At 40.5% G+C, this 56,862-nt stretch carries 57 protein-coding genes, 1 tRNA gene, 1 other RNA gene and 1 riboswitch (2 of these 60 only partly in view); of the genes, 26 read left to right on the top strand and 33 right to left on the bottom strand.

The genetic code is table 11. The features are described 5' to 3' along the window. Together HWE15_RS00770 and HWE15_RS00765 are read right to left on the bottom strand one after the other, a co-directional pair. Positions 1–1,148: the 5' portion of an NAD-dependent succinate-semialdehyde dehydrogenase gene (locus tag HWE15_RS00770; protein WP_290505586.1), read on the bottom strand. Its footprint begins 217 nt before the window's first position; only the first 1,148 of its 1,365 coding nucleotides appear in the window; it begins with the start codon at positions 1,146–1,148; its stop codon lies beyond the left edge, outside the window. Beyond that, a complete protein-coding gene (locus tag HWE15_RS00765) occupies positions 1,148–1,549 on the bottom strand; it encodes a rhodanese-like domain-containing protein (RefSeq protein ID WP_290505585.1) in 402 nt (133 codons plus the stop codon). Before HWE15_RS00765 ends, HWE15_RS00770 begins: the two co-directional genes overlap by 1 nt. Before the next feature lie 68 nt (positions 1,550–1,617). On the opposite strand from HWE15_RS00765, the gene HWE15_RS00760 reads away from it, so the two are divergent. Next, positions 1,618–2,124 carry a metallophosphoesterase family protein gene (locus HWE15_RS00760; protein ID WP_290505584.1) on the top strand — a complete coding sequence of 169 codons (507 nt, stop codon included), beginning with the start codon at positions 1,618–1,620 and terminating at the stop codon, positions 2,122–2,124. 47 nt (positions 2,125–2,171) lie between these two features. On the opposite strand, the gene HWE15_RS00755 is transcribed toward HWE15_RS00760, so the two are convergent. After that, on the bottom strand, positions 2,172–2,318 hold the full coding sequence (locus HWE15_RS00755; RefSeq protein ID WP_290505583.1) for a hypothetical protein: 147 nt from the start codon (positions 2,316–2,318) through the stop codon (positions 2,172–2,174). Between the two features lie 163 nt (positions 2,319–2,481). On the opposite strand from HWE15_RS00755, the gene hisS reads away from it, so the two are divergent. After that, the gene (gene hisS / locus HWE15_RS00750; RefSeq protein WP_290505582.1) at positions 2,482–3,846 is read left to right on the top strand and encodes a histidine--tRNA ligase; all 1,365 of its coding nucleotides are present in this window, start codon (positions 2,482–2,484) and stop codon (positions 3,844–3,846) included. A 4-nt stretch (positions 3,847–3,850) separates the two neighbouring features. On the opposite strand, the gene HWE15_RS00745 is transcribed toward hisS, so the two are convergent. Beyond that, positions 3,851–4,135, bottom strand: a complete 285-nt coding sequence (locus tag HWE15_RS00745) for a hypothetical protein (RefSeq protein WP_290505581.1) — start codon at positions 4,133–4,135, stop codon at positions 3,851–3,853. 144 nt (positions 4,136–4,279) lie between these two features. Between HWE15_RS00745 and HWE15_RS00740 the strand changes: the two genes are divergently transcribed. Both HWE15_RS00740 and HWE15_RS00735 read left to right on the top strand, forming a co-directional pair. Then, complete coding sequence (locus HWE15_RS00740; RefSeq protein WP_290505580.1) at positions 4,280–4,615, top strand: YbaB/EbfC family nucleoid-associated protein; 336 nt, start codon at positions 4,280–4,282, stop codon at positions 4,613–4,615. Beyond that, a complete protein-coding gene (locus HWE15_RS00735; RefSeq protein ID WP_290505579.1) occupies positions 4,612–5,607 on the top strand; it encodes a glycosyltransferase family 2 protein in 996 nt (331 codons plus the stop codon). The genes HWE15_RS00740 and HWE15_RS00735 overlap by 4 nt, the downstream gene beginning before the upstream one ends. Here the strand turns inward: HWE15_RS00735 and HWE15_RS00730 are convergent. Then, entirely contained in the window at positions 5,604–5,822 is a 219-nt protein-coding gene (locus HWE15_RS00730; RefSeq protein WP_290505578.1) for a PspC domain-containing protein, read from the bottom strand. The genes HWE15_RS00735 and HWE15_RS00730 overlap by 4 nt on opposite strands. A gap of 58 nt (positions 5,823–5,880) precedes the next feature. Here HWE15_RS00730 and HWE15_RS00725 point away from each other — a divergent pair, with 58 nt between their 5' ends. The 4 genes from HWE15_RS00725 to HWE15_RS00710 all read left to right on the top strand — a co-directional run bounded on the left by HWE15_RS00725 (position 5,881) and on the right by HWE15_RS00710 (position 16,830). Then, complete coding sequence (locus HWE15_RS00725) at positions 5,881–7,662, top strand: hypothetical protein (RefSeq protein ID WP_290505577.1); 1,782 nt, start codon at positions 5,881–5,883, stop codon at positions 7,660–7,662. A gap of 471 nt (positions 7,663–8,133) precedes the next feature. Continuing rightward, complete coding sequence (locus tag HWE15_RS00720; RefSeq protein WP_290505576.1) at positions 8,134–11,388, top strand: TonB-dependent receptor; 3,255 nt, start codon at positions 8,134–8,136, stop codon at positions 11,386–11,388. Between the two features lie 50 nt (positions 11,389–11,438). After that, positions 11,439–13,172 (top strand): RagB/SusD family nutrient uptake outer membrane protein, encoded by a 1,734-nt coding sequence (locus tag HWE15_RS00715; RefSeq protein ID WP_290505575.1) that lies wholly within the window; start codon positions 11,439–11,441, stop codon positions 13,170–13,172. 136 nt (positions 13,173–13,308) lie between these two features. Continuing rightward, positions 13,309–16,830, top strand: coding sequence for a VCBS repeat-containing protein (locus HWE15_RS00710; RefSeq protein WP_290505574.1), 3,522 nt, complete (start codon positions 13,309–13,311; stop codon positions 16,828–16,830). Here the strand turns inward: HWE15_RS00710 and HWE15_RS00705 are convergent. Then, entirely contained in the window at positions 16,827–17,588 is a 762-nt protein-coding gene (locus HWE15_RS00705; RefSeq protein WP_290505573.1) for a creatininase family protein, read from the bottom strand. The two genes, HWE15_RS00710 and HWE15_RS00705, sit on opposite strands and share 4 nt — an antisense overlap. 76 nt (positions 17,589–17,664) lie before the next feature. Between HWE15_RS00705 and HWE15_RS00700 the strand changes: the two genes are divergently transcribed. The 4 genes from HWE15_RS00700 to HWE15_RS00685 all read left to right on the top strand — a co-directional run bounded on the left by HWE15_RS00700 (position 17,665) and on the right by HWE15_RS00685 (position 21,493). Continuing rightward, the gene (locus HWE15_RS00700; protein ID WP_290505572.1) at positions 17,665–18,648 is read left to right on the top strand and encodes an isoaspartyl peptidase/L-asparaginase family protein; all 984 of its coding nucleotides are present in this window, start codon (positions 17,665–17,667) and stop codon (positions 18,646–18,648) included. A gap of 3 nt (positions 18,649–18,651) precedes the next feature. Further along, positions 18,652–19,392, top strand: a complete 741-nt coding sequence (locus HWE15_RS00695; protein WP_290505571.1) for a copper homeostasis protein CutC — start codon at positions 18,652–18,654, stop codon at positions 19,390–19,392. Then, positions 19,389–20,921, top strand: a complete 1,533-nt coding sequence (locus tag HWE15_RS00690) for a VCBS repeat-containing protein (RefSeq protein ID WP_290505570.1) — start codon at positions 19,389–19,391, stop codon at positions 20,919–20,921. The genes HWE15_RS00695 and HWE15_RS00690 overlap by 4 nt, the downstream gene beginning before the upstream one ends. A gap of 110 nt (positions 20,922–21,031) precedes the next feature. Then, entirely contained in the window at positions 21,032–21,493 is a 462-nt protein-coding gene (locus HWE15_RS00685; protein ID WP_290505569.1) for a CBS domain-containing protein, read from the top strand. Positions 21,494–21,515: 22 nt separating this feature from the next. Here the strand turns inward: HWE15_RS00685 and HWE15_RS00680 are convergent, their stop codons facing one another. The 4 genes from HWE15_RS00680 to HWE15_RS00665 all read right to left on the bottom strand — a co-directional run bounded on the left by HWE15_RS00680 (position 21,516) and on the right by HWE15_RS00665 (position 25,111). Next, positions 21,516–22,691 carry a PLP-dependent aspartate aminotransferase family protein gene (locus HWE15_RS00680; RefSeq protein WP_290505568.1) on the bottom strand — a complete coding sequence of 392 codons (1,176 nt, stop codon included), beginning with the start codon at positions 22,689–22,691 and terminating at the stop codon, positions 21,516–21,518. Between the two features lie 93 nt (positions 22,692–22,784). Next, a riboswitch (SAM riboswitch) is annotated at positions 22,785–22,892 on the bottom strand. Between the two features lie 54 nt (positions 22,893–22,946). After that, entirely contained in the window at positions 22,947–23,507 is a 561-nt protein-coding gene (pth, locus tag HWE15_RS00675; RefSeq protein ID WP_290505567.1) for an aminoacyl-tRNA hydrolase, read from the bottom strand. A gap of 70 nt (positions 23,508–23,577) precedes the next feature. Further along, a complete protein-coding gene (locus tag HWE15_RS00670; protein ID WP_290505566.1) occupies positions 23,578–24,159 on the bottom strand; it encodes a 50S ribosomal protein L25/general stress protein Ctc in 582 nt (193 codons plus the stop codon). 25 nt (positions 24,160–24,184) lie between these two features. Next, entirely contained in the window at positions 24,185–25,111 is a 927-nt protein-coding gene (locus HWE15_RS00665) for a ribose-phosphate pyrophosphokinase (protein ID WP_290505565.1), read from the bottom strand. Between the two features lie 232 nt (positions 25,112–25,343). On the opposite strand from HWE15_RS00665, the gene HWE15_RS00660 reads away from it, so the two are divergent. Both HWE15_RS00660 and HWE15_RS00655 read left to right on the top strand, forming a co-directional pair. Then, positions 25,344–28,055 carry a M14 metallopeptidase family protein gene (locus tag HWE15_RS00660; protein ID WP_290505564.1) on the top strand — a complete coding sequence of 904 codons (2,712 nt, stop codon included), beginning with the start codon at positions 25,344–25,346 and terminating at the stop codon, positions 28,053–28,055. A gap of 133 nt (positions 28,056–28,188) precedes the next feature. Next, the gene (locus HWE15_RS00655; protein WP_290505563.1) at positions 28,189–28,905 is read left to right on the top strand and encodes an EcsC family protein; all 717 of its coding nucleotides are present in this window, start codon (positions 28,189–28,191) and stop codon (positions 28,903–28,905) included. Between the two features lie 29 nt (positions 28,906–28,934). Here the strand turns inward: HWE15_RS00655 and HWE15_RS00650 are convergent. Then, a tRNA-Gln gene (locus tag HWE15_RS00650) sits at positions 28,935–29,007 on the bottom strand. Between the two features lie 275 nt (positions 29,008–29,282). Here HWE15_RS00650 and HWE15_RS00645 point away from each other — a divergent pair. Further along, complete coding sequence (locus HWE15_RS00645; RefSeq protein WP_290505562.1) at positions 29,283–29,534, top strand: hypothetical protein; 252 nt, start codon at positions 29,283–29,285, stop codon at positions 29,532–29,534. A 49-nt stretch (positions 29,535–29,583) separates the two neighbouring features. Here HWE15_RS00645 and rplI read toward each other — a convergent pair whose 3' ends face one another. The 4 genes from rplI to HWE15_RS00625 all read right to left on the bottom strand — a co-directional run bounded on the left by rplI (position 29,584) and on the right by HWE15_RS00625 (position 31,762). Continuing rightward, positions 29,584–30,027 carry a 50S ribosomal protein L9 gene (gene rplI, locus HWE15_RS00640; RefSeq protein ID WP_290505561.1) on the bottom strand — a complete coding sequence of 148 codons (444 nt, stop codon included), beginning with the start codon at positions 30,025–30,027 and terminating at the stop codon, positions 29,584–29,586. Positions 30,028–30,063: 36 nt separating this feature from the next. Beyond that, on the bottom strand, positions 30,064–30,315 hold the full coding sequence (gene rpsR / locus HWE15_RS00635; RefSeq protein ID WP_024281712.1) for a 30S ribosomal protein S18: 252 nt from the start codon (positions 30,313–30,315) through the stop codon (positions 30,064–30,066). Beyond that, positions 30,312–30,683, bottom strand: a complete 372-nt coding sequence (rpsF, locus tag HWE15_RS00630) for a 30S ribosomal protein S6 (protein ID WP_290505560.1) — start codon at positions 30,681–30,683, stop codon at positions 30,312–30,314. The genes rpsR and rpsF overlap by 4 nt, the downstream gene beginning before the upstream one ends. A gap of 149 nt (positions 30,684–30,832) precedes the next feature. After that, on the bottom strand, positions 30,833–31,762 hold the full coding sequence (locus HWE15_RS00625; RefSeq protein WP_290505559.1) for a hypothetical protein: 930 nt from the start codon (positions 31,760–31,762) through the stop codon (positions 30,833–30,835). A gap of 17 nt (positions 31,763–31,779) precedes the next feature. Between HWE15_RS00625 and HWE15_RS00620 the strand changes: the two genes are divergently transcribed. After that, positions 31,780–32,364, top strand: coding sequence for a methyltransferase (locus tag HWE15_RS00620; RefSeq protein ID WP_290505558.1), 585 nt, complete (start codon positions 31,780–31,782; stop codon positions 32,362–32,364). On the opposite strand, the gene HWE15_RS00615 is transcribed toward HWE15_RS00620, so the two are convergent. Further along, positions 32,358–33,134 (bottom strand): O-methyltransferase, encoded by a 777-nt coding sequence (locus tag HWE15_RS00615; protein ID WP_290505557.1) that lies wholly within the window; start codon positions 33,132–33,134, stop codon positions 32,358–32,360. The two genes, HWE15_RS00620 and HWE15_RS00615, sit on opposite strands and share 7 nt — an antisense overlap. Positions 33,135–33,140: 6 nt before the next feature. Next, positions 33,141–33,527, bottom strand: a complete 387-nt coding sequence (apaG, locus tag HWE15_RS00610) for a Co2+/Mg2+ efflux protein ApaG (RefSeq protein ID WP_290505556.1) — start codon at positions 33,525–33,527, stop codon at positions 33,141–33,143. A gap of 300 nt (positions 33,528–33,827) precedes the next feature. Between apaG and ung the strand changes: the two genes are divergently transcribed. Then, positions 33,828–34,490 carry a uracil-DNA glycosylase gene (gene ung, locus HWE15_RS00605; RefSeq protein WP_290505555.1) on the top strand — a complete coding sequence of 221 codons (663 nt, stop codon included), beginning with the start codon at positions 33,828–33,830 and terminating at the stop codon, positions 34,488–34,490. Between the two features lie 75 nt (positions 34,491–34,565). Here ung and lepB read toward each other — a convergent pair whose 3' ends face one another. The 7 genes from lepB to HWE15_RS00570 form a co-directional block, all read right to left on the bottom strand. Continuing rightward, on the bottom strand, positions 34,566–35,642 hold the full coding sequence (gene lepB / locus HWE15_RS00600) for a signal peptidase I (protein ID WP_290505554.1): 1,077 nt from the start codon (positions 35,640–35,642) through the stop codon (positions 34,566–34,568). 11 nt (positions 35,643–35,653) lie between these two features. Next, a complete protein-coding gene (gene dapB / locus HWE15_RS00595) occupies positions 35,654–36,376 on the bottom strand; it encodes a 4-hydroxy-tetrahydrodipicolinate reductase (RefSeq protein WP_290505553.1) in 723 nt (240 codons plus the stop codon). Beyond that, a complete protein-coding gene (locus HWE15_RS00590) occupies positions 36,377–36,952 on the bottom strand; it encodes a DUF5683 domain-containing protein (protein ID WP_290505552.1) in 576 nt (191 codons plus the stop codon). It abuts the gene before it with no gap. Positions 36,953–36,987: 35 nt separating this feature from the next. Continuing rightward, entirely contained in the window at positions 36,988–37,899 is a 912-nt protein-coding gene (locus HWE15_RS00585) for a ParB/RepB/Spo0J family partition protein (RefSeq protein ID WP_290505551.1), read from the bottom strand. Next, positions 37,892–38,683 (bottom strand): ParA family protein, encoded by a 792-nt coding sequence (locus HWE15_RS00580; RefSeq protein WP_290505550.1) that lies wholly within the window; start codon positions 38,681–38,683, stop codon positions 37,892–37,894. Before HWE15_RS00580 ends, HWE15_RS00585 begins: the two co-directional genes overlap by 8 nt. Positions 38,684–38,972: 289 nt before the next feature. Then, positions 38,973–40,772: a membrane protein insertase YidC gene (yidC, locus tag HWE15_RS00575; RefSeq protein WP_290505549.1), complete on the bottom strand. Its 1,800-nt coding sequence runs from the start codon at positions 40,770–40,772 to the stop codon at positions 38,973–38,975. Positions 40,773–40,803: 31 nt separating this feature from the next. After that, entirely contained in the window at positions 40,804–42,423 is a 1,620-nt protein-coding gene (locus tag HWE15_RS00570) for a CTP synthase (protein WP_290505548.1), read from the bottom strand. Positions 42,424–42,894: 471 nt separating this feature from the next. On the opposite strand from HWE15_RS00570, the gene HWE15_RS00565 reads away from it, so the two are divergent. From HWE15_RS00565 to HWE15_RS00550, 4 genes are all read left to right on the top strand, one after another. Beyond that, entirely contained in the window at positions 42,895–43,296 is a 402-nt protein-coding gene (locus HWE15_RS00565; protein ID WP_290505547.1) for a hypothetical protein, read from the top strand. A gap of 269 nt (positions 43,297–43,565) precedes the next feature. Continuing rightward, a complete protein-coding gene (locus HWE15_RS00560; RefSeq protein ID WP_290505546.1) occupies positions 43,566–44,036 on the top strand; it encodes a hypothetical protein in 471 nt (156 codons plus the stop codon). Beyond that, a complete protein-coding gene (locus HWE15_RS00555) occupies positions 44,033–45,457 on the top strand; it encodes an HD domain-containing protein (protein WP_290505545.1) in 1,425 nt (474 codons plus the stop codon). Before HWE15_RS00560 ends, HWE15_RS00555 begins: the two co-directional genes overlap by 4 nt. A gap of 13 nt (positions 45,458–45,470) precedes the next feature. Continuing rightward, positions 45,471–46,175, top strand: a complete 705-nt coding sequence (locus tag HWE15_RS00550; protein WP_290505544.1) for a tetratricopeptide repeat protein — start codon at positions 45,471–45,473, stop codon at positions 46,173–46,175. A 383-nt stretch (positions 46,176–46,558) separates the two neighbouring features. Here the strand turns inward: HWE15_RS00550 and HWE15_RS00545 are convergent, their stop codons facing one another. The 8 genes from HWE15_RS00545 to HWE15_RS00510 all read right to left on the bottom strand — a co-directional run bounded on the left by HWE15_RS00545 (position 46,559) and on the right by HWE15_RS00510 (position 52,390). After that, positions 46,559–47,794: a S8 family peptidase gene (locus tag HWE15_RS00545; protein ID WP_290505543.1), complete on the bottom strand. Its 1,236-nt coding sequence runs from the start codon at positions 47,792–47,794 to the stop codon at positions 46,559–46,561. 174 nt (positions 47,795–47,968) lie between these two features. After that, positions 47,969–49,348, bottom strand: a complete 1,380-nt coding sequence (locus HWE15_RS00540; RefSeq protein WP_290505542.1) for a S41 family peptidase — start codon at positions 49,346–49,348, stop codon at positions 47,969–47,971. Positions 49,349–49,411: 63 nt separating this feature from the next. Continuing rightward, positions 49,412–50,122, bottom strand: a complete 711-nt coding sequence (locus HWE15_RS00535) for a cell division ATP-binding protein FtsE (protein ID WP_290505541.1) — start codon at positions 50,120–50,122, stop codon at positions 49,412–49,414. Further along, on the bottom strand, positions 50,123–50,326 hold the full coding sequence (locus HWE15_RS00530) for a fructose-6-phosphate aldolase (RefSeq protein WP_135074115.1): 204 nt from the start codon (positions 50,324–50,326) through the stop codon (positions 50,123–50,125). A 52-nt stretch (positions 50,327–50,378) separates the two neighbouring features. Further along, positions 50,379–51,038, bottom strand: coding sequence for a fructose-6-phosphate aldolase (gene fsa / locus HWE15_RS00525; protein ID WP_290505540.1), 660 nt, complete (start codon positions 51,036–51,038; stop codon positions 50,379–50,381). Positions 51,039–51,143: 105 nt separating this feature from the next. Then, an RNA gene (gene ffs, locus HWE15_RS00520) (signal recognition particle sRNA small type) lies at positions 51,144–51,232 on the bottom strand. 103 nt (positions 51,233–51,335) lie between these two features. Next, a complete protein-coding gene (locus HWE15_RS00515; RefSeq protein WP_290505539.1) occupies positions 51,336–51,767 on the bottom strand; it encodes a VOC family protein in 432 nt (143 codons plus the stop codon). A 35-nt stretch (positions 51,768–51,802) separates the two neighbouring features. Next, entirely contained in the window at positions 51,803–52,390 is a 588-nt protein-coding gene (locus tag HWE15_RS00510) for a hypothetical protein (RefSeq protein WP_290505538.1), read from the bottom strand. Positions 52,391–52,505: 115 nt separating this feature from the next. Here HWE15_RS00510 and HWE15_RS00505 point away from each other — a divergent pair, with 115 nt between their 5' ends. Then, the gene (locus HWE15_RS00505) at positions 52,506–53,048 is read left to right on the top strand and encodes a hypothetical protein (RefSeq protein WP_290505537.1); all 543 of its coding nucleotides are present in this window, start codon (positions 52,506–52,508) and stop codon (positions 53,046–53,048) included. 10 nt (positions 53,049–53,058) lie between these two features. Here the strand turns inward: HWE15_RS00505 and HWE15_RS00500 are convergent, their stop codons facing one another. Continuing rightward, positions 53,059–53,190: a hypothetical protein gene (locus HWE15_RS00500; RefSeq protein ID WP_290505536.1), complete on the bottom strand. Its 132-nt coding sequence runs from the start codon at positions 53,188–53,190 to the stop codon at positions 53,059–53,061. A gap of 72 nt (positions 53,191–53,262) precedes the next feature. Here HWE15_RS00500 and HWE15_RS00495 point away from each other — a divergent pair, with 72 nt between their 5' ends. The 4 genes from HWE15_RS00495 to HWE15_RS00480 form a co-directional block, all read left to right on the top strand. Then, positions 53,263–54,426, top strand: a complete 1,164-nt coding sequence (locus tag HWE15_RS00495) for an MFS transporter (protein ID WP_290505535.1) — start codon at positions 53,263–53,265, stop codon at positions 54,424–54,426. After that, positions 54,423–55,145 (top strand): acyl-ACP thioesterase domain-containing protein, encoded by a 723-nt coding sequence (locus tag HWE15_RS00490; protein ID WP_290505534.1) that lies wholly within the window; start codon positions 54,423–54,425, stop codon positions 55,143–55,145. Before HWE15_RS00495 ends, HWE15_RS00490 begins: the two co-directional genes overlap by 4 nt. Positions 55,146–55,228: 83 nt before the next feature. Beyond that, positions 55,229–56,296: a c-type cytochrome gene (locus HWE15_RS00485; RefSeq protein WP_290505533.1), complete on the top strand. Its 1,068-nt coding sequence runs from the start codon at positions 55,229–55,231 to the stop codon at positions 56,294–56,296. Further along, positions 56,293–56,862: the start of a hypothetical protein gene (locus HWE15_RS00480; protein ID WP_290505532.1), read on the top strand. The gene runs 774 nt beyond the window's last position; the window shows 570 of its 1,344 coding nt (coding positions 1–570); it begins with the start codon at positions 56,293–56,295; its stop codon lies off the right edge, out of view. The genes HWE15_RS00485 and HWE15_RS00480 overlap by 4 nt, the downstream gene beginning before the upstream one ends.

Genomic DNA, 56,862 nt, shown 5'->3' with positions numbered 1-56,862 from the left:
CAATCATTTGCCAATGCAATTGCCTCAGCCTCATTTTTTACTTTAAAAATGGATGCGACAGGACCGAACAACTCCTCGGAATAAGCTGGAGCTTCCTTGGGGATATTTGTCAAAATTGTTGGCTCAAATAAAGCTTTACCCTTTTCGGGCTTTGAACCACCAAGTAGGATTTTTGCTCCTGCTTTCACACTTTTTTCTACTTGCTCATAAAGTTCTAAGGCCAAATCTTCTCGAGCCATGCAAGTATAATCTGAATCCGGATTTTCGGGGTTACCGAATTTCATGGCTTTAATTTCGTTCGAGAAAATGTCAATAAACTTATCGAAAATGGATTCCTCTATAATAAATCGTTTTGCGGCAATACAACTTTGGCCAAAATTGATCATTCGGGCTTTGGCTGCAGTTTTTGCTGCTTTTGGCACATCTGCATCTGCCAGGACGATAAAAGGATCACTTCCTCCCAATTCAAGCAGTGATTTTTTGATGTGTTTTCCGGCGGTAGCGGCTACAGCTGCTCCGGCTTTTTCGCTTCCTGTCAGAGTGACTGCTTTTACTCTTGGATCTGCAATGATGTGGTTTGTCGCTTTAGAATCAATTAATAAAGTTTGAAAAACTCCTTCGGGAAATCCTGCCCGCTCAAACACTTGTTGAATGGCTAGTGCAGATTGAGGGACGTTTGAGGCATGTTTGAGTAGGCCAGTATTACCAGCCATGAGGGTAGGAGCTGCAAATCGGAATACCTGCCAAAACGGGAAGTTCCATGGCATTACAGCTAAAATGGCCCCTAAAGGTTGATGAAATACTTTTGCCTTCGTTCCCTCTGGGAGGTTTATGTTCTTAGGCTCCAAAAATTCTTCAGCAAAATCTGCATAATAATCACAAACCCAAGCGCACTTTTCAATTTCTGCTTGGGATTCCTTGATTACTTTCCCCACTTCTTGAGTGATTATAAATGCATATTCATCCCTGTTTTCCCGCAGTTCTTGGGCTGCAGCTTTCATTAATTTTTTTCGCTCCGAAAAATCTTTGTTTTTCCACTTACGAAAAGCAGCCTCGCTTTTGGCTAAGGCTGCTTCAATTTGGAGTTCATCAAATGGGTTGAATTCTTTTAAAATCTCACCGGTATAGGGATTGATAGATTGAATCATTAGTCTTTAATTGGCTTTCCTTCGTTTTTCCAGGCAGTAATGCCTCCGTCCAGCATAATTACATGTTTGAATCCAGCGGCTTTCATGGCTGCCCCTGCTTTAGCTGTTCTTTTTCCAGAACGGCAATAAAGCAGGTAAGTTTTGGATTTGTCCAAGGTTTCGATTTTCTCAGAGAAATCCTCAGCCAAAAAATCCAGATTTCCCGCTCCTGAAATGTATCCTTCTTTCATTTCTTCTGGAGTTCGGATATCCAAGAGGGTGTTTTTCTTTTTGCTAATCAGCTTTTCAAATTTATCAACACTGACCACTTTTGCCGAATCCTGTGCTGTTTGAGCTTGGGAATAAAAAGCCAAAGCCAACAAGAAAAAGCTAAGAATGGCTGATTTAAGATAATTTTTCATAGTCTTTCATTTTTGAGTGTAGTACTTTCCATACATATTCGGGTAGAAATTAATTCCTTTCCTGATAAATGTCCACTAAAATCGCGCTCATTTCAGATTCTCACAGTTACATTGATCACAAAACTCTCCAGTATCTAAAAGGAGTGGATGAAATTTGGCATGCTGGAGATATTGGAAGCATGGAAGTTATGCATCAGCTTCCTCAGGGAAAAATAGTACGGGCGGTGTTTGGAAATATTGATGACTCGGAAATTCAAAATATCTATCCTGAATGGAATGAATTCGAGGTGGAAGATGTAAAGGTTTTAATGACCCATATTGGAGGGAAACCCCTGCGGTATGCTAAAGGGGTTAAAGCAAAGATAAAGGCTGTCCAACCCAAACTTTTTATTTGTGGGCATTCCCATATCTGCAAAGTCGAATTTGATCCAAGTGTAAATTGCCTTTATATGAACCCAGGAGCAATTGGTCAGCAAGGTTTTCATCAAATGAGAACCTTTTTACTGTTTGAATTGGATAAAGGGCAGGTTAAAAACCTTCAGGTAGTGGAACTGGGAAGAAGGGGGAGAGAATAATAGGCAAAAAAAAGCGGCAAAAGCCGCTAGAAAGATTTGATCGAAATTTATTTGCTTTCGAAAGATTTTTTCAATTCTTCAACATCCACGTTTTTGATAACTGGCTTTGCAGTCAACTGCTTAATTTGAGCAGTACGTGTATTTTGACCTTGTCTTTTTCTTTTAAGTTTTCTTTTCAGAGTAGTAACTGCCATGACTATATCTTTTAATGTATTGGATTCGAATCGGACGGCAAAGGTAGAAAAACATTTGCGTATTGCCTAAGAGCCTTTTGGAAAATATTTTCTAAATACAGGAGAAACCAAGCGATTCTCTATTTTTTGGGTAAATTTGGCCTTCAAATCACCAAAAAGATTCATGCAAAAACCAAGTTTGCCAAAAGGCACCAGAGATTTTGGGCCAGTCCAGATGGCTAGGAGGAATTTTATTTTGGATACAATCAAAGAGACCTTTCAACTCTTTGGATATCAGCAGTTGGAAACTCCAGCGATGGAAAACCTCAGTACCCTGACCGGAAAGTATGGGGATGAAGGAGATCAATTGCTCTTTAAGATTCTGAATAGTGGTGATTTTTTGAAAAATGTAAGTCCCGAGGACTTGGAAAATGGTCCCGCTGCCATGCTTCCGAAAGTTTCAGAAAAAGGCCTTCGTTATGATTTGACAGTTCCTTTTGCTCGGTATGTGGTAATGAATCGCCATGAATTGACTTTTCCATTTAAGCGATTTCAAATTCAACCGGTTTGGAGAGCAGATCGACCTCAAAAAGGTCGCTATCGGGAATTTTACCAATGTGATGCCGACGTGGTTGGAACGGATAGTTTGCTATGTGAGGCAGAAATCATTCTGATGATTCACCAGGTCTTTGGCAAATTGGGGATTCAAGATTATAGCATCAAAGTCAACAATCGTAAGGTTTTGACGGGAATCTCAGAAGCGATTGGTGAAGCCGGAAAAGAAGGCCCGCTATGTGTAGCGATTGATAAACTGGATAAAATCGGAAAAGAAAAAGTCGAAGAAGAACTAAAGCAGCGAGGATTTGGGGATGAATCCATTTCCAAATTGCAGCCACTCTTTGAGGCTCAGCCTGGGAATTTCCAAGAAGGAATCCAGTTTTTGAGAGGATTTCTAGAAGAAAGCCCAATTGGATTAAAAGGCTTGGAGGAACTTGAAGAAACTTCGCGGATTTTGGCTAGCCTCGGAGGAAGTATGGATCATGTGGCTTTTGACTTCCTATTAGCGCGTGGACTTTCGTATTACACAGGAGCAATCTTTGAGGTTAAGGCGCATGGTGTCAAAATTGGCTCCGTCAGTGGAGGAGGAAGATATGATGATTTAACGGGTGTTTTTGGAATGCCAGGGGTGTCAGGAGTAGGATTTTCATTTGGAGTCGATCGGATTTATGATGTGATGGAAGAATTGGGGCTTTTCTCCGAGTCAGATCTTTCCGCACCGCAATTGTTGTTGGCTCATTTTGACGAAAAGGGTTTTCAATATGCAGCTGGTATTCTAAGTGCTGCCCGAACAGCTGGAATCCGAGCCGAACTTTATCCCGATTTGGTCAAAATGAAAAAGCAACTCGATTACGCTAGCAAAAAAGGAATTCCGTATGTAGGTATTTGCGGTGACTCGGAAATAGAAACTCAAACCATCGCCTTAAAGGATTTGGCGAGTGGAGAGCAATCTCAGATTAGCTTGAAAGAATTGATCAAAAAGCTTTCTTGAAGACTTATTCTACTCGGGAAATAGATCGAATGGGAATGGTGATTCCTCCTTTTAAGACTACAAATTCAGCTCCGACAGCCCATACCGTTGTATGTACTTCGTAAATTTTACCGTCAGTGGAGAGGAAGGTGATCTTTACCTTGGTTTGGAGTAGGTTTCCAAGAGTTTGTGAACGGTGGAGATTGTCAAGACGAGTTTTGATATCATCCGGATGGGTTAAAACATCTTTTTTGCTGAAAGGAATGTTGCTAACCTCTTCTTTGTCGATTCGTTCTATTACATTATTCATAATTTCTTGATTGATTGTTGTAATAATAGACCGATTTTGTTGGGGAAATGTTACAAAAAATATACTTATGATTTGCATAAGTTTATTTATACAAAATAATATTTGGAAATAATAGAAAAAACAGAAAGCTAAAAAACAATAGATATGTTTGATTTTATGAACATGATGAACAAGGTGAAGGAGGCACAGGCTAAAATCAAAGAAGCCCAGTCAAAACTTGTTCATTTAACTGCGGAAGGCGAATCCGGTGCGGGTTTAGTCAAGGTAATGGTGAATGGCGAACGAAAAGTGCTTAAAATCGAAATGGATGAATCGCTTCTAACTCCTCAGGATAAGGAAATGCTCAGTGACTTGATCGTAGCAGCAACAAACATAGCCATGGAACAAATCGATTCAAAAATCAAGGCTGAAATGAAGGCTGCTACCGAAGGAATGATCCCAAATATTCCAGGAATGGACTTGGGAGGGATGTTTGGATGAAGACATGCGCCATTGTCATATTGAATTATAATGGGGAAGAAATGCTTCGGCGTTTCCTTCCGAGTGTTGTCAAATGCTCTCACTATGACATTTGGGTAATTGATAATGCAAGCACTGATCAATCTTGTACGGTGCTTGAACAAGAATTCCCTAAGGTGTTCGTTGAAAAACTATCCCAAAATTTTGGCTATGCGGGAGGATACAATCGTGGACTAGAGAAACTGAAAGGAGCTTATCGCTATTACATTTTGCTAAACTCCGATGTAGAAGTCACGCCTGATTGGGATACGATTTTGGTGAATTCCCTGGAGGCAAATTCTGGACTAGCCGCCATTCAGCCTAAAATTTTATCGGCTGTGGAACGGGACCAGTTTGATTATGCAGGGGCAGGAGGTGGTTTTTTGGACTCCTTATATTATCCTTATTGTAGGGGGAGAATATGGAATCAACTCGAGCAAGACCAAGGGCAGTACGATGACGACTGTCTGGTCGATTGGACTTCGGGTGCTTGTTTTGCGGTTAGCGCTGATCTTTTCCATGATTTGGGTGGATTTGATGATCACTTTTTTGCGCATATGGAAGAAATAGATCTTTGCCTGAGGATAAAACAAGTTGGATTCGATCTGGGCTACACAGGGAAAACCAAAGTTTACCATTTGGGAGGCGCAACATTGGATCGGTCAAGCCCCCGGAAACTCACCTTAAATATTCGAAATAGTCTTTCAATGATTTATAAAAATGTAAATGGATGGACTTTCGCTTGGCTTTTTATTCAAAAAGGGATTTTGGAGCTTATTGCTGGATTAGGATATTTTTTGCAAGGTAAAAGTGAATTGGGCCGTGCGGTATTTAAAGGCTACACTGGTTTTTTTGCTTTGCGTGATCAATTCGAATCAGGAAAGCATAAAAAAAAGGTCTCCTTTTTGGGACCTTCGAGATATGTTTTTATTGATTTTTTCTTCCGAAACCGGAAGAAATTTTCCCAGCTTTAATCAAAAAGCACAGGGTTATTCATTTTTCTGAAGTACTTTCGAATTTTCATCATCATAGCCATGGAGACGTAAAGAATTACTGGCGATCCCAAGGTCATGAAGGAGGTATAAATGAAAAACAATCGAATACTATCGATGGGGAAATTGAATTTTTCCCCTAGTCTGGAGCAAACCCCGAAGGCTCTTTCTTCAAAAAACAATTTCAGTTTTTGCATGATATTCGGTATTAATTGTACAAAATTATAAAAAAACTTCCAGTTACTATAAAGCAAAATGCCTGCCCGATTGTTTTCGATACTTAAAAATAGCCTATTCTTTATTTTATTTTTAGGAAGCTGGGTATCAAATGCTCAGGGATTTCGCTATATCGAAAATGTCCAACTAACTCCTGAAAAGTTGGCCTATTTTAGAGATTCCATTCGCTTTTCCATCGAGGGCACTATTCCAATTGAGTCAATGGTTTTGCCTCGAAATCCAAAAGTAACCTTGATGTTTAAATCCTCCAGTCAGGAAATGGATTTAGGAGAGCTTGAATTGACCAAAAACTTATCCAATTATTCCTATGCTGCTGAGTTTAATCTCCCTTTTCGATCCTGGATGCAGGAAGGGTTTCTTGAACTTCGGTTTTTTCAAGGGAAGAAAGAAACTGTCGAACCATTTGAAAGACGAATAATAGCCAGGGGAATTATTTTAACTCCTTTTTTGGTAAAGGTGGGGAAAGCAAGTCCCAATGAACCCATTCCGGATGTGGGTTTGATTATTCCGGCTGGTGTTGTAGATCAAGGAGCGGATCAATCGAAAACATTTTTGTTTCAATTTGACCCTGGATCATCCAATTACCGTGCAACGACTGCAAATGAAAAGCAGTTTGAGTTAATCCGGGAATTCGTCACTGAGAATCCAGATGTAAAATCCGTAAAGATCACAGGGATTCAATCTCCAGAAAGCGCAGAAGGGAAAAGTAGTAAACTGGGGATGGATAGGGCCCTTGCCATTCAAAAATTAATTCAAGAAAAAGGATTTTTACTCCGCGACTCATTACTCGAAGTGAATTCAAGATGGAATGATTGGTTTGATTTTCGTCTTTTACTTCGTGATTTCGGAGGAATTTCAACTTCAGCCAAAGATCAATATTATGATGTGTTGATGAATGGAGACAATTTTTTAACTCAAAAAGAAAAGTTGAGGGGAATACGTGGGTTCGACCAATTGGCACGACAGCTTTTTCCAAAATTAAGAGCAGCCAAAGTGGAGGTGATCGCCAAGCCCGGCCTGGGCATCGGATTGGTCAAAATGAACACCTTGCAAAAGGAACTCCAGGGAAATTCTTCCAATAGTTCTTTGGATTTTACGGATTGGGCCTTGGCTGCTGAAAGTACTCCCCGACTCGAAGAAAAAGCTCAGCTATATAGTAAAATGACAGAATTGTTCCGGTCTCCTTTGCCCTATAATAATTTGGCAGTAGTTCGGATGCAACAGGCGCAGCGAACCTTTGATACCGATGAAAAGGAAAACCTTTGGGCAGAGGCGGAGTGGTTATTGCAACAGGCCTTACGAATAGAAGAAAATCCGTATTCGCTTCATAACCTTGGACAGATTTTGGCACTTCGAGGATTCTATTGGGATGCCTACAAATATTTATCCAATGCTTCGGTATTAACCCGAAATCCAGACTTCTTAAAAAGAAATGAGGCATTGAGAGGAGCTTTGGATATTCTTCGGGGTGATTATAAACTTGCCACTCTTCGATTTGATTTTGACTATACTGACCCCACCCTATATTTTAATAAAGGCTTGGCTCATTTTTTAGCTAATGAATATGCAAAAGCTTCCTTGGCATTTGAAGAGTCGGTTTTCCTAAGTAGAGAATTCGGATATGGTTATTATGGATTGGCCCTCCTAGCAGTGAATTCAGGTCAATTGGAAGTTGCCACTATTCAGCTTCAAAAAGCAATCGAGGCAAATGAAGAGCTATATAAATGGATGTTATTTGATCCTAGCTTTGAAGAAATCAGAAATTCTGAAAATTTTTTTGAGGTTTTAAGAAAAGACTGATTTTTCCTTTTTTACAGAATTCGAAGCAATTTTTAAGATTAGAATAAGGCTATTTCCAAATAATGAGTAAGTAATTGCCTGGATTCCAGAGAAATTGAGGTTGCTTTTTCATCATTCAGCAAATTAGGTTTCGAAAAAAATATTTCTATCCATAGAATATTTATGCTTTTAAATTTGAATTTTGTTTTAGATTCTTTAACATTGATGATTAAGAAGTACAATAAACCTCAGAAAATAACTGCCTATGACCAATAAAACTTAGCATCTGTTAACTCCCAATGCATCTTTTGATGCGCTCAAACCTTTAGGCGAAAGCCTTTTGCAGGTATTCGTACCATGGTATAATAGCAATAGAAATCCCAAATTTTGAAGGGCCTCAACTATTGCAATTATTTTGAGAATAATCGCAAACGATTGCATAATCAATTAACAGACAAGTATTTGAGATTAATCTTGTTACCCAATCTATCTATGTTTATGAAAAATGTTTACAAAAGCCTAAGTGCGCTTTTAATGCTCTTAGTATTAGCCAGTTCCGCAGCCATGGCGCAGCGGGTAGTAACTGGTACAGTGCTGGATGAGTTTGATGTAGGGTTGCCGGGTGTTTCCGTCCTAGTGAAGGGAACGACTACAGGAACCGCTACCGACATTGACGGAAAATTCTCCCTTAATGTCCCTAATGACCAAGCTGTCCTGGTTTTCTCTTTTATCGGTTATGCCACTATCGAGCAGGTAGTTGGTAATCGAAGTGTCATCGATGTGAAGATGGCTCCAGATGAGCAAACTTTGACAGAATTGGTAGTAACCGGTTATACTATTGATAGCCGAAGAGAGACTACTGGTGCGATTGCAACGGTAGACCCTAAGGATTTGACAGTAATTCCTACCGGTAACGTAGAACAGACCCTTCAAGGTCGTGTTTCTGGTGTTACGGTAATTACTAACGGTCAGCCAGGTACTTCTTCTATTATTCGTGTTCGTGGTTTCGGTGCCTTCGGCGGTAACGAACCATTGTACGTTGTAGACGGTGTGCCTGTAGGATCAACTGACTTCTTGAACCCTGATGATATCGAGTCTACTACTGTATTGAAGGATGCTGCTGCAGCTTCTATCTATGGTGCTCGTGCAGCGAACGGTGTAATTATCTACACTACCAAAAGAGGTAGAAGAGGAAATCAAAAGCTTCGAGTGGATTACAACGGTATGTTTGGTTTGACTACTCCTGGTAAAGGTTTGGACATGATGAATCCGCAGGATTTTGCAACCTACACTTGGTTGGCTGAAACTAACCAAGCTGCAATTGACGGTCGTGCTCCTAATTATGGCCACCCTCAATTCGGAACAGGTTCTACTCCAGTATTGCCTTACTACATCAACGTAGGTGGAGCTGCCGGTGTACCTGGTCCACTTTCTGCTGCTGAAATTGAGGAACAAAGAGCTCTTTACAACGTAGATCCTACCAAAGGACCTGTTCATCAGCTTGTAAGAGCTGCTACTGGAGAAGGTACTGACTGGTATGAGGCTCTTACTAGAAATGCTCCTTTGAATAGACACTCCATTGGTTTGAGTGGTGGTTCTGAGACGAGCCGATTCTTTATTGGTTTAGGTTATCAGGATCAAGCTGGTATCATGATCGTGAACAACTTCCGAAGACTTTCTTTCAGAGCAAACTCTGAATTTGATGTAACGAAGCGGTTCCGTATCGGTGAAAACTTCCAGGCTACTTACCGTCAGGTATTAGGTCAGCAAGGTGGAACCGGAGGTCGAGGGGTTTCCGATGATGAAAACGACATCCTTCAGGCTTTCCGTATGCCTTCTATCATCCCAGTTTATGATGAGTTCGGAGGTTATGCAGGTACAGCAGCTCGTGGATTCAACAACCCTCGAAACCCTGTGGCAAACCGTGATGGTCAGCGAGATAACAGAAACTTCAATGCCAATGTATTTGGTAACGTTTATGCAGAATATGACATCTTGGATGATTTGAGATTCAGAACATCCATTGGTGGTCAGTACAATAATTACTACTTCTGGGGTTATTCCAGATTGCAGTATGAAAACTCTGAAAACAACTCTGCTTTCGGTTATAACGAAGGTGCTGGGTTCGTTTTTGGATGGACCTTTACCAATACACTTTCTTGGAAGAGAACTTTCGGAAAGCATGCATTTGACGTGATTGTAGGTCAGGAAGCATTGAATACAGGTGCTGGTAGAAACATTTCTGCTTCTGGTCAGAATCCATTTTCTAAAGACCCTGACTTTATCAACATTTCCAACTTGCCAGTATCTTCTCGTCAAGTAAACTCAGACTTGTTTAAAGGAGTTAACTTCAACTCTTACTTCGGTCGTGTGAATTATACTTTCAATGATAAGTATCTATTCAGTGCGGTAGTAAGACGTGACGGTTCCTCTCGATTCGGTGCTAATAACCGATATGGTGTATTCCCTGCATTCTCTGCTGCTTGGAGAATTTCTTCTGAAGACTTCTTGTCAAGCGCTACTTGGATCGATGATTTGAAAATCCGAGGTGGTTGGGGACAGATGGGTAACTCCAATAACGTAGATCCTAACAACCAGTATTCCTTGTTTGGTGGTACTGTAGGAGCTTCTTCTTACGATATTACTGGATCAAACTCTTCTGCTCAAATTGGTTTCAGAAGAACTCGAATTGGTAACCCTAACGCTCAGTGGGAAACTGCTGTAACTCAAAACGTTGGTTTTGACGGTACCTTCTTTAACGGAAGATTGGACGTGATCTTTGACTGGTGGAGAAAAGATACCAAAGACCTATTGTTCACTGTTCCTATTCCTTTGACAGCTGGTAGCAACGCTGCTCCACCAGCAGTAAATATTGGAGAAATGTTGAATAGAGGTTTGGACCTTTTGGTAAGTACTAGAGGTAACCTTTCTTCTTCTTTGACTTATGAATTGACCGTTACCGGTTCTACTTTGAAGAACGAAATTGTTGCTTTGGCTCCAGGTTTGGAAATCATTACTTCTGTAAACCCTGCTTATCGTGGTATCCGTCCAATTAGAAACTCTGTAGGGCAGCCACTTTCTACATTCTTCGGTTATAAAGTTTTGGGCTTGTTCCAAAGCCAGGAAGATGTGAACTCACATGCTGAGCAAGTAGGTGCAGCTCCAGGTCGATTCAAGTATGAAGATACTGATGGTGATGGTGTAATCACTGCTGATGATAGACAAGTATTGGGTAACCCAATTCCTGACTTCACGGGTGGTGTAAACTTCACTGTAGGTTACAAAGGATTTGATCTTTCTGCATACTTGTACACTTCTATTGGTAACGAAGTATGGAACCAGTCTAAGTGGTTTACTGACTTCTTCTCTACTTTCGAAGGTGCTGCAATTTCTGAGCGTTTGAAAGACTCTTGGTCTCCTCAGAATCCTAATGCGACAATTCCTATCGTTGACCGTTCTTCTACCTTCTCTACTTCAACTGTTGAAAACAGCTACTATGTAGAGGATGGTTCTTACTTGAGATTACAGAACGTGACTTTGGGTTATACTCTTCCTCAGAATCTATTGGAGAAGTGGAAGCTTGAAAGATTGAGAGTTTTTGCATCTGCAAACAACTTGTTCACAATTTCTGGATATGAAGGATTGGATCCTGCAGTAGGTGGAGACGCAGATTTGACGTTCGGTATTGATGTTGGTAACTACCCAGTTACTAGAGGTTACACTTTGGGTCTGAATGTCAGCTTCTAAGTCTAACATTTCACAACGAATCTAGTTATAGAAAATATAATTGATTAAAAATGAAAAATTTTAAATTAAAATTTGGAGCCCTATCATTGTCAGCGATGATGATGGTAGCAGTGAGTTGTTCTGACGAGTTCCTTGACGTGCCACCAACTGGTTTGCTTGCACAAGCTCAGCTGTCTTCATTGGCAGGTATTGAAGCTTCTTTGATTGCAGCATATTCTCAGGTGAATGGCCGAGGCAACCGTCTAGGTTCCCCATCCAACTGGGTTTGGGGAAGTATCCGAGGGGGAGAGGCTAATAAAGGTACTGACCCTGGTGACTTTACTACCATTAACCCAATTCAGCGTTTTGAAAATGATGCTGCTTCTGGTGAAATGGGATCAAAGTGGAACGTTGCATATGAAGGAATCGCACGTGCAAATAACGTCTTGAGACTATTGCAAGAGCCAGGCCCTGATGTAACAGACGCTGATGCCACTCGATTGGCTGCTCAAGCACGTTTCTTAAGAGCGCATTTCTATTTCGAACTGAAGCGTGATTATAACAATACGCCATATGTTGACGAGACAGTTGATTATGGTTCTGGTTTGGAAGAAATCAGTAATAACCAAGATCTATGGCCGTTTATCGAGGCGGATTTCCAATATGCAATTGACAACCTTCCTGCTACACAATCACAAGTGGGTCGTGTAAACTCATGGGCTGCTAAGGCTTACATGGGTAAGGTTTATTTGTATCAAGGAAAATTCTCTCAGGCAAAGTCCATGTTTGATGATGTAATCGCTAATGGTGTTACATCAAATGGATTGAAGTATGACTTGGTTCCTTACTATGATGACATGTTCCGAGGAGCTAATGATAACCATCAGGAATCTGTTTGGGCATATCAGTCTGCTGCAGGTACAGGATCTGTATTGAATGCGAACCCTGAGTTTGACTTGAACTTCCCATACAATACCGGACCTGCTGGACCGGGTAACTGTTGCGGATTCTTCCAGCCAAGCTTCACTTTCGTGAATGCGTTTAGAACTGATGCAAACGGTCTTCCTTTGTTGGATAAGTCTTACAATGATCCTGCTAATAGAGTAGTAAGTGATATGGGACTTAACTCAGATCAAGCATTTACTCCAGATGCAGGAAACTTGGATCCACGATTGGATCATACAGTAGGACGTAGAGGAATTCCTTACTTGGATTGGCAAGATCATCCAGGTGCTGCTTGGATTCGTAACCAACCTAACGGTGGTCCTTACTCTCCTAAGAAGTATGTTTATGCTCGTTCTGAGCAGGGTTCCTTCCAGGATAACTCTTCTTGGACTCCTGGTTACACTGGTATCAACTTCATGATCATCCGATTTGCTGATGTACTTTTGATGTCTGCTGAAGCAGATATCGAAACTGGCAACTTGGAAAGTGCTCGTGCTAAGGTGAACCGTGTACGTGAAAGAGCAATGAACTCTGAATTGCTTCGAGAAGATGGAACTCCAGCTGCTAATTATGTGATTTCTACTTACGACGCTCCTTGGACAGATGCAAACGCTGCAAGAGCTGCTGTTCGTATGGAGAGAATGCTAGAACTTGGTATGGAAGGACATAGATTCTACGATCTAGTTCGTTGGAATACTGTTCAGGAAGAATTGGACTTCTACTTTGCACTTGATGGAACTATCTTAACCGGTGCTTTGGGTGGAGCGAAATACTCTGATAAGTATCGTTGGGTTCCAATTCCTCAAGATCAAATTGACCTAGTTGGATCTGATATATTGATCCAGAATCCTGGATTCTAATCATCAAATTAAAAATTTAAAAAGGGACCGAATTTTGGTCCCTTTTTTTGTTTATAGACAGTCAATTCTGGTAATTTTTTTTTACCCTATTTGATTAAATAGTAATTTCAAGACTAGTACTCACCCTCACTGAATCATGAAGATTAAAATTGTCTTAACCTCCCTTATTCTTTCATCTATTTTCTACTCTTGCAAAAAGAGCGACACCCTATTTCAGTTGAAATCCGCTGATGAAACCGGGATAGATTTCAATAATGAAATCATTGAAACGGATTCCTTTAATATTCTGACAGATGAATATATTTTTAATGGAGGCGGTGTAGCTGTGGCAGATTTTGACCAAAATTGTCTCCCCGATTTGTTTTTTACAGGGAATCAAGTCTCGAATAAGCTTTATCTAAATCAAGGTAGTTTTAAGTTTTCTGATGTTTCTGAAGAAGCCGGTATTTCCGCATCCGATAAATGGTGCACGGGTGTGACCGTGGTGGATATCAATGAAGACGGTTGGATGGATATTTATGTGGTCGCAGCCATGAAGACTGGGCTTGGGGAACGCAATAATTTACTTTTTGTCAACCAGGGAAAAAATGAAGCAGGTATTGTGACTTTTCTGGAAATGGCTGAAACCTATGGAATCGCTGATTCTGGAAATGGAATGGGAGCCGCCTTCGTGGATTATGATTTGGATGGAGATTTGGATTTATATGTGCTGAATAATGAGCAAAGCAAAATAACGCCTTCCAATTATCGAGAAAAAATCACGGATGGTACTGCCATCAATAATGATGCGTTCTATCGGAATAATGGTGACGGGACATTTTCAAATGTGACGCAAGAGGCAGGGATTACCATTGAAGGTTTTGGCCTTGGACTGTTGATTGCTGACTTAAACAATGATGGCTGGCCAGATATACACGTTTCCAACGACTATGTGACCAATGACCTTCTTTATATCAATAATCAGGACGGTAGTTTTTCAAATCAAATTTCCCAAAAACTGAAACATCAAAGCCAGTTTTCCATGGGTTCTGATGTGGCTGATTTCAACAATGATATGATGCCGGATATTGTCACCTTGGATATGCTGGGTGAGGATAATTATCGCAAAAAGACAACTATTGGAAAGAACTCCTACCAAGTCTATATCAGTAATGAACAATGGGGGTACGAATACCAACATGTTCGAAATATGCTTCACATGAATAATGGACCCAAGGCTCCATTTAGTGAAATCGGCATGTATGCGGGCATGTATCAGACGGACTGGTCCTGGTCTCCACTTTTTGGTGATGTGGATCAGGATGGATGGCGAGATTTACTCATTACGAATGGCTTTCCTCGAGACATCACCGATAAGGATTTTGCGAATTATCGTGCTGATGTGGGGAATATTGCAACCGTTCGACAACTGTTGGATTCTATTCCAATTGTAAAAATCCCGAATTATGCATTTAAGAATCAAGGAGATTGGACCTTTGCCAATAGTGGAATGGAATGGGGTTTGGATAAGCCTTCTTTCTCCAATGGAGCTGCTTTAGTGGATTTAGATTTGGATGGGGATTTGGATTATGTGGTCAATAATATAAATGATCCGGCCTTTGTTTTTGAAAATACATTAAATAAAAAAGATGAAAAAGGGGATTTTTTGAAGGTGTCATTAAAAGGACCTGCTTCTAATCCTCAAGGCCTGGGTGCAAAGGTAGTGTTGACTTTTTCTGATGGGACCAAGCTTTTTCAAGAACAGCAATTGGTGCGAGGATATATGTCCACCCTTGACGCAGTTATGCATTTTGGTTTGGGGAAGAATCGGTCTGTTAAGGAATTAAAAGTGCTTTGGCCAGATGGAAAAGTCAATCAGGTATCTTCTGTTGAACCGAATCAAACTCTTTCGATTGATTATAACCAATCTCAACCTGGGAAATATTCCTTGGCCATTTTGGATTTTGACAATGAAAGTCCTCTTGTGGAAGAAGTGACAGATCAGATCGGGATTTCATTTGTTCACCAAGAGCAGGATAAAATTGATTACAATGTGCAGCGTACCTTGCCTCATAAATTGACTCAATATGGGCCTGCTTTGGCTGTTGGAGATTTGAATGGAGATGGGATGGAAGACTTGGTAGTTGGTTCTTCTTCTGGAAATCAGCCAATAGCCTTTATTCAACAAGCAGATGGTACTTTTTCGGAAAAAGCCGTAGTTGGGGATGAAAATGCAAGCTTTGAGGAGATGGGAATTTTACTTTTTGATGTAGACAATGATCGGGATTTGGATTTGTATTTGGTCGGGGGAAGTAATGAGTTTTTGCCTAATGCTGCCGAGTATAATGATCGCTTGTATCTAAATGATGGGAAAGGGAATTACACCCAAGATTCGAATTTTCAGGAAGTAAAAGCCAGTGGGAGTGTGGTTCGTGCAGCCGATTTCGATCAAGATGGCTTTTTGGATCTATTTGTGGGAGGAAGGACCCCTTTTGCTCAGTTTCCATATCCGGAAAAGAGCTTCTTATTGAAAAACAATGAAGGAAAATTGAGTGATGTGACCGGAGAGCAGGCTCCTGAATTGAGTCAAGTTGGAATGGTGACTGATGCCATTTGGTCAGATGTGGATTTGGATGGGGCTGTCGATTTAGTGGTAGTAGGAGAGCTAATGGCTATTCAGGTTTTTCATAATAAAAATGGAAGACTTGAATTAAAGGAAGATACAGGTTTGGAAAATCATAAAGGTTGGTGGAATTCGATTACCTCTGGTGATTTTGACCAAGATGGGGATGTGGATTTTGTAGTAGGTAACCTTGGAGCGAATAACCATTTCCATCCTTCTGTTGAGAGACCTTTTAAAATCTATGCTAAAGATTTTGATCAAAACGGAAGTGTAGATCCTGTGATCTTTTCGTGGTATAAGGATCGATCGGGGAATTTTGAATCTTTCCCAAGTCATTTTTGGGATGATTTATATGGGCAAAGCATTCTGTTTAGAAGAAAATTTGAACGGTATAAAACCTATGCTGAAGCCACGGAACAGACTTTATTTACGGAGGAGGAGCGGAAAGAGGCCCTGATTTTGGAAGGGAATTTTGATCGATCCGCCTATGTCGAAAATTTAGGAGGTGGAAAGTTTGAAATCCATGAGCTACCGAAAGAAGCGCAATTGGCGCCAGTATTTGGCTTGGTATCGGAAGATGTAAATGGTGATGGAAATCTGGATGTGGTACTGGTTGGTAACGATTTCGGGAATGAAATCTTCATTGGAAGGCTTGACGCTTTGAATGGTTTGGTGCTTTTAGGAGATGGGGCAGGAGGGTTTGAATCTGTTAATTCGAACGAAAGTGGATTTTTAGTTCCAGGTGATGCCAAAGCCATGGTGAAACTAAATAGAGCTTCAGGCAGTGCCCTATTGATTGCTTCTCAAAATAGAGGAGAGCTCAAATCATTTGCTTTGAAAAATAAAGAGGAGCAAACAATAGTGCCGGGTCAAGATATCATTGCCTTAGTGGTAGAACTTGAAAATGGTAAAACAATCCGTTATGAGCCCGGATTTGGAAGTGGCTTTTTATCCCAATCTTCCAGAGAAATCCGACTTCCGGAAGGAGTGAAGGGCATCAAAGCGATTAATTTTAGAGGAGAAGTTCAAGAATTGGATGGAGCTGTATTGAATTAACGATACAGCTCATCTGGTTTTACTTGACAAATATCTAAGAAAAGCTGGGCTACTTTGTCAGTCACATCCTCAAAATAGCGCTTTCCTTTTTCAGGAGTGGCTTTTTTTGGATTTCCTACGCCTGTGTCCTGCGTGACCTGAGACCATTTTCGTTCGGCCCAAGCCCATCTTTCCCGAACCCCTTGAATACTTGATTTCTTGTCCTTTCCATCGCCTGCTTCCTCAAGTGGTAGTACCAATTCTGGATGCAAATACTGTATCAATGCTGTTTCCATTTCGTCTGCATGGTCACCTTCTTCTTCGAAGTATTTGGTCTTGTCCAAGGCTTGAAACCAATTACAAGTAAATAGCAACATGTCTGGAAATTGGAGGCCTAATTCACGCAATGCAGTTTTGAAATCATTTCCTCCATGACTATTTAAAATCAAGAATTTTTTGACACCCTGTCGATTCAATACTTCCAAAATATCCCGAATGATAGCCATTTGAGTACTTGGGTTCATGTTGATGTCCAGATAAATATCTGCTTGACCAGTATTGACGCCAAAAGGGATGCTAGGTAAGACAACCACATTTCCTCCTTTTTCCCAAGCTTTTCTTCCGGCTTCGGCACCAATAGCGTCTGCTTCAAAAATATCTGTCCCATAAGGCATGTGGTAATTATGCGCCTCTGTGGCTCCCCAGGGTAACACTGCTAATTCATAGCGATGCGTTTTTAAATATTTCCAGGTGCATTCTTTGAGCAGATAAGGTCTCATTTTTTTATGATTTGGTGGGAAATTGAAGAAAAAGCCTTGATATTAATCATTCAAAACTCCATCTAAATTATCATTCATGTCTCAAAGAAGAAAGTTTATTAAAAAATCAATCCTTGGTTCGCTGATAGCTCTGCCAACTTTAAGTCATGCGCTGCCAAATCTTTATTCTTCTCCAAGGAAAAAAGAAGACGGACCCTTGATTCTTTCAACTTGGAACCATGGCCTTCCGGCTAATGCTGCAGCCATCAAAAAATTCAAAGAAACAGGAAGTATTTTGGATGCCGTGGAAATAGGAGTAAAAGACACAGAATTGGATTTGGATAATTTATCCGTTGGGCTTCAGGGTTTACCGGATCGAGAGGGGATCACAACCTTAGATGCCTCTATTATGACCGGAGATGGATCTTGTGGGTCAGTTGCTTTTGTCAGGCAGGTGAAGCATCCGATCTCGCTTGCAAGGGCCGTGATGGAAAAGACACCCCATGTAATGCTGGCAGGAGAAGGAGCGAGACAATTTGCCATTTCACAGGGCTTTCCCATCGAGGAGGAAAAACTCAGTCCGAAAGCTCAAAAAGCTTACGATGAATGGAAAAAAACAAGTAACTATAAGCCAGTTATCAATATCGAAAACCATGATACGATTGGTATGATAGGGATGGATGCTCAGGGAAATTTAGCTGGAAGCTGTACTACTAGTGGACTTGCTTATAAAATGCATGGAAGAGTGGGGGATAGCCCCATTATTGGCGCAGGTTTGTATGTAGATAATGAAGTGGGGGCTGCCACAGCGACAGGATTAGGAGAATCCATTATTCGGATTTGTGGAAGCTTTCTGATTGTAGAATTAATGCGACAGGGGAGAACTCCTCAAGAAGCTTGTGAAGAAGCAGTGAGGCGATTGATTTCTAAAAACAGAAAAGATATTTCCAATATTCAAGCTGGCTTTTTAGCCATCAATAAGGATGGAGAAGTGGGCGCTTTTGCAGTTCAGCCTGGATTCAATTATGCAAAAGCCGATTTGAATAAAAATGAATTAATCGACTCCAAGAGTCATTTTTAAGGAATGGAATATTTATTGGAAGCCCCTGTTTTTACGCTTCAAGCCGCCTTGGATGCAGCGCGATTTGGGGTCCATCGACTGGAATTGTGTGCGAACTTTCCAGAAGGTGGCGAAACACCGAGTGCAGGGATGCTTAAAACTCTAAAAAGCGAATTGGATATTCCGGTATTCGTCATGATTCGGCCAAGAGGTGGGGATTTTTGTTATTCTCCAAAGGAATTATTGGTGATGAAGAAGGATATCGAAATTTTAGGGGAGATCGGTGCCGATGGATTTGTTTTTGGGGCATTGGATGTCTATGGGAACATTCATTCAGAAGCATGTGAAAGTCTTCTCCGAGCTGCTTCAGGAAAACCCTGTACTTTTCATCGAGCATTTGACGTTTGTAAGGATCCTGAAAATTCCATGGAAGAAATTATCCGCTTAGGATTTAAAAGGATACTTACTTCGGGAGCGAAAAATTCCGTTTCAGAGGGGATTCCGTTAATTGAAAAATTGATTCAAAAAGCCGGTGATCGAATCATTATTATACCAGGTGGAGGATCAAAGCCCAAACATGTTCATCAGTTAAAAAGATTGGAGGGATTTCGAGAAATTCATGCTTCCTGTAAAACAACGGTAAGATCCATCAATCAATTTTTTAATCCAGATGTAAAATTTTCTGCTGACCCAGAGGATTTTAAATTTCATTTGGGTATTGACCAAACTATTGTTGAACAGTTTTTGGAGGCATTTTCGGAATGAAGAGATTACTGCTAGGCGTAGTTGTTGCTGTTTTTTTTGCCTGTGAACCTATATCGGAACGCAAACAACCCATTCCAAGTCTTTACCAATTGTCCCAAATGGATTTGAATTTGGATGGTGAAAAACTTGCGGAACTTTATTGTGCCAACTGCCACATCAAACCCAATCCGGATATTTTAGATAAGGAAACTTGGGAAAAAAAGGTGCTTCCGGATATGCGGATGCGGATGGGCTTGTATTTGGCAGAAGATTTTGGGGTTACCTTACCAAGTGATAATGGGGTTCCGAAAGGGATTTACTCTGATATTCCTTTGATAAAGAGGGATGATTGGGAAAAATTGAAAAACTATTACCTGGAATTTGCGCCTGATACGCCACTTCCTCAGGAAGAAAAGCTTACTCCTCAGCTAGGAATTCCAAATTTCAATGTAGAGATTCCTGAGTTTGACTTTTTATACCCTGACTTGATTACCATGATCCAGGTAGATAATCAATCCAATATTTGGCTTGGGCATCGTTTTAAACGACTTTTTCAATTGAAATTTAACGGGAAATTTGAACTCATTGATTCCTTGGTGACCGATGTGGCTCCCGTTTCAATTCATTTCGATCAATCTGGATTTGAATTACTCTCTATGGGATTGATGGATCCATCGAATGATTCTTTAGGTACTCTGGAACAATTTGAAAAGGTAGGACAGCAATGGGAAGCGACTCGGTTGAAAAGCAAATTGATGCGACCAGTAGACCTTGCAGTAGGTGATTTGGATGGGGATGGAATTGAAGATCGTGTCATCTCTCAATTTGGAAATCATTTGGGAAAATTGAGTGTGTATTTTACCAGGGAGGATTCGGAAGAAGAGGTTGTTTTAAAAGCTTTACCAGGAGCTAGGAAGGTGAAGCTTTTGGATTTTGATCAGGATGGGGATCTCGATGTATTTGGCATGATGACCCAAGCAAGAGAAGGGATTTATTTTTGGGAAAATACCGGAGACGGCCGGTTCTCAGAGAAGGTGCTTCTGGAGTTTCAGCCAGCTTTTGGGAGCAGTGATTTTCAGTTGGAGGATTTTGATCAAGATGGCTTATTGGATATTGTGATAGTAAATGGGGATAATGCGGACCTATCTCAAATTTTGAAGAATTTTCATGGAGTAAGGATTTTTAAAAATAAAGGGAGTTTTGAATTCGAAGAGTCCTGGTTTTACCCCATGTATGGGGCAAGTGGGGTTCAGGTAGATGATTTTGATCAGGATGGGGATAAGGATATTGTGGCAATTTCTTTTTTTCCAGATTCTAAGCAGTCTCCCCGTCAAGATTTGATCTATTTTGAAAATTTAGGTGATGAACAATTTCAACCTTTTGTGACGGACTTAGATATTGATGCAAATTTCCTGATTATAGCAAAAGGTGATGTTGATCTGGATCAGGATCAAGATATTTTAGTTGGTGCGTTTGATTTTAATGATTTGTATAAAAGGGCATCTGAAAACTGGCAACCATTTATTCTCCTTAGAAATAAAATTTTTTAAAAGTCATTTTTATTAAAATAATAGCCTGAAAAATATTTATTTATGGATTAATAATTTGAAAAATTAATGATTTTCAGTATATTATTCATCCAATTTTAAATTTTAAGGCTATGGTAAAAAGTTTCCAAGGAGTTCGAATGGTCTCATCCAAGCGTACTACTCCTACTCCCATTCTCGTCCGAGATCACATGAGTACCAATTTGGTTACCTTTCATCCTGACGATACAATAGATCAGGTGTTGGAAGTGCTGACTAGAAGAAAAATTTCCGGTGCTCCTGTGGTTGATGAGTCCGGCGGTTTGGTAGGGATCATTTCCGAGGTGGATTGCCTGAAGGAAATCATAAAAGGGAAATATACCAATACCCCAAAATTCCCTGCCAAGGTTAGGGAACATATGACGAGTGATGTGATTACACTTTCCCCTGACTTGTCCTTGTTCGACGCTGCAGGAAAATTTTTAGAATTAAAAATTAGGCGTTTTCCGGTAATGAAAGATGGGAAACTCGTTGGACAGATTAGCTTGAGTGATATTATTCGGGCCTTTCCAAAATTAAAATCAACGACATGGTAAATTAAAATAGGGCTTTGAAGCCCTATTTTTTTGACTGATCCAATGCTTTATCGATATCTCCGAGAATATCCTCCGGATGTTCTAGTCCCACAGAGACTCGTACAAGGCCATCTGTAATCCCCACTCGAAGTCTTTCTTCCTCGCTAAGTTTGCTGTGGGTAGTGGAGGCAGGATGTGTGATAATGGTTCTGCTGTCTCCCAGATTCGCAGTAATAGAAATCATTTCCAAATGATCGATGAATTTTTGAACCCGATCAAGACCTCCCTTTAATTGTAAAGTCAGGATTCCTCCTCCTTGACTCATTTGCTTTTTAGCTAGATGATATTGTGGATGAGATTTCAAGAATGGATAGTTGACTCGCTCGATTTCTGGATGTTCCTCAAAATATTCCGCGATTTTCAACGCGCTGCTGCAATGTCGATCCATCCGCACTGCTAGGGTTTCCAAGCTTTTGGATAGAATCCAGGAATTAAATGGAGAAATCGCCGGGCCAGTATGTCTTGTGAAAAACTGGATCTCTTTGATCAACTCTTTTTTTCCTAAAATCAATCCGCCTAAAACTCTTCCCTGACCATCCATGAATTTGGTAGCTGAATGGGCTACAAGGTGTGCACCCCATTTTGCAGGCTGCTGTAAATAGGGGGTAGCGAAGCAATTATCAACCACCAATATCAGATTGTATGCGGCTGCAAATTTTCCAGCCCATTCCAGGTCGATAATTTCCAATCCTGGATTAGACGGCGTCTCCAAAAAAAGCATCTTGGTATTTGGCTGGACTAATTGGTCCCAGTTTGTATAGTCCGAAATATCCCCATAGGTAGAGGAAATTCCCCATTTTGGGAAGATGCGGGTCAAGAGTTGATGGGTAGAGCCAAATAAAGAACGGGATGCTAAAATATGATCTCCTTGTTGCAAGAGTGAAGCCATGCTCGCAAACATAGCGGCCATTCCGGAGGCGGTGGCAATTCCGTCTTCTGTCCCTTCCGCTGCACAGACTTTCTCGATTAATTCGCTTGTGTTGGGATTGGCATAACGGGAATAGATGTTACCCGGGATTTCATCGGCAAAGGTTGCTCTTGCTTCTTCGGCTGAGTCAAATGTAAAGCTGGAAGTAAGATAAATGGGGCTGGAATGCTCTTTTTGATTGGATTTGGATGAATTAATCCGGATCGCTTGGGTTTCAAAGTGCTGACTCATAGAGGTTGGATTTGAATGAAAAATCAGGTTTTGATGAGAAAATCCAAGCCGAACATCAAAGAACTAAAAAAGTGAATAGACTCGCTATTTGCCAATTTATAGTCCCCTGATCGGGTAGGATTTGGCACCTTTCCCGAATTAATTCTGGGATGGTTGCCAGAGGGTCACAGAGCCTAGTCTCTCACCTCTTCTTTATAAATCTTTACCTGAAGTCCTGCAAAGTAAAGGGTTGGTTATTTAAATCCAAATCTTTACTTAATCGTTGAATTGAGTCATCGTTTGTGAAATTCCTATCGTACAAAAACCCAAGATCATATCGATAGCTTTGTCCATCATGATTGGTAGTTCTTCAAACTCCTGCTCACTAAATCTTCCCAGTACATATTCTACTTGCTTTCCTTTAGGGAAATCATTTCCGATTCCCATTCGAAGTCTTGGATAATTTTGGCCTCCTGTAAGATCTTCGATGTTTTTTAATCCATTATGTCCTGCAGAACTTCCCTTTGCGCGCATTCGAAGTTTGGAAAAGGGCAAGGCAACCTCATCCACTACAACCAGTAAATTTTCTTTTGGGATTTTCAGTTCTTTGAGCCAATAATTGACAGCCTTCCCACTTAGGTTCATGTAGGTGGTCGGTTTGATCAGGTGGATATTTCGGCCTTTATATTTGATTTCACTTTTAAAGGCCAATCGATCACTTTTCCAATCTGCTTCAAACTTATCTGCAAGCCGGTCCAAAGTCAGGAAACCGATGTTATGCCGAGTAAGCTCATAAGCAGGGCCAATATTGCCAAGTCCTACAATCAAGTATTTCATGGATGAATTTATTCTTAAAAAGAAAAAATCCTGCCCTTTGGAGGCAGGATTTCAATAAAGTTCAAGTGAATTAAGCTTCTTCTGTAGCTTTCTTTCCTCTCAAAGCTCTTGGGATACCGATAGTGACGATAGAAACGTTCGGGCTTGTCAAAATTTCAAAGCCTTCAACATTCAATTCACCTACCTTGAATGATTTACCAAGATCCAATTTAGAGATGTCCACTTCAATGAAGTCAGGGAAGTTTTTAGCAAGCCCCTTCACTTTCAAAGATCTAGTCTTCATTTCCAATTTACCACCCTTGGTGATACCTGGAGAATTTCCTACAACTTTTACTGGAATTTCGAATTTGATTGGTCGATCTTCAGTATAAGCCATGAAGTCAGCATGAAGCAAAGCCTCACTTACTGGATGGAACTGAGCTTCCTTGATAACTGCCTTGATGATCGTTCCTTCAATGTTGAGATCAACCAAGTGAACATCAGGAGTGTACAATAAGTCTCTGAACAAAATCGCAGGACTGTAGAAATGAATTTGCTCTGGAATACCTGGACCGTATACCACGCAAGGTACATTTCCTGATTCACGGATCTCCTTCAAACTAGCACCGTCGAGATTTGCTCTTTTAAACCCTATAATCTCAAGTGTTTTCATATGTATATGTATTTAAAATTGGTTCTTAAATAAATAAGGAACTGATGGAGGTGTTTCCAGTCACAGCATGAATGGCTTTTGAAAATAAATCCGCTACGCTAAGTACGCGGATCTTTGATGATTTCTGTTTTAGTGGGATCGTGTCTGTGATGACCAATTCCTCTAGTACAGAATTTTCTATATTTTCATAGGCTTTCCCGGATAAAACACCGTGAGTCGCGATAGCTCTCACAGATTTTGCTCCTTTGTCCATGATGATTTGTGCGGCCTTGCATAGGGTACCTGCGGTATCTACCAAGTCATCCACCAATACAACATCTCTTCCTTCAACATCTCCAATTACCTGCATAGAGGCAATTTCGTTCGCTCTTTTTCTGTGCTTATCACAGACGACCATATCTACTTCAAAATGCTTGGCGTAAGCCCTTGCTCTGGCTACTCCACCGACGTCCGGAGATGCGAAAATCAAATCCGGAAGGTTTAGCATTTGCAAATAGGGCACAAAGATAGCTGATCCATTTAAATGATCCAATGGTAGATCAAAAAATCCCTGAATCTGACCAGCATGCAAATCACAAGTCATGATTCGATCTGCACCCGCAGAGGTCAGCATATTTGCAATTAATTTTGCTGCAATCGAAACACGTGGTCGATCTTTTCGGTCCTGTCTGGCATAGCCAAAATAGGGGATAACTGCACAGACCTTGTAGGCACTGGCTCTTTTGGCTGCATCAATCATAAGGCAAAGCTCCAGGATGTTGTCACTTGGAGGATTGGTGCTTTGAATAATAAATACATTGCAGCCCCGGATGGATTCATCAAAGCTGGTGGACATCTCACCGTCACTAAAACGGGAAAGGGTAACCTCTCCAAGGTTTTTGCCAAAGTTTTTAGAGATTTTTTTGGCTAGTTCGGTGCTGTTTGATCCTGAAAATATTTTTACCTCAGACATGGGAATAGGGTTATGGCGGAATTTTTTTCTGGAAATCAAGACAAAAGTAAGAATTTTTGATGGTAAGGGAAGCCGTAACCCGACTAATACAAAAAATCCTTTTTTGAGGCTTCTTGGTTAGCTTGAACTCTAAAATTTTCCGATCCTGTAAAATATTGAGGAAAGCGGCATTCTATCTCAGTACCCTCTTTTTTTTACCTTATTTTTATAAAACGACTAGTATTTAAAACCTATGAGAAAAGATTTACGATCCCTATTCTTGATTTTACTGCTTTTGGCAGGATTTCAAATGCAGGCTCAACAAGTTCCCTCTCCAAAATCCCATTTTGGATTTGATATTGGAGACGATTACATGTTAGCCAATTTCACCCAAACGGAGGCTTACTTTAAAAAGGTAGCGGAGTCTTCTGACCGTGTGGTGATGACTAGTATCGGTAAAACCGAATATGGTCGTGACCAACCCATGTTGATCATCACAGCACCTAAGAACTTTGAAAACCTCGACCGCTTTAAAGAAATTTCCCAAAAATTGGCGCGAGCAGAGATGAGTAGGGAAGATGCGGAGACCTTGATTGCACAAGGAAAACCCGTTGTATGGATTGACGGTGGACTACATGCTAATGAGGTGGTTGGTCCTCATCAACTGATTCAAACTGTATATGAATTAGCATCCCGAAATGATGAGGAAACACTCAAAATCCTTGATGAGGTAATTATCCTATTGGTGCATGCAAATCCTGATGGGATGGAAATCATGTCTGATTGGTATATGCGAAAAGAAGATCCTACGCAACGTGACCAAAATATTCCCATCCTATATCAGAAATATGTTGGGCATGATAATAACCGGGATTTTTACATGAATAATATGTCTGAAGCAACTAATATGTCGCTTCAGCAATATGTGGAATGGATTCCCCAAATTATCTACAATCACCACCAATCCGGACCAGCGGGATCCGTTTTGGCAGGACCTCCTTATCGAGATCCATTCAACCATGTATTTGATCCATTGATTATTACAAGTTTGGATGCGGTGGGTGCAGCCATGATTAATCGACTTCATCAAGAAGATAAGCCGGGCTATACCCGATTGGATGGTTCGGTTTTCTCAACTTGGTGGAATGGTGGACTTCGTACTACACCTTATTATCATAATCAGATCGGGATTTTAACGGAGATTATTGGAAATCCTACCCCTTCATCGGTTCCATTGGTCCCAGATCGTTTGATTCCCAATAATGGGACTCCTTATCCAGTAACTCCACGAGATTGGCATTTCAAAACTTCTATTGAGTATTCCGTTTCCTTGAATTATGCCATTCTTAACCATGCTGTTCGTCATGGGGATGAATTGCTTCGAAACATTTATATCATGGGTAGAAGGTCCATTGAGAAGGGGCAAAAAGATACCTGGACTATGTATCCGAAGTATGCACAAGCGGTAGAAGATGCGTTTGAGCAAGCTCGAAAAGAAGGGAAAGCTCAGCGTCCAAGTGGATGGAGAGCAGGGCTTCCAAAGGAATTTTATGATGAAGTGTATACAGATCAAGCTAGAAAAGATCCTTACGGCTATATTTTACCAGCCGATCAAGCTGATTTCCCAACGGCTATCAAGTTTCTGAATGCCTTGATTAAATCTGGTATTTTGGTGCACAAAGCGACTGAAAATTTTACTGTGAATGGAAAATCTTATCCTGCGGGCTCTTACATTGTTAAGACAGCTCAGGCGTTTCGTCCGCATGTGATCGATATGTTTGAACCTCAGGATCACCCGAATGATTTCTTATATCCTGGAGGACCTCCGATCCGCCCTTACGATGCGGCTGGATGGACCTTGGCGTATCAAATGGGTTCTGAAATTGATCGGATCATGGAAGATTTTGATGGGCCTTTTGAAGCTGTTCCGTATGGAGAAATTCAATCGCCCCCGGCTAAAGCTTTGGCAAATGGATCCGGGTATTTGATTGATGTTCGGGGTAATAATTCCTTTATGGCTGTCAATGATCTATTGAAAGCTAAAGTAAAAGTTTATCGTACTACTGAGGAAGTGAATGGTCTGCCTGCAGGTTCTTTTTATGTGGGTTCAGCAGGAAAATCCATTTTGCAAAAAGCAGCGCAAGAATATGGGGTTTATGGTCAACCAGCCTCCCGTCCAAAAAGTGTAACCGAGGTAAAGCCAGCGCGAATTGGATTGTTTGATTATTACGGAGGATCCATGCCTTCTGGATGGGTTCGTTGGATGCTTGAACAGTTTCATTATGATTACAGCCTTGTCTTTCCTCAGGAAATTGACGCAGGAAATTTGAATGAAAAATATGACGTATTACTATTTATCGGCCCGGGTATTCCTGCCGCAGGAAGTCGGGGAGGAGGTAGGTCTCAACCGGATGCTACTGAAATCGATGAAAAATACCACCATATGCTGGGGAATTTCAGTGCTGATAAATCGGTACCTGCTATTGAAGAATTTTTAGAAAATGGTGGAAATGTAATTACGGTTGGTTCAGCTACCGAACTTGCCTTCCATTTAGGATTGCCTGTGAAGGATGCCTTGGTAGAGCTAGGATCGGATGGTGTTGAGCGTCCGTTGAGTGGTGAAAAATATTACATTCCTGGGTCTGTTTTAGAAATGTATGTCGACAATTCGCTACCAATCAATTATGGTATGGGAGAAAAGTCCTATATCATGTTTAATCGTTCTCCGGTTTTCCATCTAAGTCCAGAGGCTTCGAAAGAAGGTGTAAAAGTTCTGTCTTGGTTTGGGGAAGAAGAACCTCTCCGAAGTGGATGGGCTTGGGGCCAAGCGTATCTGAAAAATGGAGTCACCGCATTTGAGGCTCCATTTGGAAAAGGAAGATTATTTGCCTTTGGTCCTGAAATTACCTTCCGCTCTCAGTCTCATGGAACATTCAAAATGTTGTTTAACGGGCTTTACAGATAATTAATTTAGTACCCATTCAATAAATCCGCATCTTTGAAAAAAGGCGCGGATTTTTTGTTCTTGGATGTAAATTAATCGTTGATAAAAGTGAGTTCAATATGGCTTCAAAAGGCCTAGAATTAAGCAATTCAATATGGATACTTACCTGCATTATATTCAAGCTGATTTAACATCTTGGCTCTATCAAATGAAAAAACCTCCCTCCTTAGGTGGACGTTTGGCGCATGGAGTTCAAAAAACAATTAATCAGATCATTCCTGAAAAAGTCCATCGGGTAGTGACATCGGCGATTGAAAATATGGTCAAGCTGGTGATTTCCGGATCTTCTTGGATTGTCCCGAAAGCGCCTGCTCATCTTACGTTAAAAGAAAGGGAAATGAAAGTGCGTACCCGTATCAAGTGGTATCGAAATTCTGCTTCAGCCGAAGGCGCTATTACGGGTGCAGGAGGAATATTGATGGGTTTTGCTGATTTCCCGGCTTTTTTGGCAATTAAGATGAAAATGCTTTTTGATATAGCTGCTTTGTATGGGTATGATACCAAAGATTACCAGGAACGTCTGTTTTTATTGCATGTGTTCCAATTGAGTTTCTCTTCTCAAAAACGACGAAACGAGCTCATTGAACGAATTGAAAATTGGGAAGCCTATCGGGATCAACTTCCCAAGACCTTTGATGAGTTTGATTGGAAGACATTTCAATTGGATTATCGGGATTATATGGATTTGGCGAAGTTGGCTCAATTAATACCAATAGTGGGAGCTCCTGTGGGTGCATTAGCAAATTATAAGCTTACTGAGCAACTTGGAAAAAATGCGATGAATGCCTTTAGACTTCGCTTATGGACATAAAAAAACCTCCCAATTTGGGAGGTTTTTTGTTGACCCACTAGGGCTCGAACCTAGACTCTTCTGAACCAAAATCAGACGTGTTGCCAGTTACACCATGGGTCAGTCCGTTAAAGTGTCACAAAGGTAGAATCCTGCTCTTTTTTTTCCAAGTACCTGTCAAAAGTTTTTTGATTTTTTCCTTCAAAGGGCTTTTTAGAAGGATTTTTTGTGGCTGGATGCATTTTTTTTGAAAAAAATATTGAAAAAAATCACGTTAATTTTAGTCCGCAATCGATTGAAAAATTATCATACTGTTAATTATCAGTATGTTATATTGATAAATTCGAAATATTTAACTTGTTTTGTTTCGAATTTTAAGAAAACACAAACATTTAGCTATGAGCGTAGAAAAAATGGAAAAGACCGTTATCGATGCGGTTAACAAATTGGAGAAGCTGAAGGTCGGAGAATCTTTGGCTGCTGAATTGTCTTGGTGCTGGTTTAGCTACAAGAATGATCAGAATCCAGTGGGTTTGATCGAGAAAAGCGAGAAGGCCTTGGAATTGTTTAAAGCTGCACGCGAGAAAAACAGTAGAGCTGTTTCCAAGAAATTGGTTGAAGATCTTGAAAAGATCTTGGTATTGAACTAAAAAAAAGGGCTGAAATTTCAGCCCTTTTTCATTTTAGATTTGAGGTAGCTTATTCAGCTACTACTACAAATTTCACGTCAGTTTTTACTTCTCTATGAAGGTCAACTTCTGCAGAGAATTCACCGGCACCATCTACAGGTGTGTTGATGGCGATTTTCTTTCGGTCAATATCGAATCCCTGTGCAGCAAGTGCATCAGAGATCTGAAGTGTAGTTACTTTTCCGAAAATTTTACCGGTTTCACCGATTTTTGCTTTGATTTCCAATGTTACGTTGGCAAGCTTAGCAGCCAATTCTTCAGCGTCAGCTTTCAATTTTTCTGCTTTGTGAGCAGCTTGCTTAATGTTTTCTGCTAGGATCTTCTTGTTAGAAGTAGTAGCCAAAACAGCGTAACCTTGTGGGATAAGGTAGTTGCGACCATAACCTGGCTTCACATCTACCAAATCATTTTTATAGCCAAGACCTTTAATGTCTGTTTTTAGTATAATTTCCATTTCTGAATAGCTTTTTTGATGATAGGATAGAGTGAATTACTTCAAACCGTCAGTTACAAATGGTAACAAAGCCAAATGTCTTGCTTTTTTTACAGCTTGAGCGACTTTACGCTGGTACTTGGCAGAGTTTCCGGTCAATCTTCTAGGAAGAATTTTTCCCTGCTCATTTACAAATTTCAACAAGAAGTTAGGATCCTTGTAGTCGATGTACTTGATGCCATGCTTCTTGAATCGGCAATATTTCTTTTTTACTTCGCCTCTGTTGATTGGTTCATTGAATAGTGTCATTGGGCAGCTTCCTCCTTAGCTTCAGTTTTTTTGTTGAACTCTCCTTTTCTTCTTCTTTCCGCGTAAGCAATTGCGTGCTTGTCCAATACAGTAGTCAAGAATCGCATTACTTTTTCATCGCGACGGAATTCTACTTCCAACTTCTTGATAGCAGCTGGATCCGCTTTGAACTCAACCAATACATAGAAACCGGTGGTCTTCTTTTGGATGGTATAAGCCATCTTCTTAAGTCCCCAATTTTCCACATTGATAATTTCTGCCCCCTCTTCTTTTAACAAGTTCACGAACTTGTCGACAGTATCCTTCATCTGAACATCAGACAAAACGGGAGTTAAAATGAATACCGTCTCGTAGTTTCTTTGGAACATTTTTTAATGTGTTTATGGATTTTAATTAAACAGACCGCAAAAGTAGTGGAATATCTGCTTTTTTCCAAACCTTGTTTCTTCTCTCTTTTGGGAATTGACATAAAAAAACCTCTCTGATTTAGAGAGGTTTCTGAGTTTATCAAAAGTCTTTATCTCACCGAGAAGGTGGTGGATCCAATTTCGTAATTGTCTACAAATATTCTGACCGTATGATCTCCTGAGGTATAGTCAGATCCTTTTTCATAATAAAAGGTAAGAGACTCGCCTGAGTTGTTGAATAAGAAGTCCTGTTTAACAGTATAAAACTGCTCCACGCCGTCCATGGTAAAGGTTCCTGATCCTTTGGCCACGTCGAAAATAGGTTGTTCATTCGGTGCCAAGATTTGTACATAGACATTTCTTGGGCCTGGAGGTGCTACTTTGTTATCTGCAAAATTGAAGCTGATTTTGATGCGTTCAATTTGTCGGTTTCGAAAATCCTTGGTTGTTTCCACTCGTTCTTTTCCACGTCGGTTAATCGCAGAGACGCTGATGTTTTCTGCTTTAAGCATGGAGGCCACATTGACTTTTGCTTGCAGATCTTCTTTTTGAAGATTCAATTTGGCTACTTCCTCCTCTATTTCAGCTTGAGTGGTTTTGAGGTCTTGATTTTCAGCATATAGCTGCTGGTTCATGGCGCGCAATTCCAAAATCTCCTGATCTTTCTCCTGGAGCATGGAATTGTAGGACTGAATTCGCTTGTTCAACTCAGCAATTTCATTTGCGGTTCGTTGACGATTCGAGTTTCGCTCTGCAATCAATTGATCCCGAACTTGCTCCAAAGCAGCGATATCTCCTCCAAGTTTTTCGATTTCCTGAATTCGTAAGTTTAGTTGATAGGTTACGGAATCCAGTCGCTGGTTAAGTTGATTATTTTCTGTAGAGAGAAGTAGAATCTCCTCAGTCTTCTTGGTGCGGTCTACATAGTCCGTGTACAACTTGATTCCGCTGATAATAACAAGAAGGACTAGAACAATAATAATGATGTTCTTTCCTTGATCCTTTTTAGGTTCAGAATCTTTTTGAAAATTCGTGTTCATGTTTGGTATAGGGCTTTATGACTTATTTTGATGAAAGCTATTGGACCCAGCGCTACAACCTGGGGGCTACAGGCTGGGATATTGGCTATCCTTCGACACCGCTAGTACAATATTTAGACCAAATTGAAGACCGGGAAATCCAGATACTTATTCCTGGAGGTGGGAATGGACATGAAGCTGCATATGCATTCAAAAAAGGCTTTTTTAATGTTCATCTGCTTGATTTTTCCGAAATACCCTTAACAAATTTTAGCAAATCCTATCCGGATTTCCCGAAGGATCACATCCATCATGAGAATTTCTTTGAGCATTTAGGTTCCTATGATTTGATTTTGGAGCAGACGTTTTTTTGTGCTTTGCATCCAGATGAACGAGAAGCTTATTGTCAAAAAATGAAGGAACTATTGAAGCCAGGAGGGTTCTTGGCCGGAGTGTTATTTTCAACTGAATTTCTAAAATCTGGACCTCCATTTGGTGGGAATGAGGAAGTATACCGAACCCTTTTTTTAAAGTTTTTCAGCATTCAAAAACTCGAGCATTGTTACAATTCAATTCCCCCTCGAGCAGGGAATGAGTTGTTTTTTGAATTACAGAATCAATAAGGGAGAATGTAATGGCTTTTTTTTCCCTGGAAATCAAAAATCAAGACCCCGCATTCATAAAAATCTAAACTTAATTGTACTTCAGGTCTTGCAATAATTTCTTTCCAAGCTTTATGCATTCCTTTGGACCAATAAATGTCTGCGACTACCAGAATACTTTTTGAATGAATATGGGGAAGAATCATTTCAAAATAATTGAGTGTATCCTGATAGGTATGTGTGGCATCTATCAAAGCGAAATCAATGGGAGAATTCTCACGAAGAAAAATGGGGAGTTTCTCTTGGATTTTGCCCAGAATAAAAGTGGTATTGCTTGATTCAAAATCAGTCATCGCCACTTCTTGGATACTAGGGGAGCCTTCAAATGTGGTAAGCTTTCCCTTGGTAACTTTACTAAGATACCGGGTGGAAATTCCCATGCAGGTCCCTAGTTCTAAAATATTTTTTGCAGGCGTTTTACTTGCGAAGAATTGATACAGCTGAGCGAACTTTCTACCAGAAGTGGAATACTTGGTGATCGCAGAAATTTTCCGCTGTTTTTGAGGCACCTTCTTTGATCCTGCTCCAAAATCTACGACGGGGATTTGGAAATGGTTTTGAAGAAGTTTCTTCCGGAATACTTCAATTTCCAGATCTTTATCTTTTCTGGATTTTTTAAAATCCTGAAGTTCTTTGTAAAGAGCGTATAGGTAAGGGCTTTGTAAGGAATAATGATCTTCCTTTTTTAACCAATGATAGCAATACCCAAGAAAAGGAAATAGATCGGCCAAATCGGCTTAATTATGAAAAATATTGGCAATCATTTGAAATTCAGGAACCATTACCTCAAACTCTTTTTCGTTGTAGATTTTTTGCATGGTGTAGGCACCTTTCATTTTACCAAGGCCTGAACGAAGATTGCAGCCAGAAACATAGCTGTGCTTTTGTCCAGGTTCAAGAGTGGGCTGTTGACCTACTACACCGTCTCCCTCCACAATTTTTCGGTTTTCGGCAGCATCAGAAATTTCCCATCTTCGGCGCAACAATTGGACAGTTTGATCACTTTTATTATGAATCGTTACCTTGTAGGTGAAAACATAATGGTGCTGAAGAGGGCTGGAAAATTCGGCTTGATACGTGACTTCCACACTGACTTCAATGCCTTCCGTGATAGCTGTTACCATTTAAAATTATCGTTAAAAGTCAACAAATATACTAGGAACTATTTGAAAATCAATTCATTTACCGATGTATTAAACTTTGCTGTAATACTCTTTAAGTTAAGGAAAAGATAAAGAGATGCATGCCATCGATCCCTGTTTCCTTGGTTTTGAGCAAGTTACTCACAAGCTTTAAGCCATAAGATGTGGAAAATAGTTTGATGAATGAATCGCCTTAACTTGAAAAGCTCAGTTGACTAGATACCATTAAATTAGAATTAGCTCGGATACCTTTCTGGAATGTTCCAAAATCAAATACCATCAATGAAAGTAAGAATAGAAGAATCTTGGAATACTGCTCTAAAAGATATTTTTGAGAAAAAGTATTTTGTCGATTTAGTAAGCTTCGTGAAGTCAGAATACCAGTCTACCACTGTTTATCCCCCAGGAAAGTTAATTTTTAACGCCTTTGATCAATGTCCGTTAGAGCAAGTGAAAGTGGTTATCCTAGGTCAGGATCCTTATCATGGTCCGGGTCAAGCTCATGGATTATCTTTTTCAGTCAGGCCAGGAGTGCCTTTTCCTCCGAGTCTTTTGAATATTTTCAAAGAAATCAAATCCGATCTTGGGATTGACATGCCTCCTAATGGAGATTTGACTCGATGGGCAAAACAAGGGGTTTTTCTATTGAATGCAACCTTAACTGTTCGGTCAGGACAGGCGGGTTCTCATCAAAAACACGGTTGGGAGGAATTTACAGATACTGTGATTCATACCATCAGCGAAAAAAGAGCTCATGTAGTTTTTTTATTATGGGGTGCCTACGCAGGAAAAAAAGCAGATTTGATTGACCAAAATAAACATCTGGTTTTGAAAGCCCCACACCCGAGTCCTTTATCCGCACATCGTGGATTTTTGGGATGCAGGCATTTTTCACAAGCAAATGCCTATTTGGAGCAAAATGGAATCGCGCCTATACATTGGTAATTTTATTCTTCATCAAAAAAGCCCAGCTATCAACTACTGGGCTTTGAATTTTTATAACTCCTCAACAGGAAGGGGTTAACTAATCCCTTTGAAAATTCTATTCCATCGAATTTTACTGAAGAAAGATTCGAATTCATCCAAAGAAAGCCATAGGAACCAAGCTTTTCCAACGATGTGATCCTCTGGGACAAAGCCCCAATAACGGGAATCCAAGGAATCGTGGCGATTATCCCCCATCATGAAATAATAATCTTGGTTGAAGGTGTAGGTGTCTATTTTTTGTCCATTTATGAACAGCTGCCCATCTCTAATATCAACCTGCTCATGACCTTCATAATTTTGAATAGTGGAGCCGTATCGCATCACATTGTCCTCGGTCATTTCAATCGTCCAATCTTTACCTGGAATCGTAAGGGGACCAAATTGGTCACGGTTCCATTCTAGTTTCATTCCATCAGGAAAAATCCCATTTTCACCTCTTGGGCTCATGATCCGCTTTCGAACTTCCGTGATTACAGGAGATTCTTTTAGCCGATTAATCACAAGATCAGTGGCATAAACTATATATCCAGAACCATCTGGAAATGCCATGAAACTTGCTGGGTTAATTCCATAATCTGCGAAAAAATCAGCATTCAGCATCCTACTCGTGAGAACATCATAAGAATATTGCATTTCTTCGGGCTTCATTCCGGGTTCTCCATTTACAAAAAGATCCCCGTTTTTAATTTCAATTACATCCCCAGGTATTCCAACGGCACGCTTGATGTAATTCGTTTTTAAGTCATTTGGAAATTGAAATTCGACAGGATAATTAAAAACAACCACATCGTTTCGCTTCACGTCTGTGAATCCAGGTAGACGATAATAGGGGAGTTGGATAGCATCAGAATAGGAGGAAAGTTCCGTCCCCCAGATTTTTTGATGAGTTAAGGGAACCTGAAGTGGTGTCTTCGGGATTCGGGTACCATAGTGCATTTTGCTCACAAATAGAAAATCACCCACCAAAAGGGATTTTTCCATAGAAGCTGTAGGAATGGTAAAAGGCTCTAATAAAAGCCATCGAATTAAACTTGCTGCTACTACTGCAAAAACTAAGGCATCTAGCCATTCACGTGCAGCGGATTTTTTCTTTTTGTTGGATGTACTCATGTTTATTTCGTTCAGAATGAAAGAAAATCATTCATCGTTAAAACTCCTTTTTTTCCAGGCAGCCATTCCGCCACCAAAACTGCGCCAAGTGCAAAGCCCTGCCGGCTATGTGCAGTATGCGAAATTTCAATATCGTCTATTTCTGATTGATATCGAATTATATGTGTTCCTGGCGCTGGATCGATCCGTTTGGATGTAATAGGGATGCTGTGTCCGTTATCGGACGTGCTATCGGACAAATGCCAGTCTGTTTTTTCATCCTGATTTTTTATGATTCCCTCAGCCAAGGTTATGGCTGTTCCTGAAGGAGCGTCCTTTTTAGCGGTATGATGGATTTCTTCAATGCTTACATGGTAGCCACTGGTTTCATTCATGAGTTTTGCCAAAAACTCATTCACCTTGAAGAAAATATTTACACCAATGCTGAAGTTGGAAGCATAGAAGAATCCTGTTTGTTTTTCAACTGCCAATTGGTCTATGCTTGCTTTTTGGTCAAGCCACCCTGTAGTTCCTGAGACGACTGGAATGCCGTGATTTAGACACCAACTGAGGTTGGAAACAGCCGCTTCAGGTTGGCTAAATTCGATGGCTACATCAATTGAAGAGGGATCTACTGTATCCAACAATTCTCGATTTGTCTCATCGATTTTCAAAATAATCTGATGGCCTCGGGATTCGGCAATTTCACCGATAATCTTTCCCATTTTGCCATATCCCAATAGAATGATGTTCATTTATTTGAAATTCAATTTAAAGCTAATTCCCATTCCTTGATTTTGAGCGGTAAAACTCTCAAGGGAAGGTTCGATTGATAAGCTTAATTCGTCAGTAATATCAAATCCCGAAAGATGTGCATCCACATTGGCATCGATAATATTCAATGCATAAATGACACCTAACAATAAAATGGTTAAGTCCCGGTTGCGTCTCCAATAATCTACGTTACGTACCAAGGCATCCCTGTTCAAGGTTGGGAAAATCGTAGGGTCCCCATCATCAAATGCAAAAAGCGCTTCCCGAAAGACTTGGTAACGACGGTTGTTGAAACTAATAAAGTAAATATCCGTCATGAAACCTGCATAGAGAATAGGCACTTTCCATGCTTTTCCATTGTAAACTTGTCCAGCTCCAGGTAGCACTGCAGAAAGGAGTGATGCCTTTCTAGGGTTTTTTGGAAGAGAGGAATAATCGGGTTTCTCCTTTTTTTGCTTTTTTACCTCTACTCGAACAGTGTCCTGTTGTGCATTCGAAGCTGTTGGAATCAGAAATAAATAAAAAGAAAACCCCGCTGCCAAACAGAGGGTCTTCAAAATTTGATACCGATGGAGGGAGTTCCAGTTCAAAATCAGATGATTTCGAGAATTTCTAATATCCTGTTAAGGTCAGAAGCCGAATGAAAAGGAATTTTGATTTCTCCACGATTTTTGGTGTCAGACTTTAGTGACACTTTCGTTCCAAAATGAGAGGCCAGTCGCTGCTGAAGCTTATTCAATTCATATTTTTTGACTGGATCCAATTCCGGTTTTTCCTTTTTTCCGGTTTTACCTTCATTGAGAGCCTTTACCAAAGCTTCTACTTTTCGAACACTGAGGTCCTCTTCAACCGCTTTTTTGAAAATTGCCAATTGCTTGTCAATATCATCTATGTTGATCAAGGCACGCGCGTGACCCATGGAGATTTTCTGATCCCGAATTGCAGCTTGGATTGAAGGAGGTAATTTTAGAAGCCGCAAATAATTATTTACAGTTGTCCGATTTTTTCCAACTCGATCCCCTAATTCTTCTTGCTTAAGATCGCATTCTGCAAGGAGACGCTGATAAGATTGCGCGATTTCCAGGGCATTTAGATTTTCCCGTTGAATATTTTCAATCAGGGCCATTTCCAGCATTTGCTGATCGTTGGCTGTTCGAATGTAGGCGGGAATTTTCTTTAATCCTGCAAGCTTGGATGCTTGAAATCGTCGTTCTCCGGAAATAAGCTGATACTCGTCCTGGTCCAGCTTTCGTACGGTAATCGGCTGGATGATTCCCTGAACTTTAATGGATTCAGCGAGCTCTTCCAATGCCTCTTTGTCAAAATGGGTCCGAGGCTGAAAAGGGTTTACTTGGATAGATTCCAAGGGGATTTCAAAAATCCCGGTCTTCTGAACTTCAGGTAGAATTTCTTCTGAGCTGTTCTTAGCGGGGCTGTCTTGTAATAAGGCTCCTAACCCTCTTCCAAGGGCACTTTTTTTTCGATTAGGTTTATTGTCAGCCATGAGTCTCAGTTTCTTTTTTCAGTCCGTTTTTTTCGGCAATCTCATTGGCCAAATTTAAATAAGCTATTGCTCCTTTTCCTTCTGCATCAAATGCAATGGCAGGTAAACCAAAACTTGGAGCTTCTCCCAAGCGGACATTTCTTGGGATAATGGTTTCAAATACCATGTTTTTGAAATGAATCCGAACTTCCTCCACGACTTGATTGGAAAGTCTAAGACGGACATCATACATGGTCAATAATATTCCCTCTATTTCCAAATCCGTATTCAAGCGGGTTTGGATGATTTTTATGGTATTCAAAAGTTTACCCAAACCTTCCAATGCAAAATACTCGCATTGTACTGGGATGATTACGGAATTGGCTGCAGTTAGTGCATTGATTGTGATTAATCCTAAGGATGGAGAACAATCAATAATGATGAAATCATACTGATCACGAATCCCGGAAATCACCTCCTTCATCTTTTCTTCCCGGTTTTCCATATTGATCATTTCCACTTCTGCCCCAACCAAATCAATATGGGAAGGCACAAGGTCCAAATATTCAATATCGGTTTTGATAATGATTTCCTCTACAGGAATTCCATCAACCATACATTCGTAAATACTCGTGCTGATTGATTTCGGGTCTTGGCCCAAACCGGAAGTTGTGTTGGCCTGAGGGTCTGCGTCAATCACCAGGGTTTTGTATTCCAAGACCGCCAAACTTGCAGCAAGGTTCATCGCGGTTGTTGTTTTACCAACTCCACCTTTTTGATTGGCAATGGCAATGATTTTTCCCATGGTTGTGATCAAAATTTAAGATTCAATATTAATCAAAATCCGCACGCTAACGAGCGATTTACTCCCTTTTTTTACATGCCTAATTCTTCGTAAGAAATCTTTTTTTCGGGGGTTTTAAAGGTAGAATTCGACCCAAACCCTTTAATTATCAATTATTTAGGACTTCTGTGGTTTCGGCTTTAGCAAACTGTTAAAGTTTGTTGTTTTCAATTTTGATCCACATCATAAGTAAGGCTGTTTCAAAGGAGCATTTGATAGCAACAAAAAAAGGGCCTAAAGCCCTTTTTGATTATTTTTTCCGATTTGCATCTGCTGCCTTCATCGCATCTTCCAAACGCTGTTGGAATTTGGATTTTTTCTTGTTTGCATTTTTCACCTTGTTTTCTTCTACTTTCTGACGGATTTTTTGATCGTCTACGAATAGCTTGATTAAGGCTTGTTGACCGAAGGTGACTACGTTCGAAACAAAGTAATAGAAGCTCAAACCAGCAGGGTAAGAGTTTAGGATAAACATAAACATTACCGGCATGATGTAGCCCAAATTTTTCATTGGACCTGTAGCCGTTGTCAGCTGATTATTAAAATGGGTGTAAATAATCTGTGAAACGGTCATCAAAAGCGTAAACAAACTTACATGGGATCCATAGAAAGGAATTGTAAACGGCAATTTGATGAATTCATCATAGGTAGAAAGGTCCTTCGCCCAAAGGAAAGATTCCTGACGGAGTTCGATAGAATTTGGGAAAAAGAAGAACATTGCAAATAAGAAAGGCATCTGCAACAAGAGAGGCAAACATCCTGAGATTGGACTAACCCCTAATTGCGAGAAAAGCTTCATTTGCTCTTGCTGCATTTTGGTAGGGTCTTCACCGTATTTCTCCTTTAGTTCGTCAATTTCAGGTTTGATAACTCGCATTTTTGCCATCCCGATATAAGACTTGTAAGTCAAGGGAGACAGGGCGAGTTTGATGATCAAAACAATTAAGATGATGATCACCCCATAGTTGTCGAAGAATTTCTCGAGGAAAGCGAATAGGTTGACAATGATGTATTTATTCACCCAGCTCACAAAGAAGTAGCCCATGTCTACGTTCTTTTCAAATCCCTCAGTGACTCCTTTTAAAACTTTGTATTTATCTGGGCCAAAGTAATACTGGTAGGAAGCTTTTCCTGAATTAAGTGGGATATTCAACTGAGCCTCCATGTTACGTACAAACATGCTGTCTGTAGGAGTGCTTTGTGCTAAGCTAACTTGATTGAACGGTTCATCAGCAATAATACCAGCTGTAAAAAATCGCTGACTGAAACCAATCCACTTTACAGGTTCTTCTGGAATATTGGTTTCTGGAGATTCTCCCACTCCCAAATTGTCATAAGAACCGCTCGCGGTGTAGTAATTGACTTGGGTTTTTCTTCTTGATTCGGCTAAATCCCGTTCATGGGCACGCGCTTGATCTTTCCAGTCTAGCGTGACGCTGTTTTGTGTGAAAACACCTGCAAACCGATCAATTTCTAAGCTTTTTTCTACCTGATAAGAATCTGAGGGTAGGCTGTATCGCTGAATCAGAGAACCACTTTCTGTACTGGCACTTAGTGTAAGTACTTTTGTTTCTTTTCCATCTTCCGATGTTTCAGTCGATAGATTAGGTGCGAAAAAGAAATCCTCTAATTGAACGGGGCCACGGGAAGTAGTCAAGGTATGGGTCATGGATGAGGATTCATCATCCAATAGATATAGATCGCCTCCTTCCCAATTTTTATATTCCTTCAGGATTACATTTTTGATGCCGGCTCCCTTTGTAGAAATTTCCAAGCGGATCAACTCGTTTTCTAAGGTAACGAGCTCTTCTTCTCCTAAAGTGAATGTGGCCAGAACTCCGTATTCATCCAGCTTTTCCTGCGATAAGCTGTCAGATTCAGGCTCGGCTAAAGTAGCTTGATCTTGGATGGGCTCTTCTACAGAACTTACCAGTTCATTTGTCTGGATCTCTTCGGTAGGTGGTACTTCTGGGCCACTCGCAAAAAAGATGGAATAAATGAGGATGACCGCAGCAAATAAAATCAGCCCTGTTGCTTGATTTCTATCCATAATAATTGGTTCCCGGAAATTCGGGTTTCGTTTACTTTATTTTTTTGTTTTCAATAGCTGCTTGAATAAACTTCACAAACAACGGTTGAGGATTGAGTGCTGTACTTTTATATTCCGGATGAAATTGAACGCCAACAAACCAAGGATGGTTTTTAATTTCTACAATTTCCACAAGACCTGTCTCCGGGTTTTTACCAGTAGCGATCATACCTCCTTCTTCAACTTGTTCCAAATAGAGGTTGTTGAATTCATAGCGGTGACGATGGCGTTCCTGGATTTTTTTACTTCCATAGGCCAAATACGACTTGCTTCCTCGTTTGAGTTCGCAAGTATACGACCCCAATCTCATTGTTCCTCCCATTTGTTCGATTTGCTTTTGTTCTTCCATCAAATCGATGATTGGATGATTGGTGTAAGGGTCCATTTCTGTACTGTTTGCCTTTTCCAGTTCCAGTACATTTCGGGCAAATTCTATAACTGCCACCTGCATTCCAAGACAAATTCCAAAGAATGGGATTTGCTTTTCCCTTGCGAATCGGACTGTTTCAATTTTCCCTTCAAATCCACGCTCTCCAAATCCTGGGGCAACTAAGATTCCATCAAGATCTCGTAGTTTGGATTCGTAATTGTCTGTATTGATTTCTTCTGAAGAAATCAGGCTAAGATTCACTTTGCATTCCACAGCAGCTCCTGCATGCGTGAAGGCTTCGATGATGGATTTATAGGAATCAGGAAGGGAAACGTACTTTCCGATAAGACCAATATTGACTTCTTGAGTTGGATTTTTCAATTTTCCTAAGAAGTCCTTCCAGTCTTCCAAATCCGTATTTTGTTTAGAAGAAAGCTTCAATTTGGAAAGGACACGTTCATCTAACTTCTCCTTTTTCATCAAAAGGGGAACATCATAGATCGTTTCCGCATCCATGGCTTCGATTACACTGTTAAGCTGAACATTGCAGAAAAGAGCAAGCTTTTTCTTTACCTCAGGAGGTAAGTGATATTCGGTTCGACAAACTAAAATGTCTGGCTGAATCCCTGCTTCAAGCAGCTGTTTTACTGAATGCTGGGTTGGTTTCGTTTTTAGCTCCTTGGCAGCTTTCAAGTACGGGATGAGTGTCAAATGAATAACCAAGAAATTATTCGGTCCCAAATCCCATCTCGCTTGTCGGACAGCTTCAATGAAAGGAAGTGATTCGATATCTCCTACACAGCCACCGATTTCTGTGATAACTACATCGTACTTTCCTTCCTGCCCCAACTTGTAAAAGTTGGATTTAATCTCATCCGTGATATGAGGGATTACCTGAACGGTTTTCCCAAGATATTCACCTTTTCGCTCTTTGGTTATGACGTTATTGTATATTCTCCCGGTAGTGACATTGTTGCTTTGGGAGGTTCTGATATTCAAAAAACGCTCATAATGGCCTAGGTCCAGGTCTGTTTCAGCCCCATCGTCAGTCACATAACATTCCCCATGTTCATAGGGGTTGAGTGTTCCTGGATCGATGTTAAGGTAAGGATCGAATTTTTGAATTGTCACCGAAAAGCCTCTTGCTTGCAGAAGCTTTCCTAAAGAGGCTGCAATAATTCCTTTTCCTAGTGAAGAGGTAACTCCGCCTGTGATGAAAATGTATTTGGTGGATGAGGCCATAAGAATGAGCTGAGGTGTGGGTTTGATCTTGGATTCTTATGGGGCTCAAAATTAAGGAAATTATCCGATTTAGTAGAGGGCCAGGCTTATTTCTCCCATAAAATTTTAAAAAGGGAGCAGGCCGTCATACCAAATAAAAAAACTATTGAATGATTTTTCCTTAGATGTAAAATTGAATGCTGAAAATAAAAAACGTAGATAGTTTAATTATTATAGATTTTAATTTTTGGAATTTTTCAGAGTGATTTTTCTAAAAAAGAGAAAGCATCAAAAGGAAATTCGAACATATACTAATAGAAAAAAGTCTATGTCAAAAACAATGATTAGTCTTGGTTTTGGTTTTTGAACCTTATACGAATAGAGATTTGAAGGAGTTTACGTTAAGTTTATGTTATAATTTTTAATAATTGTTTTATAAATCTAATATATAACTATATATTGTCGTTTGTTTTAACTATAAACAATATTCTTATGAGAGAATTAATTAAAGAAGCTATTGCTGACTTGAAAAAAAATGATGGTTTTGTCTATGTGACTGCTGAAGGAAAAAGAATAGATCTTCATGAAGCGGCTGCTAGAGGAATTGCTGTTACTCCAGTAAACCCAAAGGATGACGTCATCAAGAAATTAGAAAATGCAGGATTATTTTTAACTGATGGTAGATTCGTTAATGATTTAAATGAGTTGATCGGTTTGATTACCGGACAGTCTACCGGAAAGACTTCAAAAAGAAGAACATTCTCTGATGCTGAAAAAAGTAAGATCCTTGCTGAATGGGAAAAAGTTGCTGCTGCAGGTAAGAAAACCAAAGCTGCTTTCGCTAGAGAAGTAGGTGTAGGATACCAAACATTTATCAATTGGTTGAGAGGATAATAGATGCATCATTTCTAATCAAAAAAGGCAGGACTCACTGCCTTTTTTTATTTTTATATTATCATAACAACTTAAGGGTTTTGTATTATTTTTTGGTTAGTATAAGGTCTAACCTTATCAAGGCTAACGTCTAATAAAAAATAATTCAATTTACTTTGGGGATTATGCTTCAACTTTCAGGCCTCAAACTTTTTAATAGAAGGAGAAATTGGGCTTTCTGACCTTTGCTCTCAGATATCTGTTTATTTTTGTGCAAAAATTGAGAAAAGTTGGATCAAAAGGTAATAGCAGCAGGGCTTCAGAAACAGAGACTATTCCGAATTCGAGAAGGGAACAAGAAAATCATCACCTTATGCAAAATGAGTGCATGGACTCCTGATCTGGGAAAGGATTGGGTATTCTTGCTTTTTGATCTTTTTCAGATTCGCTCAGTAGCAGGTCAATTTTCGGAAGTATCCTTGGATATTGTAGAATTCGCCTCTAAACCCACTCTGTATCATACCGAGCCTGGTCCAACCATTCCCAAAGATCTGGTTGACAACGGACAGGTACGATTTTCATTGATTCGGGATAAAGAGTGGAATAAGTTGCTTTTCCAAATTTCGGAATTAGTGCTCTGCAAAATCGATAGTGATGGAAAACCGGATCAAGAGACGGACTTGTATTTTCCACTTTTTAGTCCAAACCTCAAAGAATTATATCTGAGTCCCGAAGGGGATGTCAAAATCATCAAAGGATGAATTTCAAAAATAAGCTGGATCAAAACCCTTTATTTGAAAAAGTCGCCGCAGCTGGACAAAAACTGGGCGTAGATACCTATGTGGTAGGTGGCTATGTGCGGGACTTATTAATGGGGCGAGAAAGCAAGGATATTGATTTTACTTGTGTAGGAAGTGGGATTGAACTAGCGGAAGAGGTGGCAAAATCCTTCGATTTCCATGTGCCGCTTTCCGTTTTCAAGAATTTTGGCACTGCAATGCTAAAATTAGATGATTCAGAATTGGAATTTGTCGGCGCAAGAAGGGAATCTTACCGGTCCCATAGTCGGAAGCCAATTGTAGAAGATGGCACCTTAATGGAAGATTTAGAGCGGAGAGATTTCACGATCAATGCCATGGCAATCTCCTTGAATAGTGGGAATTATGGAGAATTGCTAGATCCATTTGGGGGTCAGAGAGACCTAAAGCGTAAATTGATCAAAACTCCCTTGGATCCCAATGTGACTTTTTCTGATGATCCTTTACGAATGATGCGTGCGATACGATTTGCTGCTCAATTAGAGTTCGATATTGAACCGGACACCTTTTTTGCTATTCAGAGCAATGCACATCGCTTGAAAATTGTTTCTGCCGAGCGGATTGTCACCGAGCTTAATAAGATTGTCTTGACCAAAAAACCTTCCTATGGATTCAATTTATTGTTTGCGGGGAAGTTATTGCATGAGTTTTTCCCTGAGATGGTGGAATTACAGGGGGTAGATACCGTGGATGATAAATCCCATAAGGACAATTTCTACCACACCTTACAGGTATTGGACAATGTAGCCAAAGTCAGTGATGATTTATGGCTGCGATGGGCTGCTATCCTACATGATATAGCCAAACCCGCTACGAAACGATTCAACCAAAAGTCGGGCTGGACGTTTCATGGGCATGAAGATAAAGGCTCCCGAATGGTCCCTGGAATCTTTAAGAGACTGAAGCTTCCAATGGACGAACGTATGAAGTTTGTCCAAAAATTAGTGCGTCTTCATCTGCGCCCTATTGCTTTGGTTAAGGATGAAGTGACGGATTCCGCTTTACGTCGATTGCTTTTTGATGCCGGTGATGCCATTGATGATTTGATGAAGTTGTGTCGGGCAGATATTACTTCAAAGAATAATAAAAAAGTAAAGCGCTATTTGGAGAATTTCGATAAGGTAGAACGAAAGCTTCAAGAAGTAGAAGAAAAAGACCAGGTTCGAAATTTCCAACCACCAGTAAGTGGAGAAGAAATTATGAGCACATTCGGACTTAAACCATCGAAACTGGTAGGGGATATCAAAGAAGAAATTAAAGAAGCTATATTGGAAGGCAAAATCAAAAATAATCCCCAAGAGGCTCGGAATTTGATGATAGAAATTGCGAAGCGAATGGGGCTTTCACCTCAAAACAAGAATTAAACTAAACTAAACCATGAAGCGAATATTGCTGATTTTCATGCTTGGGCTTTTTGCCAATGCATCTTTTTCTCAAACGACAGATTCCATTCCCCAGCTGGATCCTAAAACCAAATTGGCTCTGAACATTCAGGACCAAGCCGCTTATCAATTGGCCATGCGCTACAATGACCCGCAATTGGCGAAAGGTGCGTTGTATCGATTGATTGTTAGGAACCCTGAGAATTTGAGATTTCAAGAATTATTGGGAACCCTTTATTTTGAATTAGGGCAGGCTACTTCAGCTGCGTTGGTTTCCTTGGATATTTTGGAAGTGAATGACCGAAATATTGGAGCTTTGGAAATTGCAGCCTACTCTTTGGAACAAGTGGGTGCGCTTGATCGAGCCTTGCCACATTATGAGCGTCTTTATTTGCTTACAGGGGATAACTTCAGCCTTTATAAGTCCGGATTTCTTCAGTATTCCTTGAAGCGCTATGAAGAAGCCTTGAACTCGGTCAATATGCTTGTAAAAAATGCCAAGCCGGATGAGAAAATTGGTTTTCCGGTTTCTGATACTGAAACGCAAGAAATCAGCATCAAAGCCGCAGCCCTTAATCTTAAGGGAATGATTTATATGGATCAAGGTTCGAATTCAGAAGCGAAGACTGCATTTGAAGAAGCTATCGAACTCGATCCAAGTTTTGAGCTTGCAAAAGAGAATTTGAAAAAGACGCAATAATTAAAAAAAAGGGAAGTATTTAGGTAAAAGGTTGTCTATCTAGGCAGCCTTTACTTTTTTATATGAATAGGAGATAGGCGAGGGTGGTGGTGACTAGAGCTAACAAAAAGCTTAAAAATAAGATTCGGATGTAGTTTACTGGGATTTTTATGATCTCGTCAGACTCCTTTCTTAAAAAAAATTTTTTGGGACGAATAACTCCCTGTACAATAGCCAGTATACCCAAAAAGTAGATGGTCAGAATAAGTAAGAAGCTCGCAATTTCTTCCATATCTCGAAGGTATTCAAAATTTTCAATCCTAAAAGCGCGGGTTCAATTCGTAACAATTTGATAATAAAAGAAAAAGCGACCGATTCGGCCGCTTTTTATAGATGAATGATAATTATTTTATCGCAATTGGGTCACGATTTCCGTCTGGGTCACTGATTGAAGATCCTCCGTTTCTAGGATTTCCAGTTAAAAGGATTCCGGCAACGTGAGGAGAAGCCATAGAAGTACCGTTGTATAAAGCATAACCTCCTCCTGGGACAGTTGAAAGCACTCCAACCCCTGGAGCGGCAAAGTCCACAGGTGGGTTCCCATAGTTAGAGAAAGAAGCAAAGACATCGCTACTATTCGTTGCCGATACTGTGTAGATATTAGGATGGTTTGCACTGGCAGGAGATCTTGTTCCAGCATCTGTACTTTCATTTCCAGCGGCTAGTGCCACCTTTACTCCAGATTCAGCTAAGGCGATCACCGCGTCGTTTAGTGCTGTAGAAAGAGGTCCGCCTAAACTCATATTTGCCACATCTACATTGGAGCCTTTTGCAGTTACAAAATCAACTCCTGCAATTACGCCGGAGTAAGAACCAGATCCCCGACTATCCAATACTTTGACTGGGACCACCGTTGCCCCGGCTGCAACACCTATCACTCCTATACTATTATCTACTGCTGCAATGGTTCCCGCTACATGCGTTCCATGCCCACTTCCATCTTGGGAAAGATCAGCGTCTTTTCCTTTAGTGAAGGCGTTAAATCCTAAACTAACATCTACATTTAGGTCAGGATGGCTAGCATCGATTCCTGAATCAATCACATAGGCTTTACCATTTCCGGTGTAGGTGTCTCCTCCTCCTACTCTAGTAATTCCCCAAGGAGTTTCTTGTGCAGGGCCACTTCCTCCACCATCACCTCCATCATCCCCACCTGGGCCTTTTCCGGGAGGTGGGGCAAGAGCAATTACCCGATCCGGTTCGATAAACTTCACCGCAGGGTCTTTGGATAGTTTTTCGTATTCTTCATTGGTTAATTCTACAGAAAATCCCTCGATGGAACTTCCATAAACATAGCCTAAGCTGGCTTCTGCGATATCATATCTTGCCAAGATGTCCATGCTGATTTTTCGCATGGCCGCTTGATTACTGGCATAGTCTTTTGTTTTTCTAAAATTCAAATTCGTCGCATTTAAGCGAACGATATACTTTCCAGGAATAATGTCTCCATTTTGGAATTTTACATATTCCACGACAGAGTCATTGATCACCGGACTTTGTTCTTGGGGCATACAGGCAAAAGCCATCGCTCCAATAACCACCCCTGCCATGGAGACAGGTTTTCTCAAGATGTTTTTCATTTTGTAAAAGGTTGGTTGGTTAAAATAATTTTAAAATTTTTCCCACTAGGGTAGAATTTCAAACCTTAAATTATCCGATTGTCAAAATATTCCAAATGTTTTTAAAAAGTAGTGCTTAAAAATTTTTCAAAACCAAAAAAAAAGAGCCCCTTGTTTGGAGCTCTTAATAATGTTTTAATTCATCGATTCAATCATTCGCCCTGTGCGGACTTTATGATCTAAGGTACTTCCTAGATCTGTTCGGTCTAGCTTTTGAAAACGTCCCGATGGAGCTTCGCCGGTGATTTGGGAGATGGCGGTTCGTAAAAGCTGTTCATTGATATCTCCAAAAGGGCGCAAGCGTTCCGTTACTTCTCTAGCAGAAATATTCGGTGTAAAACCGGTCGTGTAGTCGGACTCATCCAAGCTGTTGAAACTTTGGGTAACGATAGGCAAAATACCATAAGGGTTCTGCGGATTATCCTCATCCTCAAAGGGTATGGATCCTACGTTTTTCCCCGTTGTCACATCCCCAATCAAGAAGACATCCATGTAGGGCTTCAAACCATTGATAATCAATTCTGATGCAGAAGCTGTTCTTCTTGAGGTCAAAATGTAGATTCGGTTCCCGTCCAAAATATTCCCCAGATTTTCAGATTTGGTTCTGAATGGAGTTTGTACATTTTGGAAGTCATCAAATTGACTCAAGAAACTATTGTATTTCGTTTTTGAAAAAATATCATTTTGATCCACGCTTGGTGCGATTAAACTTGCCAAGTTGACTGCGGAGGAAACAAATCCTCCCCCGTTATACCTGAAATCAACGATCAAATGACTAATCCCTTCTGATTTGAATTTGGCGAAAATGCCATCCATCTCATTATCATAGGCGGTACTTCCATTTCCTGGTCCTGGAGCGAAGAAGTGATAAACGACATAGCCGATCTTTTCATTGTTGATCGTGTAGATGGTGTCTAGGAAATTAGGATTTTCGGCTAACTGTACCACATTTAATTCCAAATTGCCTTGATCTTCATATTGGTTTGTTCCCTCATTAAATCTCAAATAGCTGATAAAATGAGTAGCAGATATGCCTTCTAAAACCTCCCGATAGTTATCAATTGTCATTGCTTCTCCATTGATAGCTTGGATGACATCTCCGCGTAAAAGACCAGCAGATTCGGCAGGGCTATTTTTCTTGATATAGGTGATTTCGGCAACAACTAAATTAGAATTTTGGCTATCCGTATAAAGTATGAATTCATAGCCTGCCTCTAGGGTAATCCCATTGAGGGAATTGATCAATTCTTGGTAGTCTGGGTAAATTACCGAAAAACGGTCGGTTGGACGGTTTAGCAGTGCTTCAAAGAAATCTTCAGGATTAGAAGTTTCAGCAATAGGATTCCCCATATCCTCTAACCAATAGTAAACCTGCTCCATGATTTCATATATCCATTGGTTTACCGCAGCATTGGAACCCGGATCAACAGGTGGTTCGGGATCTTGATTGTTACAGGAAAATAGTCCAAGCAGGGCAAAGACTAGGAAAAGCGGAAGTCCTTTGAATATTCTCATAAACGGGTGTTTTTCATTCCTTATCAAACGCAAAATTGAGAAGGCTGTTGTGTCAAGTAGGTTTTACCACGAAGAACCAAAGGAAACGTCATGTGTTTGACTATCCAACAGTTTTCCATTTTCACATTTGAGTACTCGGTAGGGGTATTTTCGAAGCAATTCGTGATTATGCGTAGCCATTAAGATGGCTGTCCCTTTTTTGTTGATTTCCTGAAATAATTTGAAAATGCCATCGGCTACATCCGGATCCAAATTCCCGGTAGGTTCGTCAGCTAGCAGGATTGAGGGTTCGTTAAGCAATGCGCGGGCAATAACTACCCGCTGTTGTTCTCCGCCACTCAGCTGATGAGGCATTTTACTGGAAGAATTATGAAGGCCAACCTGAAGTAAGACCTCGGCCATTCGTTCTTTAATTTTCACCTTGTCTTTCCAACCCGTTGCTTTCATGACAAAGGCTAAATTCTCAGCGACTGTGCGATCATTGAATAGTTGGAAATCCTGAAAAATGATCCCCAGCTTTCTACGTAAAAAAGGAATCTCTTTGGTTTTAATGGATTTTAGGTGAAAACCTGAAATCTCTACATCTCCAGCTTTTAAAGGAAGATCGGCGTATAGGGTTTTCAGAAGAGAACTTTTTCCACTTCCGGTTTTTCCAATCATGAAAACAAATTCATGCTGTTCGATTGAAAAAGAAACATCCGAAAGAATAGGATCTACTCCTTGAAAAACGGTGACATGATCAACCTTGAGGACCGGTTCTGTTTTGAAATCCATTTATAATTCCAGTTTTTGCAACTTACCGAAAGGTAGTTTTTCGATTAATTCCTGAAGTTCTTCTTCTTTGCCCTCCAGTCCAAATTTCTCTGGATTTTTCATGGGACGATCTGCTCGAAAGTATGCAACGAGGACAAAATTTTCATCCCGAATTTGGATGTAGTCAGGAATTTTTGCTTTTCCTTTTACTTTGATGATATACATGTACGTAGAGAAAATATGGCTTTTCTAGTAATGAAGAAAAGCCATGTTTTGTTTACTTTCCGGCTGCTTTGGCGTGGTCTGCCAGAAACTGTGCCAAACCTTTGTCAGTCAAGGGGTGGTTCAGTAATCCAGTGATTACTTTCAGGGGACAGGTGGCTACATCTGCACCAATTTCAGCACACTTGATGAGGTGCATGGTGTGTCGAATACTTGCTGCCAACACTTCTGTGGTGTAATCATAGGTTCGATAGATATGTACGATTTGCTCGATTAACTCGAGGCCATCGAAAGAAATATCATCTAATCGACCAATGAAAGGGGAAACATAGGTAGCTCCTGCTTTTGCAGCCAATAGGGCCTGGCCTGCAGAGAAAATCAACGTACAATTGGTTCGGATCCCTTCGCTGTGGAGGTATTTGATTGCCTTTACTCCTTCTTTAATCATAGGAATCTTCACCACGATTTTATCGTCGAGTTTGGCAAGTTCTTTTCCCTCCCGAATCATTCCTTCGAAATCGGTGGAAATCACTTCGGCACTTACCTTATCATCTACAATGTCACAGATTGCTTTGTAATGGGCGATAACTTGTTCATCGCCACTTATTCCTTCCTTAGCCATCAAAGAAGGGTTGGTGGTTACCCCGTCCAATACACCTAAGTCATAGGCTTCCTGAATTTCGGCAAGGTTTGCGGTGTCAATAAAGAATTTCATGAATAATTAGTTTTGGTTGAAAGCAATGGAGAAAATTTCCATTAAAGCAAAGTTAAAACTTTAATCAGGATAAGGAATTGAATTTTAAAATTCAGAGAGGTCAAAAAAAGAGGCGGCATCGCACCGCTACAACCGCCTACCCTTGCTTCCTTCCGGACCTGGGGGATTCAGCAGGAGCTGGTCGTGCCGCCGGGTGGCAAAGGTAAGGCAAAATTTACTCAAATCAATACTTTCTTTGAAAGTTTGAGGCTTTTTCAAGTTTCGTTTAAATTGGTTCTTGAATGTCTTGGACTTAGATCAGGCCTCGCCAGGTTTGAGGTCATAATTGATCATCCAACTTACCCCAAATTTATCTTGGAAGCTACCAAAATAAGCTCCCCAAAAGGTTTTTTGAAATTCCATTTCTACCGTTCCTCCTGCTGATAATTTCTTGAAAATCTCTTCCCCCGATTGTTTACTATCAGCATCTATAGAAAGGTAATTTTGATTTCCGATAGTCAAAGGTTTTCCCATGTCAGTTAGTGTATCAGATGCCATGATTTTGACCTGATCATTGATACGAAGGCTCACATGCATGACTCGTTGTTGATCGACTTCGGCTATGTCCATACCCGGGATTTCACTAAAATATTGGATACCTCCTTCGAGTTCTCCTCCTAGAATGGATTGATAAAATAGAATAGCTTGCTCTGCTTGACCGTCAAAATTTAAATAGGGGAAAATTTTCATAGCATAGAATATAGAAGAAATCAAGGTAAGGATTATTAGGAGGTTTTATCAATTTTGAAGCTTAAAAAAGAAAGGATTAACCCAGCGAATGAAATTCCTAATGCAAGGGAAAGATTGCTATAAGACACGCCGATCGAAACCAGCTGTAATGCAAAACCAACGCCCCAAACCAAATGTCCTTTGAGTGTTTTTTTGGTTCTAGATTTTAATTCAGAGGAGGTTTTTCCTTCAGAAAGTAAAGGGTGAAAAAAATCCCGATAATGCCAAAGAATAAGCAAGTTTAAGAGGAGAAGAAATCCTAAGACAAAAGGGGTGCCTTTCCAATTCAAGGAAATCGTTATGATGAGAATATTCAAAATCATCGGAACAAGCATTATGCTCCCGAGAAGTTTGTATCGGGTAGTGAAAAGCATGTAGCCAATTAGGATTTGGGAGAACGCAATGAATTTTCCATAAAACCCCAATTGGTATTCTTCCAATTGTTCAATCAACCATGTAGGGCCAATCCAACCGAAATATTGATGTTCGGCAAAGAGTTTGGCCATCCCTGCTCCAAAAAATGTAAATCCCAAAAATACTGCGATGACATTTAATACTATCTTTTTTGTCTTGGAAGAAATCATGCTGCCTTTTGGGGATAATGAGGGGATAATTTAAAAGTTACGGGTCATGCGATTTTTATTCGAAAATCCATTTTCTTTCTAATTTAGGAAGATCTAAATCCAAATCCTGTTTTTTATGTCTACAAGTGAATTAGCTCCTGGAAGTAAACTCCGTCATCCCAAGTTTGGTGTAGGAATGATCCTCTCTGCTGATGAGAGTTGTTACAAAATCTATTTTTACAATACAGAAGAAATTAAAACCCTGGCTAGGGATTATGATGGCTTCGAAATTGAAGAAGCTAAAAAGCCGGACTTTCCCATGCTGACCGTGAAGGATGTGGAAAAAGCGATTCGAGAGGCTCTAGTTCAAACTTCGGAAAGAGCTCCAATCGTTCCTTTGGGCGGGAAATGGATAGGAGGAGTTGTGACTTTAGAACCTGGAGATTCCATTCTTCAGTCCAAGGAAATTCCCATGGAAACTTTTTTCCATAAAATTGTAATGGTGAGGGAAAAGCTGCGCGTTTTGGAACAAAACATCAATAATCACCCTAAGCTTGATGATGAAGATCGAGTACATTTGCAGCAATACATTACCCGCTGTTATGGTTCCTTGACCACCTTCAACGTACTTTTTGCTTACAAAGAGGACCAGTTTAAAGGAAGTGGAGGAAAGGATTAAAAGTTGGTAATTAAGGTTTTTGAAAAACCCGGCCGATAATGAATCGAATTAAAAGAATGATGGTGAGGATGATTCCTCCTACAATAATAAATTCCATAGGTGCATTTTCTGATAAAACAGGGCTACCTTCAAATAGTTTCACAAATTTAAAAAGGTTGGTATAGTAGCTGGGGAATTCTGTAATTTTGTATTCCTATTCGCTCAAACCTATTCCATGAATTTCCTTATCAAACGCCGGATTGCCCTCGGAAGCATGTTTTTTTTCCTAGGGCTTTGTTTTGCCAGCTGGGCAGCTCGAATTCCTGATATTCAGGCTAAGTTTGATTTATCGGAAGGGCAACTAGGGTCCATTTTGCTTTTCTTACCGATAGGCTCTATGATAGGTTTGCCTATAGCCGGTTGGTCAGTTCATCATTATGGGAGTAAAAAGGTCATTTTGTGGGGAAGTTTTTTTTATGCATTTAGCCTACCGCTAATCGGTTTAAGTCCCACTTTGTGGATGCTTATTTTGGTTTTAGTGATGTTTGGGCTTTTGGGTAACATCATGAACATTGCCTTAAATACTCAGGCCTTAGATTTTGAAGACGATTATGGACGAAGCATTCTGGCATCCTTTCATGGCCTGTGGAGTATGGCAGGTTTTGTTGGAGCTGGAATTGGAGCTGTTATGATTGGATTAGGCTGGATTCCATTTTTTCATTATCTGGTTGTAGCAGGTATTTCAGTAGTTATTATCCTATCAAGTAGGTCCTATATTTTTGAAGAAAAATCCCGTTCAGAAGCCGGAGGGTTAGTTTTGAAACGGCCCGATGAATTGTTGTTACGCGTGGGATTGATTTCCTTTTTAGGAATGATGACGGAAGGCTGTATGTTCGATTGGAGTGGGGTGTATTTCAAAAAAGTAGTGGAGGCCCCGGTGGAATGGGTTACCTTAGGTTATGTGGCTTTTATGGGAACCATGGCGTCCGGGAGATTTATTTCAGATCGTTTCATTCAGCGTTTTGGTAAAGTCCCTGTTATACGAAGTAGTGGAATTCTTATTTTTTCAGGGCTAATGATTTCGGTTATTTCTCCGACGATAATTTGGGCAACTGTTGGCTTTTTGATGGTTGGCTTTGGGGTGGCTTCGATTGTTCCCGTTTCTTACAGCGTAGCTGGTCGCTCTACCTTGTATTCTCCGGGAGTTGCCTTGGCATTGGTTTCTACCATTTCATTTTTTGGATTTTTGATCGGTCCTCCCTTGATTGGATTTATAGCTGATTTATTTAGTCTAAAAATATCTTTTGCATTGATTGCGGTAAATGGACTTGGAATAGCACTTTTGGCTACGATTCGGCGCAAGGTTTTTTCTCAAATTCAAACCCCAAGTCAGTCATGAGTACACCTCAATCTTTTCAATTCGATCGACAGTTCGAGATTGGTTCTTTTCAAGTAAATCCTTCTGGATTCTTACGAATCAAGGATTTGGCTGATCTTTTTCAGGAGGTGGCCTGGCGTCATGCAGATTCGGGTGATTTTGGAAGAGTTTTGCAAAAGGAAAACCGAATGTGGGTCTTATCCCGCTTAGAAATTCAAGTTCTTCGGATGCCGGTTTGGGGTGATGCGGTTCGGGTATTTACAGCAGGAAGAGGGGTGGAAGGCTTGTTCGCTTTTCGGGAATTTTTGATGGTAGATGCAGTGGGTAATCCTTTGGCTAAAGGAATGAGTTCATGGTTGCTTTTGGATGCCGAAACCAAGCGAATTACTAAGCCAGAATCGGTTTTGCCGCCAGAATTGTTTCAGTTGAATAAAAAACCGGAATGGATTCCTGAAAAGCACCGAATTAAGGAGTTTGGCGAAAAATCCCATGAAGTAAGAGTTCAGCCCTCCGACTTGGATCTTCAAAATCATGTAAATAACACCAGCTACCTCCGATGGATAGAAGATTGGGCTGTTTTGCAAGGGAGGAATATAGCGTTCATTTCTATCAATTATTTGGCTGAATGTTTTTTAGGAGATCAGGTCGAAGTTTTCTCATCTTTTCAAGAAGGAAAACAACAAATAGTTGGAATGATCGAGGGGAGAACTGTTTTTACAGCTCGGCTCAAGTTAAAATGATTCCTAATTAAATTCCTCTTGTGACGCAAGTCACAGCATGGAGGGGTGGATTTTTGCCAGATTTGCAGTAGATTGAAATTAAAATGAAGCAAATAGGTAATAAATCGTTCATTCAATTAATCGGCCTAATGGTTGGTTTATTGGCTTTGATCACCGCTTTAGTAGGTGTAATTGGGCTGGTTCTATTTTTAGCTTATTCTGGAGTACGTTTGGATGTAGCCTCACCGGATGAATCTCAAATGTTGGCGGCTGTTTCAGCACCGGCTCCAGTGGTTAAAGCCTTGGAAGATCCTGCTGGAATGTGGAAGGCTCCGGATTGGGCTTCAGTTGAAAATGAACCGAATGCAGATGATATAAAATACGGCCGGGAATTGATTGCAAACACCGCAGCCTATTTGGGTCCAAATGGTAGTGTTCGTAAAATTTCCAATGGCTTGAATTGTCAAAACTGTCACCTTAATGCAGGTACCGCTCCTTTGGGAAATAACTATGGCGCAGTTGCGGCTACATATCCAAAAATCAGAGCACGTTCCGGCAAATCTGAAGATATTCCCAAGCGTATAAATGATTGTTTTGAAAGAAGCTTGAATGGACAGGGGCTTGAGCGCAACTCCAAAGAAATGATAGCGATGGTCGCTTACATGGAATGGCTGGGTAAGGATGTTCCCAAAGGAGAAAAACCAAAAGGAGCTGGTATCTACGCGCTTCCTTTACTGGATCGGGCTGCTGATCCCGTTCGGGGGAAAACGGTTTATGAAAACCAATGCCAAAGTTGTCATCAAGCTGATGGACAGGGAATCGCAAAACCTGACGGAAGTGGTTATACCTATCCGCCACTTTGGGGTCCTCATAGCTACAATAGCGGCGCAGGATTATATAGACTTTCGAGATTTGCTGGCTATGTACGGGCAAACATGCCTCTCGGTGCTACTTATGAAAATCCATTAATCTCAGATGAAGACGCATGGGATGTGGCTGCCTATGTCAATAGCTTGGAAAGACCAAGTAAGGATTTGGCAGGGGATTGGCCAGATATCTCCAAGAAACCTATGGATCATCCCTTTGGTCCTTACAGTGATGGATTCTCTGAGGAGCAGCATAAATTTGGACCATTCAAACCCATCGTAGAAGCCAAAGCTTCCGGGCAATGAAATATTGGATTGCGCTGATTTTTCTAATCAGCTCTTTTTCTTCCTTTTCTCAAGATCAGTTAAAAAACATCCAAGTATCTCCAACATTTCATTGGAGGACTTTTTGGATGAGTACGTCCTACCCGGAGGATTTTAGGGATGATTATGCCTTAGGAACCTCTGTCGCCGTAGGTTTCCGTGCCAAAGTTCATCAGAAATGGACTGTTCAGGCCTCCTATCGTGGGTTTGCTAATGTTTTCAGTTCGGATATCTGGGAATTGGAACCTTATTCAAAGCGTGAGAATCGCTATGAGACAGGCTTGTTTAATTTTTTAGAACCTGGTCAGCAGGTTTTTGGAAGTCTTGAAATTTTGAACCTAAGTTATCAGACTAAATCTTGGAAAGTCGCGGTTGGGAGAATGCCTATCAATACGGCATGGATTAATCCGGCGGATGGCCGATTAGCGCCAACATTGATGGAAGGGGCAACTGTGAGCTATTCTCCTTCCAAGTCTTGGAAGTTTTCGGGTTGGTACATCAATAGATTCCGGGTAAGAGGGACAAATCAATTTCTAAATATTGGTGAA

The organism is Algoriphagus sp. (assembly GCF_013373065.1).
GTDB lineage: Bacteria > Bacteroidota > Bacteroidia > Cytophagales > Cyclobacteriaceae > Algoriphagus.
The sequence above is the reverse complement of the archived record's forward strand: the minus strand, read 5'-3'. Positions and strand labels throughout refer to the sequence as shown.

What these genes read in the sequence shown, in the direction of transcription:
- HWE15_RS00570 (WP_290505548.1), bottom strand. Translation starts at nt 42,423, where the DNA reads ATGGCCTCATCCACCAAATACATTTTCATCACAGGCGGAGTTACCTCT.
- HWE15_RS00655 (WP_290505563.1), top strand. Translation starts at nt 28,189, where the DNA reads ATGGATACTTACCTGCATTATATTCAAGCTGATTTAACATCTTGGCTC.
- HWE15_RS00490 (WP_290505534.1), top strand. Translation starts at nt 54,423, where the DNA reads ATGAGTACACCTCAATCTTTTCAATTCGATCGACAGTTCGAGATTGGT.
- HWE15_RS00690 (WP_290505570.1), top strand. Translation starts at nt 19,389, where the DNA reads ATGAAGAGATTACTGCTAGGCGTAGTTGTTGCTGTTTTTTTTGCCTGT.
- HWE15_RS00505 (WP_290505537.1), top strand. Translation starts at nt 52,506, where the DNA reads ATGTCTACAAGTGAATTAGCTCCTGGAAGTAAACTCCGTCATCCCAAG.
- HWE15_RS00550 (WP_290505544.1), top strand. Translation starts at nt 45,471, where the DNA reads ATGAAGCGAATATTGCTGATTTTCATGCTTGGGCTTTTTGCCAATGCA.
- HWE15_RS00620 (WP_290505558.1), top strand. Translation starts at nt 31,780, where the DNA reads ATGACTTATTTTGATGAAAGCTATTGGACCCAGCGCTACAACCTGGGG.
- HWE15_RS00535 (WP_290505541.1), bottom strand. Translation starts at nt 50,122, where the DNA reads ATGGATTTCAAAACAGAACCGGTCCTCAAGGTTGATCATGTCACCGTT.
- HWE15_RS00700 (WP_290505572.1), top strand. Translation starts at nt 17,665, where the DNA reads ATGTCTCAAAGAAGAAAGTTTATTAAAAAATCAATCCTTGGTTCGCTG.
- HWE15_RS00735 (WP_290505579.1), top strand. Translation starts at nt 4,612, where the DNA reads ATGAAGACATGCGCCATTGTCATATTGAATTATAATGGGGAAGAAATG.
- HWE15_RS00710 (WP_290505574.1), top strand. Translation starts at nt 13,309, where the DNA reads ATGAAGATTAAAATTGTCTTAACCTCCCTTATTCTTTCATCTATTTTC.
- HWE15_RS00565 (WP_290505547.1), top strand. Translation starts at nt 42,895, where the DNA reads ATGAGAGAATTAATTAAAGAAGCTATTGCTGACTTGAAAAAAAATGAT.
- HWE15_RS00670 (WP_290505566.1), bottom strand. Translation starts at nt 24,159, where the DNA reads ATGAAAACACTTGAGATTATAGGGTTTAAAAGAGCAAATCTCGACGGT.
- HWE15_RS00720 (WP_290505576.1), top strand. Translation starts at nt 8,134, where the DNA reads ATGTTTATGAAAAATGTTTACAAAAGCCTAAGTGCGCTTTTAATGCTC.
- HWE15_RS00695 (WP_290505571.1), top strand. Translation starts at nt 18,652, where the DNA reads ATGGAATATTTATTGGAAGCCCCTGTTTTTACGCTTCAAGCCGCCTTG.
- HWE15_RS00760 (WP_290505584.1), top strand. Translation starts at nt 1,618, where the DNA reads ATGTCCACTAAAATCGCGCTCATTTCAGATTCTCACAGTTACATTGAT.
- apaG (WP_290505556.1), bottom strand. Translation starts at nt 33,527, where the DNA reads ATGGTAACAGCTATCACGGAAGGCATTGAAGTCAGTGTGGAAGTCACG.
- HWE15_RS00660 (WP_290505564.1), top strand. Translation starts at nt 25,344, where the DNA reads ATGAGAAAAGATTTACGATCCCTATTCTTGATTTTACTGCTTTTGGCA.
- HWE15_RS00705 (WP_290505573.1), bottom strand. Translation starts at nt 17,588, where the DNA reads ATGAGACCTTATCTGCTCAAAGAATGCACCTGGAAATATTTAAAAACG.
- pth (WP_290505567.1), bottom strand. Translation starts at nt 23,507, where the DNA reads ATGAAATACTTGATTGTAGGACTTGGCAATATTGGCCCTGCTTATGAG.
- HWE15_RS00510 (WP_290505538.1), bottom strand. Translation starts at nt 52,390, where the DNA reads ATGATTTCTTCCAAGACAAAAAAGATAGTATTAAATGTCATCGCAGTA.
- rpsR (WP_024281712.1), bottom strand. Translation starts at nt 30,315, where the DNA reads ATGACACTATTCAATGAACCAATCAACAGAGGCGAAGTAAAAAAGAAA.
- rplI (WP_290505561.1), bottom strand. Translation starts at nt 30,027, where the DNA reads ATGGAAATTATACTAAAAACAGACATTAAAGGTCTTGGCTATAAAAAT.
- HWE15_RS00685 (WP_290505569.1), top strand. Translation starts at nt 21,032, where the DNA reads ATGGTAAAAAGTTTCCAAGGAGTTCGAATGGTCTCATCCAAGCGTACT.
- HWE15_RS00530 (WP_135074115.1), bottom strand. Translation starts at nt 50,326, where the DNA reads ATGTATATCATCAAAGTAAAAGGAAAAGCAAAAATTCCTGACTACATC.
- HWE15_RS00740 (WP_290505580.1), top strand. Translation starts at nt 4,280, where the DNA reads ATGTTTGATTTTATGAACATGATGAACAAGGTGAAGGAGGCACAGGCT.
- HWE15_RS00665 (WP_290505565.1), bottom strand. Translation starts at nt 25,111, where the DNA reads ATGTCTGAGGTAAAAATATTTTCAGGATCAAACAGCACCGAACTAGCC.
- HWE15_RS00540 (WP_290505542.1), bottom strand. Translation starts at nt 49,348, where the DNA reads ATGAGAATATTCAAAGGACTTCCGCTTTTCCTAGTCTTTGCCCTGCTT.
- HWE15_RS00730 (WP_290505578.1), bottom strand. Translation starts at nt 5,822, where the DNA reads ATGCAAAAACTGAAATTGTTTTTTGAAGAAAGAGCCTTCGGGGTTTGC.
- HWE15_RS00745 (WP_290505581.1), bottom strand. Translation starts at nt 4,135, where the DNA reads ATGAATAATGTAATAGAACGAATCGACAAAGAAGAGGTTAGCAACATT.
- HWE15_RS00680 (WP_290505568.1), bottom strand. Translation starts at nt 22,691, where the DNA reads ATGAGTCAGCACTTTGAAACCCAAGCGATCCGGATTAATTCATCCAAA.
- HWE15_RS00545 (WP_290505543.1), bottom strand. Translation starts at nt 47,794, where the DNA reads ATGAAAAACATCTTGAGAAAACCTGTCTCCATGGCAGGGGTGGTTATT.
- yidC (WP_290505549.1), bottom strand. Translation starts at nt 40,772, where the DNA reads ATGGATAGAAATCAAGCAACAGGGCTGATTTTATTTGCTGCGGTCATC.
- HWE15_RS00485 (WP_290505533.1), top strand. Translation starts at nt 55,229, where the DNA reads ATGAAGCAAATAGGTAATAAATCGTTCATTCAATTAATCGGCCTAATG.
- HWE15_RS00765 (WP_290505585.1), bottom strand. Translation starts at nt 1,549, where the DNA reads ATGAAAAATTATCTTAAATCAGCCATTCTTAGCTTTTTCTTGTTGGCT.
- HWE15_RS00580 (WP_290505550.1), bottom strand. Translation starts at nt 38,683, where the DNA reads ATGGGAAAAATCATTGCCATTGCCAATCAAAAAGGTGGAGTTGGTAAA.
- HWE15_RS00725 (WP_290505577.1), top strand. Translation starts at nt 5,881, where the DNA reads ATGCCTGCCCGATTGTTTTCGATACTTAAAAATAGCCTATTCTTTATT.
- ung (WP_290505555.1), top strand. Translation starts at nt 33,828, where the DNA reads ATGAAAGTAAGAATAGAAGAATCTTGGAATACTGCTCTAAAAGATATT.
- HWE15_RS00555 (WP_290505545.1), top strand. Translation starts at nt 44,033, where the DNA reads ATGAATTTCAAAAATAAGCTGGATCAAAACCCTTTATTTGAAAAAGTC.
- lepB (WP_290505554.1), bottom strand. Translation starts at nt 35,642, where the DNA reads ATGAGTACATCCAACAAAAAGAAAAAATCCGCTGCACGTGAATGGCTA.
- rpsF (WP_290505560.1), bottom strand. Translation starts at nt 30,683, where the DNA reads ATGTTCCAAAGAAACTACGAGACGGTATTCATTTTAACTCCCGTTTTG.
- HWE15_RS00515 (WP_290505539.1), bottom strand. Translation starts at nt 51,767, where the DNA reads ATGAAAATTTTCCCCTATTTAAATTTTGACGGTCAAGCAGAGCAAGCT.
- HWE15_RS00495 (WP_290505535.1), top strand. Translation starts at nt 53,263, where the DNA reads ATGAATTTCCTTATCAAACGCCGGATTGCCCTCGGAAGCATGTTTTTT.
- HWE15_RS00715 (WP_290505575.1), top strand. Translation starts at nt 11,439, where the DNA reads ATGAAAAATTTTAAATTAAAATTTGGAGCCCTATCATTGTCAGCGATG.
- HWE15_RS00645 (WP_290505562.1), top strand. Translation starts at nt 29,283, where the DNA reads ATGAGCGTAGAAAAAATGGAAAAGACCGTTATCGATGCGGTTAACAAA.
- HWE15_RS00585 (WP_290505551.1), bottom strand. Translation starts at nt 37,899, where the DNA reads ATGGCTGACAATAAACCTAATCGAAAAAAAAGTGCCCTTGGAAGAGGG.
- dapB (WP_290505553.1), bottom strand. Translation starts at nt 36,376, where the DNA reads ATGAACATCATTCTATTGGGATATGGCAAAATGGGAAAGATTATCGGT.
- fsa (WP_290505540.1), bottom strand. Translation starts at nt 51,038, where the DNA reads ATGAAATTCTTTATTGACACCGCAAACCTTGCCGAAATTCAGGAAGCC.
- HWE15_RS00755 (WP_290505583.1), bottom strand. Translation starts at nt 2,318, where the DNA reads ATGGCAGTTACTACTCTGAAAAGAAAACTTAAAAGAAAAAGACAAGGT.
- HWE15_RS00625 (WP_290505559.1), bottom strand. Translation starts at nt 31,762, where the DNA reads ATGAACACGAATTTTCAAAAAGATTCTGAACCTAAAAAGGATCAAGGA.
- hisS (WP_290505582.1), top strand. Translation starts at nt 2,482, where the DNA reads ATGCAAAAACCAAGTTTGCCAAAAGGCACCAGAGATTTTGGGCCAGTC.